The following is a 57,671-nucleotide window of genomic DNA, read 5'->3' on the forward strand; positions in this document are numbered from 1 at the left end:
GCTATTCCCACACCGCGCCCGTGAACGGATGGCGGGATGCGCCGACCATTCCCATGATCGATGACGCGAACAAGGTGGTCATGTCCATACTGGATGATCGCATTCGCATGGCGGGTACTGCGGAATTTGCCGGCTTTGACACCACGCTCGAACACCGCCGGGCGGACAACGTCTTCCGCCAGGTGCTCAAGACCTTTCCCACACTGGAGGATAGGCTGACCCCGGCGGACCTCACACCCTGGTGCGGCTTGCGACCCCTTACCATGGATGGTCCGCCGATACTGGGCCCGACGCCGATTCGAAACCTGCAACTGAATACCGGGGCCGGCCACCTGGGCTGGACTTTTGCCTGCGGTGCGGCGAGCCTTGTCGCCGAGTCGGTGGCCGGCAGCGAGCCCTCGATCCCCCTCGATGGACTCGGCTACAACCGCTTCGCCTGATACCCGGCACCGAGTTCCTGCCAGCCTTCAGGGAGCGTCGCCGCCGGTGCCAGGAAGAATCGCCCTTGCATGACACGGCAACCAAGTTCGCGGAGCTCGCGCAGCTGTTGCTCCGTCTCGACGCCCTCCACCACAAGATCCATCTCCAGGTCCCGGGACAGGTTGACCAGGGCCGAGACCAGCGTTCTGGCGACCGTTCGGGTGCGTGCGTCCGGCGCCAACAGCCTCGCGGTGAAACTGCGGTCCACCGTGAGGCTATCCAGCGGTAATGCCGGCAGCGTGGTGATAGCGCCATGGGTGATACCGAAGTCATCCAGACCGACACGCAGGCCTGGTAGCTGCTCCCGGATCTCGTTCAACCTCGCCACACTGCGCTCCAGTGAGCGGAGCAGCTGGGCTTCCACAAGATCGAGCTGCAGGCAGTCGGTGGGAAGTCCGTAGGCGTCAAGACGAGCACGCAGCTTCTCCACGAACTCCTGCTCGTACAGCGTCGCGATGGAGACATTCCAGCACAGGCGAAAATCCGGGCGCAGTCTGCGCGCTGCAGCAAGCAGAGGTAGCGTCTGCTCCAGCACGATTCGGTCGATCTGCCGCGTCAGTCCGGCCTGCTCCGCCATGGGCAGGAAAAAGTCGGCCTCCTGCTCCCCCAACCGGGGATGAGACCAGCGCGCATAAGCTTCCATGGCTGGCACGGTGCCCGACTCCAGATCGACGCGGGGCTGCACATGGGCAACGATGCGGCCCTGTTGCACTGCCTCCGCCAGCTCCTGCATCAGGGTGAAATTCCGGGTGGCGGTCTCGGCCAGCGTGACGTCATAGACCCTGAGCCCGCGCTTGCCCGAACGCTTCACCTCGTACATGGCGGTGTCCGCAGCCTGAAGCAGTTGCGCGGGATCGGCGCCATCGTCCGGGTGGACGGCAACACCGATACTCGGCGATATATGCAGACGATGCCCGTCGAGGTCTGCGGGTCCAGCCATCTTGCGGAGGATTTTCCCGGCCACCAGCGCAACCTCGGGGGCACTGCCAGTCTCGATCACGAGCGCGAATTCGTCGCCGCCGAGCCGCGCTACCGTATCGGATTCCCGCACGCAGTCCCGCAAGCGCTGGCCGACTTCGAGGAGCAGCAGGTCGCCCATGGCGTGGCCGAGACTGTCGTTGATGAGCTTGAAATCATCCAGATCGAGCATGAGTACGCCAACCACGCCGCCGCTGCGGTGCGCGCGAGCAATGGCGCCTTTAACACGGTCGGCAAACAGTTCCCGGTTGGCGAGCCCGGTGAGGCTATCGTGATAGGCCCTGAACTGGAGGCTCGCCACCGTCTTGCCATGGGCCAGCGCCACACCCACCAGCCGCGCGTACTCCTCGGCGATCAATCGTGTACGCGGCGCAGGAAGGCCCGGCTCTGTCCAGAACAGGCCAAGGGTGCCGGCGATACTGCCGTCAGCCAACGGTACCGGCACAACCAGTGCGGAACGAATGCCTCGGGCCAGCAATAATTGCCGTGATTGTGGCCAGCGATGCTCGATTTCCAGGTCTTCGCAGATCAAGATTTCGCCGCGAGCCGCGGCGTCGGCGGACAGACTGACGCCGCCGCGCAAGAGGACCCCGATCAGTGATTCATCGCCACCCTCGCCCGCCAGGGATGGACCGGCCACCCCCACCAGCCCGCCATCCTCCTGACGTGTCACGAGCGCGCGGGCCTGGGCAACCTGCCCTTCCAGCATCTTGCACAGATCGGAAAGCACCTCTGGCAGCGGATCCTGGGCGATAATCCGCTGGAGTATGTCGGCACGCATTCGCACCAGGCGTTCTTCGGCCTTCTGGCGATGCAGATCGCTTACAGCGATGACCTGGGTCTGTTCACCACTGCTGAGGCGCAAGGTACGCATGGCCACCGCGACGTCGATCAGGGAGCCGCGTCCATTGCGGATGCGGCATTCCCACTCGGCCTCGCCATCCGAACCGACCACGGCGTCCACTCCGGCGGTGAAGATCTGGCCCACCGACTGGCCGATGAAAGCCGAGCGGGGCCACTCCAGCAGTCGCCACAGGTAGGCGTTGGCCTCGACGATGAAGCCCTCACCATCGGCAATGGCGATGCCGGTTTCCACCGAGTCGTAGATGCGGGCGAGCAGCGTTTCGCGGTCGCGCAGTGCGGCACCGGCGCGCTCCAGTTCCAGCACGGCTCGACGCAATTCCATCTGCGAGAGCACGGCGTTCGCCAGTTCACGCAGCTGCTGGATTTGCTGTTCGCCGATGTCATGCCGCGGCCTGGTATCGAGCACGCACAAGGTGCCGAGTGCATAGCCGTCCCGACTGACGAGCGGCACCCCCGCGTAGAAACGGATATGCGGCGCTCCCGTCACCAAGGGATTGGTGGCGAAGCGTGGATCTTCCAGTGCATCAGTGACAACCAGGGCATCCTGGCTGCGGATAGCGGCATCGCAGAACGCGATCTGCCGGTCGGTTTCCCGCAGGTCGACCCCGAGACAGGACTTGAACCACTGGCGGCGCTCATCAAGCAGCGTCACAAGCGCCATGGGCGTATCAAACAGGGTGGCAGCGAAGCGCGTATACCGCTCGTAGGCCTCCTCGGGTTTGCTGTCGAGCAACTGGTAGGACTTGACGCTCTGGAGCCGCCCAGACTCGTCCGTCCTGAATGGTTTGGGGCTGGACTGAGACTGCTCCGACACGGTCAATACGTTTCCTGAAGACCACGGCCCGGGATTGGACTGTTGGTCCCAGTCTACGCTTGTTAGCGGATCGCTGCAGGTGCGGCATCACCCGGATGGGTGATGCCGCACCTGCACCTTTCCTGGCCTTAACCCTTCTTGCCGAAGGCGCCGCCACCCGGCGTCTGGATCACGAACGTATCGCCAGGAGCCATGTCGGCCTTGTCGGTGCCCGTGAGATTCGTGCGGCTGCCGTCGGCGCGCTCGACCCATCCCCTGCCGAGGGCAGCATCGCCACCACCGGCCAGGCCGCTGGGTGCAATACGCCGGGAGTTGGCGAGTATGGCCACCGTCATGGGCTCGAGGAAGCGGATCCGGCGCTCGGCGCCATCTCCACCGTTCCATTGCCCCTGACCACCGGAACCGCGGCGGATGGAAAAGCCCTCCAGCATGACCGGGAAACGGGTCTCGAGAACCTCCGGATCCGTCAAGCGACTATTGGTCATGTGCACGTGAACCGCACTGACACCGTGGAACCCATTGCCGGCACCGGCACCCCCACATAGGGTTTCATAGTGCTGGTAGCGGTCGTTCCCGAAGGTGACGTTGTTCATGGTGCCCTGGCCGTTGGCCAGCACGCCCAGCGCCGCGTACAGCGTATCCGTCACCACCTGGCTGACCTCCACATTGCCCGCCACGACGGCCGCCGGATAGACCGGGTTCAGCATCGAGCCCTCGGGCACGATCAGCTCCACCGGCTTGAGACAGCCGTCGTTCAGGGGAATGTTGTCGTTCACCAGGGTGCGCAACACATAAAGCACCGCGGCCCGGGTCACCGCCTTGGGGGCATTGAAGTTGCTGGGCTGCTGGTCGCTGGAACCGGTGAAGTCCACCACCGCGGCGCGCCTGGCCTTGTCGACGCGAATGGTCACTTTCACCCGGGCCCCGTTATCCAGCTCTTTTTCCCAGGACCCGTCCTCCAGTACGTCGAGTACCCGGCGGACCTGCTCTTCAGCGTTGTCCTGGACGTGTTGCATGTAAGCCTGCACCACCTCCAGTCCAAAGTGCGCCACCATGCGCCGCAGCTCGCCGGCGCCGCGGTTGTTGGCCGCAATCTGTGCCTTGAGGTCGTTCAGGTTCTGCTCAACGTTGCGCGCCGGCATGCTGCCGCCGCCAAACAGTTCGCGCAGCGCCTGCTCCCGGAACTCTCCGCCGGCAACCGCCTGGAAGTTGCTGATCAGCACGCCCTCGTCGTCGATGGTGGTGCTGTCCGGCGGCATGGACCCCGGCGTGGTTCCGCCGATGTCGGCGTGGTGGGCCCGGCTGGCGATGTAGAACAGGACGTGACTGCCAGCGCCATCGAATACCGGCGTGACCACGGTCACATCGGGCAGATGGGTGCCGCCATGGTAGGGATCGTTGAGCATGTAGACGTCACCCTGCTCCATGGTGCCGCTACGCGCATTGATGATGGCGCGCACGCTCTCCCCCATGGAGCCCAGGTGCACCGGCACATGGGGGGCGTTGGCTACCAGGCCACCATCGGCGTCGAACACGGCACAGGAGAAGTCCAGCCGTTCCTTGATGTTGGCGGAGTAGGCGGTCTTCTCAAGGGTGCCGCCCATCTGCTCGGCAATGGACATGAACAGATTGTTGAACACCTCGAGCATCACCGGATCAACATCGGTGCCCACGGCGGTGCGGTGGGGTAGCGCGGCGACTCGCTCCATGATGACGTGGTTCTTGCTGTTCACACCGGCGCGCCAACCCGGTTCGACGACAATGGTGGAGACCGGGTCGCGAATGACCGCGGGGCCGTCAACCGTGTCGCCGGGGAACATCTGCTCCCGGTCATAAACCGCCGTCTCCGGATGGGAATCATCGGCCATGAAGGTCTGCACTCGCGCCACCGGCTCGAGGGTGCCGGATGACCGCGCCGGCACGTCCGGCTCGTCGCTCATGGCACCACTGGCCCCGATGACTTCGACAACCCCGGCCGCTGCCACCAGCCCCTTCTCCGGCATGGTGAAGCCGAACTGCTGCTTGTGGGCAGCTTCGAAGGCGCGGCGCATGGCGGAGGCTTCGCCAAAATCCACCAGCAAGGTGGTGTCGGTGCCATCGTACTTGAGCTGCAGCTTGTGCAGCGCGGAGATGGCCGCCTTGTCTACGCCCTGGGCTGCCAGCTCGTCGCGTCCTTCGGCGTCCAGCGCCGCCAGCCGGGAACGCAGCTCATCCACCAGCCGATCATCCAGGACCTTGTCAACCGCCAGTTCACGCATGGTGGTGAGATCCGCCAGCCCCATGCCGTAAGCGGACAGCACGCCGGCGAACGGGTGAATCAGCACCCGCTTCATGCCCAGCGCATCCGCCACCAGGCAGGCATGTTGCCCGCCGGCACCACCAAAGCAGTTCATGGTGTAGGTGGTGACGTCATATCCACGCTGCACGGAGATCTGCTTGATGGCGTTGGCCATGTTCTCCACGGCAATCCGCAGAAAACCCGCTGCCACCTGCGCTGGTGTTCGGCGATCACCGGTGGCCTCGTGAATGCGGTCGGCCAGGGCCTCGAACTGCTGCCTGACCACCTCGGCGTCCAGTGGCTCATCGCCGTTGGGGCCAAAAACCCGCGGGAAGAATTCCGGCTGCAACTTGCCCAGCATGACGTTGCAGTCAGTAACGGTGAGGGGGCCACCCCGGCGGTAGCAGGCCGGGCCGGGATTGGCACCGGCGGATTCCGGTCCGACCCGATAACGGGACCCATCGAAGAACAGTTGCGAGCCGCCGCCGGCGGCGACGGTATGGATGCGCATCATGGGCACCCGCATGCGCACGCCGGCGATGACCGTCTCGAAGCTGCGCTCGAACTCGCCGTTAAAATGCGAAACATCGGTGGAGGTTCCACCCATGTCGAAACCGATCACTTCCTCGAAACCAGCCATCTGGGCGGTGCGCACGCAACTGACGATACCGCCGGCGGGCCCGGAGAGGATTGCGTCCTTGCCCTCGAAGTAACGGGCGTCGGTGAGGCCGCCATCGGACTTCATGAACTGCAGTCGCGTATCACCCAGCTCCGATGCCACCTGATTGGCGTAGCGCTTGAGTATGGGCGACAGGTAAGCGTCCACCACCGTCGTATCGCCACGGCCGATGAGTTTCATCAGCGGGCTGACCTCGTGAGAAGCACTCACCCGGGTGAAGCCGACATCCCGGGCGATGGCGGCAATCTGTTTCTCGTGCTCGGTGTAGCGATAACCATGCATGAAGACAACGGCGCAGGCACGGTAGCCCTGATCATAAGCCTGCTGCAGCGCCTGCCGGACCCCGGCCTCGTCCGGTGCCTTGAGCACCTCGCCATCGGCGCGGACGCGCTCATCCACTTCAACAACATGACCGTAGAGCTGTTCGGCCAGCTTGATGTCCAGGGCAAAGATATCCGGCCGGGTCTGATAGCCGATCCGCAGGGCATCGGCAAAGCCCTTCGTGATGACCAGAACAGTGGGCTCACCCTTGCGCTCCAGCAGGGCGTTGGTGGCCACCGTCGTCCCCATCTTCACCGCGTCCAGCTGCTCTGGCGGGATCTCGTCGGTGGACTCAAGGCCCAGCAGCTCACGAATCCCCTGCAGGGCGGCGTCGCGATAGCGCTCCGGGTTTTCCGACAGCACCTTGTGGGTCACCATGGAACCGTCGGGGCGTCGGCCGATCACGTCAGTAAACGTGCCGCCGCGGTCGACCCAGAACTGCCATTGCTCTTTACTCTCGTTTGCGCGCATGCGCGTGTCTCCTCTTATGAGCGATAGCGTCTTGCTATCGCCGCTGACTCATGGTCTCCGGCAGCCAGGTCGCGATCTCGGGGAAGATCACTATCAACACGGCGGCCAGACACAGCACCAGGAAAAACGGGAAGGAAGCCCAGGCAATCTGCAGGATGTTCTTGCCCGTGAGCCCCTGAATGACGAAAAGATTGAAGCCCACCGGCGGCGTGATCTGGGACATTTCGACCACGATGACCAGGAAGATGCCGAACCAGATCAGATCAAGGCCGGCTGCCTGCACCATGGGCAGGACAACGGAGGTGGTCAGCACCACGACGGAGATGCCGTCCAGGAAGCAGCCCATGATGACGAAGAACACCACCAGGGCGAACAGCAACCAGTAGACGGAGAGATCCATCTGGCCGATCCAGCCTGCCAGCTCACGGGGGATGCCGGTGTACCCCATGGCCGTGGTGAGAAACGCCGCGCCGGCGAGTATGAAACAGATCATGCAGGAGGTACGGGTGGCGCCAAGCAGGCCCTCGACGAAGTTCCGCAGGTTCAGCGTTCCCGAGAACAGGGACAACAACAGCGCGCCCACCACGCCCAGGGCCGCGGCTTCATTGGGCGTGGCGACACCTGTATAGATGGAGCCGATCACCGCCACGATCAGGCCCACCACCGGCAGGAGGCGACGGGAGGCCCAAAGCTTCTGCCTGAACGGCACCGCAGGTTCCGGTGGCGGCTGGCGGCTGGGATTCAGCAGCGACCAGATGATGACGTAGCCCATGAGCAGCGCAATGAGCATCAGGCCGGGAAGAATGCCCGCCATGAACAATCGGGCGATGGAAACCTCCGCACTCACTCCGTAGACGATGAGAATGATGGAAGGAGGAATCAGCAACCCCAGCGTGGCCGAGCCGGCCAGGGTACCGATGACCATGTTGTCGGGGTAACCGCGCCGCTTGAGTTCGGGAATGGACATGCGACCCACGGTGGCTGCCGTCGCCGCCGAAGAGCCAGATACCGCCGCAAAGACCGAGCAACCAAGCACATTGACGTGAAGCAACCGACCCGGCAGGCGACCCAGCCACGGCGCAAGGCCGGCATACATGTCCTCGGACAACCGCGAGCGGAACAGGATCTCACCCATCCAGATGAACATGGGCAATGCCGCGAGGGACCAGGACGAGATGGAACTCCACAGGCTGTTGCCCATGACCAGCCCCGTTGGCGCACCGGTGAAAAAGCCGATACCGATGACAGCCACGCCCATCAATGCCAACGCGACCCATAACCCAGAGCCGAGCAGCAGCAGCAGGACAAACAACAACAGTAAACCGATTTCCGTCACGCCCATGGCGCTATTCCTCCATGAGGCCTGAACGGCGGTCATAGGGCAGATCCTGACCGCGAATGAGTGATACCAGGCAGTCCAGCAGGGCAATCAGCAGCGTGCCGATGCCGAGCACCATGGCGCTCTGGGGAATGGCCAGGGGGATGGCCAGGCGACCCGGGGAGACGTCACCGAACTCCAGTGACTCGCGCACAAGTTCGATACACCACCAGGCGGCAAAGCCCACCAGACCGATGGCCAGCAACAGGGATGTGTACTCGAAGAAGCGCTGCAACGGAGCGGGTAACCGCTCGATCACGAGCTTGACCCGAATATGACCGCCGAACATGAACGTGGGCGCCAGTGCGAGAAAGGTTGATGACAGGACGAAGTAGCCTGCCATTTCGTTGGCCGATGGAATGGTCACACCGACGAACCGCCCGACCACCTGTCCCAGCACAAGCAGGCAGATCGCTACCAGTGAGAGCGCGGCGAGCAGCCCGCAGAGCAGATAAAGTCGATCCAGCAGGTAGCGCATCATTGCCTCCCGATCCAGGATTCCTTTTCATGGGAATGAACCGGGGCGGCCGAAGCCGCCCCGATGCGCTCTTAGTTGCCGTGGAAGGCCTCGATAATGGCCTCTCCGTCGGCACCGGCTTCCTTCAGCCATTCCTCGATCATCTGCTCACCGATGGCGTTGAGCCCTTCCATCAGTTCGGCGCTGGGCTCCATGACACGGAGTCCGTTTTCGTCAAGGATCGCTTTCTGCGCTTCGGCCTCGTTGCGGCTCATTTCCCAGCCCCGCTCTTCAGCCCGTGCAGCGGCCTCGAGGATCGTCTCCTGGGTGGCCTCGTCAAGCTGATCCCAGACCTGCTGGTTGACCACCACCATGTTCTTGGGAATCCAGGCCTGGACGTCGTAGAAGTAATCGACGAAATCCCAGGCAGTGGAATCCACACCCGTGGTGGGCGAGGTGATCATGGCGTTGATGATCCCCGTGGAGAACGCCTGGGGAATTTCCGGTACTTCCACCTGGGTACCCTGCATGCCAAGCAACTCGGCCATGCGGGACGTCGTGGAGTTGTAGGCGCGGAAGCGGAGACCTTCGAAGTCTTCCACCGTATTCAGCTCACGGTTGGTATAGAACCCCTGCGCTGGCCAGGCCACCGAATACAGCAGCTTGATACGGTCACGCTCCAGCAACTGCTCGATCTTGGGGCGGGAGGCATGCCAGAGCGCCTCGGCTTCTTCGTAACTCGTGGCCAGGAAGGGCACCGAGTCGATGGCGAAGATCGGGCTTTCGTTGCCCAGTATGGAAATGAATAACTCACCCGCCTGAACCTGACGGTTGCGAACGGCCCGCTTGATATTGGGATGACTGACCAGCGAACCGGCGCTGTGCACCTCTATGCGCAACTCGCCGTTGGTCGCGTCGTGGATTTCCTGAACAAACTCGCGGACGTTCTTGGTGTGGAAGGTGGAATCACCGTAGGGAGTTGCCATATCCCAGCGGGTTTCCGCAGTGGCAGCGGCACTTCCGAGGCCTAGCGCAACAGCGGACAGCAGAGTCGTAAGTCGTTTCATGATCGTTCCTCCTCGGCTTCCGGCGTCAATGCCGGATAACAAAGGATTAACGTAACGTTAATAAATTGTCAACGACTTCTCGGGAACGAACCCCATGCTGGTTTACAGCGAGCTGGCCGCACGCGCCGCCTGATCGTAAATGCCGGACAGAGCCCGCAGGCGCGTTGCCATGGCGGCCATTTCCTCGGGATCCGGGCCACCGAACATCGCCAGGGCATCGATCAGGCAGGCCTCACGGATTTCCCGATAACGCTGGCAGGCCAGGCGGCCTTCGTCCGTGGTGGTATACCCCATCTCCTTGCCGCGGCGTCGCGCCTCGATGAGATTAAGACGACGCAGTTTCTTTAACGAGTAGTTGACGAGGTGGGTGTCTTCCACGTTGAGCACAAGACAGATACCGGCAAGAGTCTTCTCCCGGCTGCGGTGGTTGGTGTTGTGCAGGACGAGCACATCAAGCGGTGAAAGGTCGGGGATACCGGTGGCGGTCATGCAGTGCACCATCCAGCGCTCAAAGGCATGCCCGGCGTTGATCAGTGCATACTCCAACTGGCTCAGTTCCGCCGCCTTGCGCGACACCAGATGCTCGGACGACACGATTGCGTTGCGTTTGGCCATTGCTACTCCAATGAATCAGACGCCTTTCAAAATGGCGCGAATTGACGGGCTTTTCATCAATAGTATACCAACAATTCACCAAACACAGACCCCGCTCTCCGCGATGTTGATACACGTAATCCGATGATTACCCGTCACGCCGGTCATCCCGTATACTGAGGCCTGCGTGCCAGCTGGGGAGGCGGCTCGGCAAGCTTGCGCAGGTGGGGCATGAACAGGGAACGCAGACAATATCAACGAAAAGCCGTGACCTGGGATGCGGACCTCAGCGGTCCCGGTTTCGGGCCGCTGGCATTCGAGATCACGGACTTCTGTGACGGTGGCCTGTTTCTGGTACCGGCGACACGCACAGCCGACAACCAGTTGCGTCAGCAGGGGGTGGGGACGACCCGTATTCGGGTCGGTCTGGCCGACCCGGTCAGCGGACGCCGCCGACAGGTGGAGGCAACTGTGGTCCGGGTATCCGAACAGGGCTTCGGCATCGCCTTTGCCGCCCTGCAGCCCGAATTGACCGGCGCCCTCGACACCATCGCGGCTAGCGCCCGCTCTGCGCAATCGGCCGCCTTCGCCGCCGACAAGCGCAAGCCCATCGGGCGCGAGCAGCAGCGCCGTGGGCGCGACGCCCTGCGCCAGTGCGTTGACCTCATCGGCAGCTTCCTCGACGGCCGGCTGCAGGCCTTCACATCGCAGGCGGAAGGCGCACTGTTCCAGGCAGCGGAGACCGCCGCAAGCAACCCGGTTCAAGCCGCCCACTTCGGCGGCATTCGCATGCTCAAGAAGCACCGCCATCAGTTCACCCACGATATTCGCGAACTGGCCGTCGCCAACTGGCTGGATATCGGCCGCTTCGCCATCAATCCGGAACAGGACGTCGCTGCCACCGCCGATCAGCTGTCCCTGGTGGATGAAGGCGACTTCGAGGACTGGCTGCAGCGCTCCGAAGTGATTTCCCGGGCCGAGACCCGGGCCATCCGCAGCCTGCGCTACCTGCACCGGCGCCTGGCGGTGATCGCCGACACGCCCATCGACGAATACAGCAACCCCATCTCCCCCGTGGCGCTGTGTCATCACCTGGCAGACCAACTCGCCATTTTCCGACCGGATCGCGCCAGCAAGGGGGTGATCTATCAGAGTTTCGGCAAGGCTCTGCTGAACCAGCTAGGCGTCCTTTACGACGGCATCAACGAACGGTTACGCGAGGCCGGCGTGCTCCCGGACCTGGAAGACGAGCGGCTTTACATCAGCAAGGTTCGGGATGCACACCGCTCCCGACCCAGTGAACTCGATCAGGGAGCCGTGGAGCGGGAATCGGGCGCAAGCACGGACGACCCGGGTGTTGCCCAGGCACCGCTGCCGGGATCGGGTTTCGGTAGCCTCTATCGCACGGTTCGCGATCTATTTAGAGCCAGTCGCCAGGAGGCCGGCGGAGAAGCTGCGGCCGAAGCCCCTCCAGCGCACCCCGCGACACCACAGTTGGCCAGCCAGGCGGCCGCCTCCCTGCCGATGCCCCCAGCGGAGGCGGGAACACAAGCGCCCCCCTTGCGCGAGCAATTGCAGAACCAGATTCAGACCTTGCAGCCCGGCGAGGGTGTGGGGCTGGCACCGGAACAGGTCGAAAGCGTCGATCTTCTGGAGTCATGGTTTTCCGAATTGCGACCGGATGTCGAAGATGGTGGTTTTTTCCGCGAATGGAGTCACCGCCTGGTGCCGCTGGCGCTGGCCGAAGAGATGCGCGACGGCAGCTTTCTGCAGCAACGTGATCGCCCCATCCACCAACTGATCGACGCCCTGGATCGGGCAGCCAATGCCATGGCCGCAGCCCGCCCGGCAGACCGTGAATCCTTGCGCGCTCGTCTGACTCCGGCCCTGGAACAGGCCGTCGCGGCGGGCGGCGCAGCCGAACAACTCGCCGAGGCGGCCGAAGCCCTGGACTCCGGCATTGAGCGTTCTCGCAAGATCGTTGACGCCGGTATGGAACGCGTCCGGCAGGCTTGCGAAGGCTCGCAACGTCTGTCCCTGGCCCGGGAGTGCGTGGAGGAGGCCCTGCTGGCCCGGCTAGGCGAGGGCGAGATTCCTTCCCCCCTGCTGCGATTGATCGAGGAGGGCTGGCGCAATCATCTGGTCCTGGTCGAACTGCGTCACGGGCAGGACAGCGCCCAATGGCAGCGCGGCCTCAAGGCCGTGGACATCCTGCTGGCTGGCCTGGGATCAGAAGATGTGCCAAGGCGACGGGTCAAGGAGCCGCAAAAGCTGTTCGCCTACATTCATCAGGCCTTGGCGCAGACCAACCGTCCACCGGCAGAGATCGGCGCACTAGTGGGTGAACTCGAGCGATGGCTTGCCGAACCCCTGGACGGCCCCTACCCGCCCAGCGGTCGCTTCGAGGCGGTGGAAGTGGGACAGGCGGCGGAGCCCACCAGCGCCGAGGAGTTGCCCGAGGAGTGGCTCGGCCGCGCCAAGTTGCTCAATCCCGGTGACTGGGTGCAACTACCGGATAGCGAGGGCACACCCACCACGCTACGCCTGGCATGGGTCAGTCGCGGCCGGGACCGCTTCGTGTTCGTCAATCGCGCGGGACAACGTGCCGCGGAACTCAAACTGCCGGAACTTGCCCTGGCGCTGGGCGAACTGGACGACCCCGGCGAGGACCTGAACACCCCGGCCACGATGCGCCGCTGGCAGGACATGCTGCTGAAGCTGAACCGGCAGCTCTCCCATCAGGCCACCCATGATCCGCTCACCGGCCTGCTTAACCGCAAGGCCATGCAGCGGCGCATCCGCTACCTGCTGGAACACCCCAAGGCCACGGGCATGCAGCATGTTTTCTGCCAGTTCGCCATGGACGACTTCAAGGTGGTGAACAACACGGTGGGACATGAAGGTGGCGATGAGACCCTGCGCCAGGTTGCAGAGCTGCTACAGGACGAAGCCGGCAAGCGCCTGCTGATCGCCCGCATGGGGGGCGACGAATTCGCGGTACTGATGGTGCGCACCAAGGCGGACGACGCCCGCACCTATGTGGAACGTCAGCTGGCCCGGCTGCGCGAACGGCGCTTCGGCACCGAACGCCAGCCTATCCGGCTGACGGCGAGCGCCGGCCTGGTGCCCTTCGACCGCAAGAGTCACGACGAGGAGGCGCTGCTCCGGGATGCCGACAACGCTGTCTTCCGAGCCAAGGAGAGCGGCGGCAATCGCTACCATATCGTGCGGCCCGATGACGCCGACCTGGCGGACCTGCAATTGAGCATGAACCAGGCGACCCGGGTTGATCTGGCACTGGAATCCGGTGGCCTGCAACTGCGCTGTCAGCGGATAATGCCGCTGCAGGACGCGCAACTCCTGCCCATGTTCGAAGTGCTGATCAGCCTGGCAGATGGCGACAAGGAGAACCTGCGGCCGGATCAGTTCATTCCGGCCGCGGAGCGCTTTGGCCGGATGCCGGCCCTGGACCGCTGGGTGATCCGTGAAGTCTTCGACTGGTATCAGGCCAACCCGGACTCGGTGCGTGGCCTCGGGGCCCTGTCCATCAACCTGTCGGGGCAGACCCTCAACGACGTGGGCTTCCTGGATTACCTGAAAAGTCAGTTCGATTCCGGTCGTGTGGATTCCGCCAAGATCTGCTTCGAGGTCACGGAAACCGCGGCCATGGCCAACCTTGCAGTCGCGGCCGACCTGATCCGCGAACTCAAGCAGCTGGGGTGTCGTTTTGCCCTGGACGATTTCGGCAGCGGCCTGTCGTCCTACTCCTACCTGAAGAATCTGCCCGCAGACTTCCTCAAGATCGACGGCGAGTTCATCCGCGACCTGGACAGCCCCGGCTCCGACGATGCCATGGTTCGCTCCATCCACGAACTCTGCCATCACCTTGGCAAGGTCACCGTCGCGGAGTTCGTCGAATCCGACAGCATCCGCCGTCGCTTGCAGTCGATCGGGCTCGATTACGCTCAGGGCTTCGGCATCGAACGGCCCATCCTGCTGGAAGACCTCGAACCCAATGCCATGTATGCCACCTGAGCAAGACGTGTCATAAATTTGCAGCGTGGAGTGTATAGGTGTTGTACAATACCTGTTCACACTCACTCACGGCGAGGATCTGCCATGAGCATCGACATGGCCCAATGCTTCGAACATATCATCACCGGGGTCGGCGAAGACGTCAGGCGCGAGGGTCTGGTCAAGACGCCCGCCCGCGCCGCGCAGGCCTTCGAGTACCTCACCCGGGGCTACGGGCAGGATCTCGACGAACTCGTCAACGGCGCCGTGTTCAGCTCCGACAGTGACGAAATGGTCATCGTCAAGGGCATCGAATTCTACTCGCTGTGCGAGCACCATCTGCTGCCGTTCATTGGTCAGGCCAACGTCGCCTACATTCCCAACGGCAAGGTCATCGGGCTGTCGAAGATCGCCCGCATCGTTGACATGTACGCCCGCCGGCTGCAGATACAGGAAAACCTCACCCGGGAAGTGGCCGAGGCGGTGCTAAGGGTCACCGAAGCCAACGGGGTTGCCGTGCAGATGAATGCGCGTCACATGTGCATGATGATGCGTGGCGTCGGCAAGCAGAACTCCGAGATGAGCACCTCCGTGATGCTGGGTGCGTTCCGGGACTCCCAGAACACCCGCAACGAGTTCCTGCAACTGATACGGTAACGGGCGCCGCGGGCGCAGCAGCCCGATGGCCTCGTGGGAGCGACGATGGATCCGGCACAGTCAGTGTTGATCAACAGCAGTGCCCAGGTGGATGCGTCCCGCATTCACATCAAGGATCTGCGCCTGCGAACGTACGTGGGTTTCAACAAGGAAGAGCAGGAGAAGCGTCAGGACGTGGTGATCAACATCATCATCGACTATGACGCGCTGAAGGCGGCGCAGTCGGATCATCCGGACGATGCCCTCAACTACAAGACCATCACCAAGCAGGTGATTGAACTGGTTGAGAACAACCGCTTCCTGCTGCTGGAAAAACTGGTCCACGACATCCTTGCTCTCGCCCTGGCCCACAAGGCTGCGAACGTGGTGGAAGTGGAGGTGGACAAACCTCATGCCCTGCGCTTCTCCGACTCCGTGTCGCTGACCATGCGAGGGCGCCGAGGAGACAGCTGATGACCGCCCTGCCCTCGACCCCGTCAGCCACGCGTACCACCGCCGTCTGGTTAGGCGCGGCCGGTGCACTGCCATTCATCGCCGCCGTTCTGGCCGGTCTGCTGTTGGCGGACAGCCTCATTGCACAATGGACCGGGCAGGCCGCATTCCTTTACGGCGCCGTCATCCTGTCGTTTCTAGGCGGCATCCACTGGGGCCTCGCACTCACCACGGCCCGGGCTGACAGCCGCGCCTACATTATCGGCGTGATTCCGTCGCTGGTGGGCTGGGGCGCCGTCCTGCTGCCCATGCGCATCGGCCTGGTTGTGCTGGCCCTGGGCTTCATCGGCCAGTTCCTGATGGACCTTCGACTGAGCCTCCCGGGCTGGTTCCGGACGCTGCGACTGGCCTTGACGATTGTGGTCTCCGCCAGCCTCTTCCTGCTCGCAATGCTGGAGTGAAAGCGGGCACCGGCGGCGTGCCCGGCACCCGCTCCCCGACCAGCAACTAGGCCTGTTTGGCTGCCAGCATCCGGCGGTACTCTTCCTCGAAGAAAAACTCCTTTTCGCCGAAGGCGGGCTTGAGTTGGTTCAGCCAGGTGGCCTGCGGATCGTACTGGGCGAAAAACGGCCGCTGCACCCAGTCCGGATTGCGACCCTGGATGAAACGCAGCACGAAGACCTTCTCGCCATGGATCTCGGTGACCCCCTGGATCTCCACCTTGCCCGGATCAGCGCTCATGGAGGGGCCCCGGGCAGTGCGACCGAGCCCGGACACCTGTTGCATGGCGCTTCGGTAGACGTCCCAGGCCCGGGCCAGCGGCACTTCGAAATAGCGCCGTGCACCGGTATCACGCTCCACGAACATGTAGTACGGAATAATGCCGAGTTGCACCTGACGTCGCCATAGCGTCGCCCAGGCGCCGGCATCGTTATTGATATGATTGAGCAGTGGGCCCTGGGCGCGGATTTCCGCGCCGGTTGCGCGCACCCGGCGGATCGCCTCCTCCGCGATGGGGGTGGCCAGTTCATTGGGGTGGTTGTAGTGGGCCATCAGCGCCACGTGCTTCCCGGCCCGGACCAGTTTCTCCAGCAGTCGGAGCAGATCATCAGCATCCTTGTCGCTGACGAAGCGATAGGGCCAGAAGGTCAGCGCCTTGGTGCCGATGCGAACCGTCTGCACATGGTCAAGGTCCGCCGCCAGTAGCGGCTCGAGATACTGGGCCAGATTGCGCGTCTTCATGACCATCGGATCGCCGCCGGTCATGAGCAGATCGCTCACCTCATGGTGGGTGCGCAGGTACTCGATAAGGGTATCCGCCTCGTTGGATGCAAAGCGCAACTCCTTGTCACCCACGAATTGCGCCCATCGAAAGCAGAAGGTGCAATACGAGTGACAGACCTGCCCCTGGCTCGGGAAGAACAGCACCGTCTCGCGATACTTGTGCTGCATGCCCTCGACCTTCTCGCCTTCGAACTCGGGCACGTTCAGATCCATCTGACCCGCCGGATGCGGGTTGAGCTCACCGCGAATCTCGCGGGCGACACGCTGCACCTCGGCCCGATCGGCATCACCGCGCAGCACGTCAGCCATCCGGTTGAAACTCTCCGGCGCGAGCATGTCACGCTGCGGAATGGTGAGTTGGTAGATGGGGTCGTCGGGCACCTGCTCCCAGTCGATCAACTCGTTGATCACGTACTCATTGACCCGGAACGGCAAGACGTTGGCGACGACCTGCATGGCGAAGCGTTCCTCCGCCGACATACGCTCCAGCCCCGGAATCTCGTGCATGTTGCGCAGCGTGTAGACATGAAACCGGCGGGGACCGGTGGAAGTCTCAACGGCTGATGCTTGCAGCGGCAGAGTTCTGCTCACGTTCCGCCTCCTCTTTGCTCATTGATTGCCATGCGAAGCTAACCACCCGCGATAAGCAACGGGACGGTCACGGGTAGATACTCGGTTTACTGATGTCCGCGACAGGGAACATTCCTGGGGCACATCAAGACGGAGCCCGAAAGCCCCTTCGGCATGGCGTTGCCGAATCGTGCAGACTGTACCCGCGCAGTGGCAGGCCCGTGCATGCGTATTGCCAAATCCGTGGCAGAGTATACCCATCCGGCCCGAGGCTGGCTAATCCGCGATTGAGGGAGAGCCGCACATGACTGACAGAGTACCCGCCGTATTGATGCGCGGCGGAGGCAGCAAGGGCCTGTTCATTCGTGTCAACGACCTGCCCGTTGATCCGCAGGCGAGAGATGCCCTCATCCTGCGCATGATGGGCAGCCCCGATGCGACCGGACACCAGCTTGACGGAGTCGGTGGCGGCAGACCGGAAAGCAGCCGTGTTGCTCTGATCAGTGAGAGTCTCAGACCCGACTGCGACATCTGCTACCGCTTCGGACAGGTCTTGCCACAGGCAGACCATATCGACTACTCGGGATGCTGCCTCGACCTGGCCGCGGCTGCCGGCCTCTATGCACTGCAGGCCGGCCTGGCCAGCGCCGCCCATGACAAGACTACGGTGGCCATCTGGCAGGAGAACCTGCAGCAGCGTCTGCTCGTCCACGTCCCCGGGGTTGAGGCGATGCCGGCTGGCGGCGAGGGTACAATCCGGATTGCTGGCGTCCCGCGCTCGGGGCCCGCCATCGACGTCGATCTGCTGGCCGGCCCCACGGCTCCGCCTTGCCTTGCCACCGACCAGCCGTCTGACTTGCTGCATCTGGATGATGGATCGCGAGTCCGGGCAAGCCTGGTGGTCCTCGGGCGGCCGACCATCTTCGTCAAGGCCTCGGATTTCGGTCTCAACGGTGATGAACCCCCAGAGGGCTGGCATCACACCACGTTACAACTGCTGGATCAGGTGGTGCGGGCCGGTGCCGCACACATGGGGTTGGCAGGGGCACCCTCTTCGGACCGCACGGCCCATCCGGCGATCGTCGTGGTGGGCCCGGCTGCTGACGTCATCGATGAAGAAGGCAACACACATCCGCCGGAGAGCATGCATCTATTGGGGCGCTGCATCCTGGCCGCACGGCTGCAGCCCGATTTTCCGGCCGATTGCGCAATCGCCCTGGCCGTCGCCGCGGCAATTCCCGGCACGGTGGTGGAAGAACTGATCGGCCAACCAATGAACAGGATCAGCCTGGGCCACGCTGGTGGCGTCATGCCCCTGGAGGCGCATGTTCGCCTCGATGACGGTATCTGGATCGCCGATCGCACACGTATCACCCGAACCGCACGGCGACTCATGTCCGGTCACGTTTTCCCGTGAGATCCCCTGACCGCAGCGCCGATAGCCCAGGTACTTGACCCCGGTCAAAAACTCTCCCATGAGCAAGGCTAAGCTGGCCCACTCAACGCGACGGGCAAGCCCTCCCTGCGCAATTGCAGGGATCATCCGCCCACGATGTGTTGCGACGCACCACACCCACAGACCAGAAAATGCCGGGAGGTTACCGTGTACGCAGAACTCTTCTCAAAGACCACCGACCAGATGCAGCAGCTCATGGCTCCTGCCCGAAAGATGCAGGAAGTCATGGTTGAGCACGTTGCCAGGCTGGCGGACTTCCAGATGGACAGCATGAAGCAGTATTCCGAGATGACCATCGGCCAGCTCCGCTCCCTGCAGGATGTCAAGAGCCCCGAGGACTTCCAGCAACTGATGAGCGGCCAGAGCGAGTTGCTCAAGGGCTTCACCGAGCAGATGTCCACTGACATCAGCGAGCTGACGAAGCTGCAGCGCGACCTCTCTGAAGAACTGCAGAAGCTCTCCCAGGAGAGCATGAGCAGCTACGCCGAGGGGGCCAGGAAGCAGGCCCGCCAGGCCGTGAGCACGGCCAAGAAATCGGCCTGAGCCGCAGCACCCCCGCAACGTAAGCCATTGTCCAGGCGGCCCCGACGGGGCCGCCTGGCTGTAGGCGTTCGCGGTTCAGGGCTGCAACGAGATCCCCATGACCACCGGCAGCAGCCAATAGATGAAGGCGGTGGTGAGCAGGATCGTCACGATGTTCAGGGCGAAGCCCGCCCGTGCCATTTGCGGCACGGTGATCGCCCGACTCCCGAACACCACGGCGTTGGGTGGGGTGGCCACCGGCAGCATGAAGGCGCAGGAAGCGGCCACCGCCACGGCTGCCATCAAGGACAGGGGATGGAACCCCGTGGCCACCGCCAGGGCACCCATCAAGGGCACAAACAATGTTGCCGTGGCCGTGTTGGATGTGACCTCGGTGAGGAACACAACCAGCGCAACACAGGCGGCGATCATGAGAATGACCGGCGCACCGGCAAGCCCCTCCATACCGTTTGCCATGGCCTCGGACAGGCCGGTTTCAGTAAAGCCTGCCGCCAGCGCAAAGCCGCCACCAAACAACAGCACGATATCCCAGGGAATCTTCACCGCCGTTTCCCAGTCGAGCAGCCTCTCTCCTGATTTCTCGCCGGAAGGCAGTAAAAACAGGGCCAGGGCCCCTGCGATACCGATACTGGAATCATTGATCTGGTTGAGCATTCCCTCAGGCAGGAATCCCCGCGTGATCCATGCCAGTGCAACGCAGACGAATACGATCAGCACCCGCTGCTCGGCACGCCCGATGGTGCCGATTTCCTGCAATTCCCTGGCGATCAGGTCATGGCCACCCGGCAGTTTCGACATGCCCCGGCCATGGCGGCCAAAAACCAGATACACCCAGGCGATACCCAGCATGATCACCGAGAATGGCAGACCGAAAGCCATCCACTGGGCGAAACCAATATCGATACCGTAGAGTTCATTGGCCATGCCCGCCAACACGGCGTTGGGCGGTGTGCCGATCAGGGTCGCGACACCACCGATGGAGGCACCGTAGGCAATACCCAGCATCAGCGTCACGCCGAAACCCGCAGCCAGTGCCTCCCCCGTCTTGTCCGCCTCTTCGCGGCTTTGCTGGAGAACAGCCAGCGCGATGGGCAGCATCATCATTGCCGTCGCAGTGTTGCTGATCCACATTGAAAGGAATGCAGTCGCAACCATGAACCCGAGGATCATGCGGCGCGGATCCAGACCGACAAGACGGATGGTATGGAGGGCGATGCGCCGATGCAGATTCCAGCGCTGCATGGTGACGGCGATGAAAAAGCCGCCAAGGAACAGAAAGATCAGATCATTGCCGAATGCCCGGGTGACGTTGCCCGGGGCCATCACGTCGAAGGCTGGAAACAGGACGATTGGTACCAATGCAGTAGCGGCTAGCGGCAACGCTTCGGATATCCACCAGGTGGCCATGAGTGCGGCGACCAGGGCCACTGCCCACTGCGCCTCGGACAGACCCCACAGAGGGCCGATAAGCCAACCGATGACAAGCACGACAGGACCGAGATACAGCCCGAGCCGCTGACGGGACAATTGCATGCAAGACCTCCTGATGGGACGTTGGACGAAAACAACCCTTCAAGCCTAGCGGCCATGCAGGGATTTGCCGGAGAGTTTCCTGCACCTATCGGAATAAAAAAACCGAATTCAATAGCTGCTTGATATAATGCACAGGAATGGACGTTGTCTTAATCCAGGACTTGGAGCTCGCAGTTGGAGCTGACGAACCAGATAATCCTCATTGGCGGGCTGTTGTTCCTGCTGAGCATTCTCGCCAGCGTGATCTCCAGTCGCATTGGCGCTCCGCTGCTGCTGGTCTTTCTCGTCATCGGCATGCTGGTGGGCGAGGAGGGCCCCGGGGGAGTGCGTTTCGACGACTTCCAGTCGGCCCATCTCATCGGCAGCATGGCCCTGGCCGTCATACTCTTCGATGGCGGTCTGCGCACCCGCGTGGAGACCTTCCGGGTTGGCCTGCGCCCGGCGGTAACACTGGCCACGCTGGGCGTGGTGATTACCGTGCTGGCCACCGGATTTTTCGTGTCCTGGGCCTTTGGCCTGCCATTGCTGGTCGGCTTGCTGATCGGCGCCATCATCGGCTCCACTGACGCCGCCGCGGTGTTTTCCCTGCTTCACTCCCACGGCCTGGAACTGAAGCAACGCACCAGCGCCACCCTGGAGATCGAATCCGGCAGCAACGACCCCATGGCGATTTTTCTGACCATCGCCCTGGTGGAGATCATCATGGGTCAGCACGCCAGCATCGGGGCCGGATTGCTGGTGGAGTTTGTTACACAGATAGGCGTCGGCGCCCTTGCTGGACTCGGTGGCGGGTTGGCCCTGGCGCTGCTCATCAATCGCATCGGCCTCACCCCGGGGCTCTATCCTCTGCTGGCACTGGCCGGCGGCCTGCTCCTGTTCGGCGCCACCTCAGTGGCGAACGGCAGCGGTTTTCTCGCCGTGTACCTGGCCGGGGTGATCCTCGGTAACCGGCGGCTGCAGAGCGCCCAGAATATCCGCCGCTTTCACGACGGCATGGCCTGGCTCTCGCAGATTGTCATGTTCCTCATGCTCGGTCTGCTCATTACACCCAGTAATCTCATCGCCATCGCACCCCAGGCACTGCTCATCGCCGCCATGCTGATTCTGGTGGCTCGGCCGCTGGCCGTTGTGATCTGCCTGTTGCCGTTTCGATTCCCCTGGCGAGACCAGGCCTTCATCAGCTGGGTGGGTCTGCGCGGTGCGGTGCCCATCCTGCTCGGGCTGTTCCCGCTGATGGCCGGGGTGGACAACGCCTTCCTGTATTTCAACGTGGCGTTCTTCGTCGTCCTGATCTCTCTGGTGGTCCAGGGCTGGACCATCGCTCCGGTGGCTCGCCTGCTGCAACTCGACGTACCGCCGCGCTCCCGCGTGGTACATCGCATGGAACTGGACCTACCCGGCCAGGTGGAGTACGAACTGGTGGGCTATACGCTGGAGTCCGACAGCCCCGCCCTCTACAAGATGGTGAACCGCCTGCAGCTGCCGGACTCGGTGCGGTTGCTGGCCATCATTCGCGATGGCAACCCGGTTGCCGAACCGGGCACGGAAATCCTGCAGGACAGCGACTACCTGTACCTGCTGACGCCACCGGAACGCTTGCCCGAACTTGATCGCGTGCTCGTGGCCGACCACGGCCCGGCCCGGCTGGAAGAGACCCGCTTCTTCGGTGAATTCGTATTGAACGGCGATGTCCCGCTGGCGGCGCTGGCCAATACCTACGAGTTGGATATCCCCGAGCGCGGTGACGAGGACGAGAGCCTGAGCGACTACCTGCAGCGGCTCTTCAAGAATCGGGCCGTCGTCGGTGACCGGGTCAAGGTCAATCACATGGAGTTCGTGGTCCGCGCCATGGAAGGGCAGCGCATCACCCAGGTGGGCATGAAACTCGCGCGCCAGCACAACAAGGACAATTAGTGTCTCCTTGAGCTTCTCGGAGACGGGGTGGGCCGTTACACTGAGCCCGATCCGCAACGTCGCTCCGGGAAGCATCATCAGACACCATGAACGACACTCTCCGACAACAACTGCTCAAGGCCGGCGTCGTCGACAAGAAGCAGGCCGACAAGGTTGCCCAGGAAGCGCGCAAGGAAAAGAAACAGGCGCGCAAGAAAGGCAAGAAGGCCGCCCCGGAGACCCCGGAGGCGAAGCGACTGGCGGAAGAGGCCAGAAAGGAGCGTGCCGAACGGGATCGGGCGCTGAACCGTCAGCGCGAAGCCGACAAGCAGCAGCGGTCCGCAGCGGCGCAGGTGGAGGACATCCTCAAGCAGCACGCCTTGTCCATGCGCGATGGCGACCGGCCCTACAACTTCACCTACGGCACCGTAATCCGCAAGGTCGAAGTCACTGTGGAACAGCACAAGCAACTCGCCCAGGGGCGACTTGCGGTGGTGGAACATCGCAAGCGCTTTCATCTGGTGCCCGCCACCGTGGTGCCGAAATTGCTGGAGCGCGACGCGAGCCTGTTCGTGGCACTGGCGGAACCGAGCCCGGACGAACTGGACGACGCCTACAAGGACTTTCCCATTCCCGATGACCTGGACTGGTAGCCGCCGCGCGGCACCACCTCATCGCACAAGCGGACCAACATCACATGGCTTTCGAACAGCAGCTGCTGGACAGGCTGGACCAATTGCTGGCGCGTGTCGACGCGCTGGTGCCCGGCGCGGCCGCCGCCCCTGACTGGGACGCCAGCATCGCCTTTCGCTGGCGCCGCGGGCCGCGGGGCGGCGCTCTGCAGCCGGTGCGCCACCCCCACGCCCTGTCCCTGGACAAACTGCGCAATGTCGACCGGCAGAAGCTGTTGCTGGAGCGCAATACCCGCCAGTTCATCGCCGAGTTGCCCGCCAACAACGCACTGCTCTGGGGCTCACGGGGCACCGGCAAGTCGTCACTGGTCAAGGCCCTGCTGAACCGTTACGCGGCGGATGGGTTACGCCTGATCGAGGTGGACAAGTCCGACCTGGTGGATCTGGCGGACATCGCCGACCTGGTCTGGGACCGGCCGGAGCGGTTCCTGGTGTTCTGTGATGATCTGTCCTTCGAAGCGGGCGACCCCAGCTACAAGGCCCTGAAGGCCATGCTCGACGGCTCCGTCAGCGCCGCGCCGGATAACCTGCTGATCTACGCAACATCCAATCGCCGCCACCTGCTCCCGGAGTACATGACCGATAACGCCGAGAGCCGAAACGTGGACGGCGAGATCCATCATGGCGAGGCGGTGGAGGAAAAGATCTCCCTGTCGGAGCGATTCGGGCTGTGGGTGTCGTTCCACCCTTTCAGCCAGGACAGCTATCTGGATATCGTCTGGACCTGGCTCGAGCACTTTGGCACCCGGCTGGACGATCCCGAGGCCATTCGCGCAGAGGCCCTGCGTTATGCCCTGGCCAGAGGCTCACGCAGCGGCCGCGTAGCATGGCAATTCGCCCGTGACTGGGCGGGGCGCTCGGGGTTGGGCGAGGGCTGATGCGGATCGGGGAATGGATGTCGGAGTGGCATGACCAGCGCCGACATGGTGCGTTACGCCCTTTGGGCTAACGCACCCTACGTGAGGCCGTGCCCGCTGTAGGGTGTGTTAGCGCGCAGCGCGTAACGCACCAATGCGGCGCTGGATCAGGACGCCGTGGCGCGGTTGCGGAGGAACGCCGGGGTCGGTAGGCGCAACAGCAGAAGCACGGCCAGAATGGCACCGTAGATCAACGGCTCCCAGGGATCGGCGCGCACCAGCAACAGGAAGTGCAACACCCCCAGCACTGCAATCAGATACACCAACTTGTGCAGTTGCTTCCAGCGCCGCCCCAGCCGGCGCATCCAGGCATTGGTCGAGGTCACGGCCAGCGGGATCAAAAGCAGCAGGGCCAGGAACCCCATTAGAATGTAAGGCCGGTTGATGACATCGTCGGCGATGGTGGCCGGGTTCAGCATGTGATCAAACAGCGCGAACACCAGAAAGTGCAGGACCACATAGCTGAACGCCAGCAAGCCGATCATGCGCCGCAACCTGATGGGAAACGTCCAGCCGGTCATCCGTCGCAGGGGCGTCATGGCCAGGGTTACGAGCATCAGCCGCAGGCCCCACTGCCCGGACTCGTGGGTCAGGTATTCCACGGGGTTGGCACCGGCCTGGCCCGCGAACACGGCGACGATCATCCACGCCATGGGCAGCAGGCCAAGCAGCAGTAACGCCGGTTTGACCAAGGGATGGAGGCCGTGGACGTGCAATGGGTTGCCGCCTACCAATTCTGCCGGGTGCTGAGGTCCATACCCGCGTAGAGGTCAGCCACCTCTTCTTCGTAGCCGTTGAACATCAGCGTGTCCTGCCGGAAAAACCGGCCGATCCGGCGCTCACGAGCCTGGCTCCAGCGCGGGTGCGACACGTTCGGATTGACGTTGGCATAGAAGCCGTATTCGTTGGGAGCGATGACCTGCCAGGTATTTTTCGGTTGCTCCTCCGTGAAGCGGATCTTCACCAGCGACTTGCCGCACTTGAAGCCGTATTTCCACGGCACCACCAGGCGGATGGGGGCGCCATTCTGGGCCGGTAACTCGCGACCATAGATGCCCACCGCAAAGATCGACAGCGGATGCATGGCCTCGTCGATACGCAGGCCCTCGACATAGGGCCAGGGAATGGAGGAGGAGCCACGTTGCGCCGGCATCTGCTCGGGGTCCTGCAGTGTGCGCAGTTCCACGTACTTGGCGCGAGAGGTGGGCTGGAAACGCTTCAACACGTCCGCCATGGGAATACCCACCCAGGGGATGACCATGGACCAGGCCTCGACACAGCGGAAGCGGTAAATGCGCTCTTCAAGCTGGTGCGGACGCACCAGATCCTCGTAGGTGTAGGTGCCGGGGTTCTCGCACTCGCCATCCACCTCGACGGACCAGGGCTCCACCCGCAACAGGCCCGGAGCCAACCGCTTGGGGTCGTCCTTGCCCATGCCGTACTCGTAGAAGTTGTTATAGCTACTGATGTCTTCGAGGCTGTTGGGCTCGGCGCTGGTGCTGAACTCACTGGGCGCGACGTCCGGGAAAGGCCGCAGCGCATCAAGATCGTCCAGGGTCCGTGACCAGAGCATCTGCGGAGCCACCAGGCTGCCCGCCGCGATGGTGCCCGCCGCCTTGATGAATTCACGACGACGGTAATAGATCGACTCCGAGGTGATCTCGGACGATCTGACGTCGGACTTACGGGTGCGTCGGATCAGCATGCGGGGCTCCCCCTTTGGGTACGTTGGCCACATTAGACGGCACGAAGCCGACTTTGTTTCCGGTACCGCTGTGGAAGTCCGCAGAATGGCCTGATCTGCAGCTGACCGTCAGCCCACCCAGACCCGGGCGTTACGGAACATCCGCAGCCAGGGGCCGTCCTCGCCCCAGTCTGCCGGGTACCAGCTATGCTGCACGGCGCGGAACACACGTTCGGGGTGCGGCATCATGATGGTAACGCGGCCGTCGCGGTTGCAAAGACCGGTAATCCCCTCCGGGGAGCCGTTGGGGTTGGCGGGGTAGCGCTCCGCGGGCAACCCCTCGGCAGTTACAAAGCGCACAGCCACCTGGCGGGCGGATTCCAGCTTGCGTGGCCCCTGATCGCCACCGAATACCGCCCTGCCCTCCCCATGGGCGACGGCGATGGGCATGCACGAGCCGGCCATGCCGGCCAGCAGCACGGACGGCGAGCGCACTACCTCCACCAGGGCCAATCGGGCCTCGAACTGCTCCGAGCGGTTGCGCAGGAAATCCGGCCACAACCCGGTTCCGGGAATGATCTCGCGCAGGCCGGACAGCATCTGGCAACCATTGCAGACACCCAGGGTGAAGGTGTCACCGCGCTGGAACCAGGCCTCGAAAGCCTGTCGTGCACGGGGGTTGAACAGAATGGAACTGGCCCAGCCACCACCGGCACCCAGCACGTCGCCGTAGGAGAACCCGCCGCAGGCGGCCAGGCCCTGCATGGACTGCAGCGTCTCGGCGCCGGAGAGGATGTCCGTCATGTGGACGTCCACGGCCTCGAAACCGGCGCGGTGAAAGGCTGCTGCCATTTCAACGTGCCCGTTGACGCCCTGCTCCCGCAAGATGGCGACCCGGGGGCGGGCGCCGGAGGCAATCATCGGGGCGGCAACGTCTTCCGCCGGATCGAACTGCAGGCGCGCCTGCAGCCCCGCATCGCTGGCTTCGGTCACGGCCTCCCATTCCTCCCGGGCGCAGTCGGGATCGTCCCGGAGCGCCTGCATCCGGTAGGTGGTCTCCTGCCAGATACTCTGCAGCTGGCCGCGTCCTGCATGCAGGCAATCTACCCCGCCCCGGCGGAATCGCAGGTCGTCACCGGCCACGGGGCGGCCGATCAGGTGCACCGCACCGTCCAGGTCGGCGGCAGAAAACAGTTCCAGCGCGCGCTGCAACGCATCGGCGGGCACCTGACAGACGGCTCCCGGTTCCTCGCTGAAGAGGATGGCCGCGGTCTCGCCGACGAGATCATCCAGTTGGATATCCAGTCCACAACGCGCCGCGAACGCCATTTCACAGAGGGTCGCGAACAGACCACCATCGCTGCGATCATGGTAGGCCAGCAGCAGGCCGGCGCGGCGCAGCCCCTGCACGCCCTCGAAGAGGCCACGCAGATCAGCCGCATTATCAAGGTCCGCTGGCTCTTCACCCAGGGCGGCATAGGCCTGCGCCAGGCTTGAGCCGCCCAGGCGATGCCGTCCGCGGCCCAGGTCGATCAGCAGCAGGCAGGTGTCACCCTGATCCAGCCGCAGCTCCGGCGTTGCCGTACCGCGCACGTCGTCAACAGTGGCAAAGGCCGTGATGACCAGCGAAACAGGGGAGGTCACCGCCTGCTCCACACCGTCGTCGTCCCACACGGTCTTCATGGACATGGAGTCCTTGCCCACCGGGATAGTGATATCCAGGTCCGGACATAACTCCATACCCACGGCACGCACCGTGTCGTAGAGCCGGGCATCCTCTCCGGCATGGCCGGCGGGCGCCATCCAGTTGGCAGACAGATTAATGCGATCGAGGCCGTCCACCGGTGCCGCCGCCAGATTGGTCACCGCCTCGGCAACAGCCAGGCGGCCTGACGCCGGGCCATCCAGCAAGGCCACCTGGGGGCGCTCGCCCAGGGCCATGGCCGCGCCGGAATAGCCGGTGTAGTCATCCAGGGTGACGGCCACGTCGGCCACCGGCACCTGCCAGGGCCCCACCATCTGGTCCCGCGCTACCAGGCCCGTGACGGTGCGGTCGCCAATCGTGATGAGCCAGTGCTTGGCGGCGACCGCCGGCATGCGCAGCACGCGCTCCGCCGCCTCCGCCAGATCAAGCGCGGTGGTATCGAGGGCCTTGTGCCGCACAGACACGCGGCGGACATCCCGAAGCATCTTCGGCGGCTTGCCGAACAGCAGGTCCATAGGAATGTTCACCGGCAGGGTATCGAGCGCGCGGTCGGCAAGGCGCAGATGGCGAGCCTCGGTGGCCTCGCCGATCACCGCCGCCGGGCAGCGCTCACGGCGACAGATGGCCATGAAGCGGTCCAGGTCCGCGGGCTCCACGGCGAGCACGTAGCGCTCCTGGGACTCGTTGCTCCAGATCTGCATGGGCGACATGCCGGGGTCGTCGCTGGGCACCTCGCGCAGTTCCAGCACACCCCCTCGATGACTGTCTTCGAGTATCTCCGGCACGGCGTTTGAGAGCCCACCGGCACCCACATCGTGGATGGAACAGATCGGGTTGTCGGTGCCCATGGCCCAGCAGGTGTCGATCACCTCCTGGGCGCGGCGCTGCATCTCGGGATTACTGCGCTGGACTGAGGCGAAATCGAGTTGCTCATCACCGGAGCCGCTGCTGATGGACGAGGCCGCACCGCCTCCCAGCCCGATCAACATGGCTGGACCACCCAGAACGATGATTCTGGCGGCGGGCCGCACTTCGCCCTTTTCGACATGCTGATCGCGGATCTGGCCCATGCCGCCGGCCAGCATGATGGGCTTGTGGTAACCCCGCCATTCCGGCTGGCCGGGCCCATCCACCTGTTGCTCGAATGTACGGAAATACCCCGACAGGTTCGGACGGCCGAATTCATTGTTGTAGGAGGCAGCACCGATGGGCCCCTCGAGCATGATCTGCAGGGGCGAAGCCAGACGATCAGGGCGACCCGGGCTCTGCGTCTCCCAGGGCTGCTCAAAACCGGGAATGCGCAGATTGGAGGTGGTGAAGCCACAAAGCCCGGCCCGGGGGCGCGCGCCACGCCCGGTGGCACCCTCGTCGCGAATCTCACCACCGGCACCGGTGGCGGCACCGGCAAACGGCGAAATCGCCGTCGGGTGGTTATGGGTCTCCACCTTCATGACCAGGTGCACCGGCTCGGCGGATTCACCGTAGCTGCGGGTCGAGGGATCGACAAGGAATCGTTGCGCCGTGGTCCCCGCTGCCACGGCCGCGTTATCGGAGTAGGCCGACAGAATGCCGGCGGAGCGATGCCGGTAGGTATTTCGGATCATGTCGAACAGGGAGTGCGGTTGCGGCTCACCGTCAATGATCCAGTCGGCGCGGAAAATCTTGTGGCGGCAATGCTCCGAATTCGCCTGGGCGAACATCATCAGTTCAACGTCGGTGGGATTCCGACCCAGAGCAGTGTATCGCTCCACGAGATAGTCGATCTCGTCGCCGGCCAGAGCAAACCCCTGCTCCAGGTTGGCCCGCGCCAACGCGTCGCGGCCAGCGGCGAGGATGTCGATATGGGCCAGTGGCTCGGGCTCGGTCGCGCTGAAAAGATGCTCAGCGGTGGTCGGATCCCCATGAACCATTTCCGTCATGCGGTCATGGAGTTCGGCATCCAGTTTTCGCAGGACTGCGTCATCAAGCGGCTCTGATACCGATAGCGTATAGAGCAGACCGCGCTCGATCCGTCGCACCGATGCGAGACCACAATTGTGGGCGATATCGGTGGCCTTGGTGGACCAGGGAGAGATAGTACCGGGGCGCGGCGTCACCAGCCGGGTCAGGCCGGCAGGGGTGTCAGTATCCGGTGTTGCTGCACCCAGCAGGCGCCGCAGCAGTGCGGAGGCGGTCGCGTCGAGCTCCGCCGTTGTCTGCACGAAGTACAGATAGCGGGAAGAGACATCCCTCACCAGCGGAGACACGGCCTGAAGCCGCGCCAACAGTTTCCCACGGCGAAACGCCGACAGCGCGGTCGTACCGTCTATGCGCAACATGGCTGACAACCCGGATAGCCTGGAAGAATACCCGGCGACCGCCCGCCGCCGGTGCAGGCGCGACACTACCCTGCGACGCCGTTTAGCGCAACTGCTCCTGAATCAGCACCAGCAGCTGCTCGGATAGCCCCTCATCCACCGCGTCGCCGTCCTCGTCGGTGATCCAGACCGTTGTGCTTCCGCCATCAGAGCCCAGCCGAATCGCATAGTTGCCGGGTTCAAGCTGCGCCTCCCGGGTGCGCCAGAAGGCCAGACGGGAGAAGAAGCTTCGGCCGGATCGATCGGCCTCCGCCGACGGATCATAGCGGACCAGGTAGAGCCGCTCTGAGCGGTCTCTGTCCTCGACGGTGAAGCCGGCACGGTCGATGGCCAGACCAACCCGACGCCAACCCTGCAGGAAGGATTCGGCGATGACCAGGGTCAGGCGATCATCGCTGTCGCGCATGATCCGGCTGAAGGCGTCCTCTTCCTGGGCCGCGGCGATGTCCCGCGCCGCCATGACCTCGTTGATGCCCAGATGGACCATGAATGTCCGCAGGGCTTCGGCCTCACGGCCGCGGTCTCCGTCCCGGGGCGTCCAGTCACCGTTGTCCGACATGGCCCGGCGATGGGCAACGAAAACCAGCGTGCGGTCGGCGCGATCGCCGGAATCCAGCCGGAAGGTGTACTGCTCGAGTACCGGCGCATCCGCTTCCAGTTCCAGGGGCATGAATACGCCACCACTGAGGCCCAACGGCCTCGGCATCCAGTCGCTTTCGATCACGCCCAGGCTTTCCGAACTGCGAATAACTGGAATGTTGAATTCCTCGGCGAAGTCGTTGAGCCAGACCCAGACCTCTTCCGGCCGCGCGTCAATGCGCAGCCAACGTGTCTGGCCGCTGCGCTGCACCTGCATGCCCGGGGGCTCGGGCAGCACGGCGGCGCCATCGCGCCCCTCGCCCCGAGCAAACTCGGAGAACGTTGCCGACCGCTGGCGGCCCAGCGCCGGCACCTCTCCGATTCGCTCCGAAGAGAGGTCCGGCGGGACGATCAGCGGATCGCTGGTGCGAACATCGGCGTCACGGCCGCCTGACGAACAGCCGGCCAGAACCAGGGCGATCAACAAGGCCAACAACGACTGCTTGAGGGACAACTTACGCACAAACTTACTCCAGAACGCCGGCCAGCAGCATCGCCTGCCGAACGGTTTCATGATGCTGTTCCGACAACGGCGTCAGTGGCAACCGGATGGACGGGCCGATGAGGCCCAGTTGGCTGACAGCCCATTTCACCGGAATGGGATTGGACTCGACAAACAACGCCTTATGGAGCGCCGCCAGACGAGCGTCGATGGCCTCGGCGGTCTCACGATCACCGCTGATGGCAGCCTGACACATATCGTGCATCTGTTGCGGCGCGACGTTGGCGGTAACGGATATCACGCCCTTGCCACCAGCCAGCAGGATCTCTCTGGAGACGCCATCTTCGCCGCTGTAGACGTCCAGTCGATCACCGCAGCGCTCGATGATTTCCCTGGCCCGCTGGACACTGACTGTCTCCTTGATGGCGACAATGTTGGGGATGTCCGCCAGCCGTTCCACCGTCTCGGGCAACATGTCACAGGCCGTGCGCCCGGGGACGTTATAGAGAATCTGTGGAATGGGCACTGCATCGGCAACGGCCTTGTAGTGCTGATACAGACCTTCCTGCGTCGGCTTGTTGTAGTAGGGCACAACCAGCAGGGCCGCATCGCAGCCCCCTTCCATGGCGCACCGGGTCAGCTTGATAGCCTCCCAGGTGGAGTTCGCCCCCGTGCCGCCGATCACCGGGATACGGCCGCAGGCCATCTCGACGACCTTGCGCATCACATGGCAGTGCTCGTCGTAATCAAGTGTGGCCGACTCCCCGGTGGTGCCCACCGCGACAATGGCATCAGTGCCGTTGTCGACGTGGAACTCGACCAGCCGCGCCAGCCCTTCCTCGTCGATGGCGCCGTCCTCGAACATCGGCGTGACCATCGCAACCATGCTTCCGCGGAACATGCGCTATCCAACCCCAGATAAAAACAGACCAGCATAGTATCGGTGCCCCGGCAACGAGACAAGCAACGCCATTGGGGAATGGTTCAACAGGTTCCCGGGGCGGGAAAGGTGCATCTTGCACCGCGTCCCTAGTAAACTCTCCGCGGCCTGGCGAGGCCGCGTTGGCCCGCCGTAAATCAGTATCTCCTGTGACATTCTGCGACTAGTCCAAACGCGCAGACCAATCCCGCTTCCCGAAGGCAGCGAGCGAGCATGGAAAATCTAATTGTCATCACAGCCCTCGGCGAGGATCGGCCCGGACTGATCGATCAACTGTCGAAGTCCATCGCCGATGCCGGCTGCGGTATCCTCGATAGCCGCATGACCGTGCTCGGCGGCGAGTTTGCGATCATTCAGCTGGTCTCCGGCCGCTGGAATGCACTGGCAAAGCTCGAGGGCCAGTTGCCCATCGTCGCCAAGGAACTGGGCCTGGAGCTGCATCTCAAGCGAACCATACCGACCCGCCAGCCTGGTGACCTGCTGCCCTACGCCGTGGATGTGGTCACCATGGATCAGCCGGGAATCGTGCACCAGATTGCACACTTTTTTTCTCAGCGGGAGATCAACATCCGCGACCTCGCCACCAATCGCTACAACGCGGCGCACACCGGCACACCGATGTATTCCGTTCACCTGACCGTGGACATACCCGCGAAGCTCCATGTCGCGATGATTCGCGAGGAGTTTCTCGATTTCTGCGACCAGGGCAACCTGGACGCGATTTTCGAACCCGTGAAGGGTTGAGCCGATCCCATTCTGGAGGACATCGCCATGAGTACTGTAGCTGTGGGCAAACCTGTTCCGGCATTCAGCCTGCCGGCCACCGATGATCAGACCATCAGCCTGGAGGACTATCGCGGCCGCAACCTCGTGCTGTATTTCTACCCCAAGGCGAGCACGCCGGGTTGCACCCAGGAAGGACAGGATTTCCGCGATCTCGAGTCAGAGTTCGCCGGCGCGAACACGGCGATCCTGGGCGTCTCTCGCGACAGCGTGAAGGCGCAGCAGAATTTCAAGGACAAATACAGCTTCAACTTCCCGCTGCTATCCGACAAGGATGAAACGCTTTGCGGGTTGTTCGATGTGATCAAGGAAAAGAACATGTACGGCCGCAAGGTCATGGGCGTGGAGAGAAGCACCTTCGTGATTGATGCGGAGGGGGTACTTCGTGAGGAGTGGCGTGGCGTGAAAGTCAAGGGGCACGCACAGGCTGTGCTCGACGCAGTCCGCGCCCTCTAGGGAAGCGCTGAAGTATTCACGCCGCCGCGCTCGAGTCCGGTTTTCATTCGTGGCTAGAAGCAAGGTGCCGCAGGTAGTGGTTCTACCTGCGGTGGCTTGCGACACCGCCACGGGCGAAAACCGGCCGAGCCCCACGGGGTTGCGCACAGGTTTTCCGCGCTGCGTTGTTGCGACGCTTGGTCGTGGAATCACCACGACGCTGCGCGCCGCGCCTAGCATCACGAAAAATCTGTGTGTAACGCGGCAGTGTGAATACTTCAGCGCTTCCCTAGCAGGCGGCACTCCGACCGCCGCCTGCTTCGAAGCCCGGCACAGTGACTACTGTGCCGGGCTTTCCTCAAGTGGTTCGCCTGTCCTCGGCCAGGCCTTGAGTATGGCCTGAATCACCGTCGCCAGCGGTATCGCGAAAAACACCCCCCAGAAGCCCCAGATACCGCCGAATACCAGTATCGCCACGATAATGGCCACCGGGTGAAGGTTCACGACCTCGGAGAACAGGATCGGCACCAGCACGTTGCCATCCAGTGCCTGAATAATGCCGTACGCCACCATGATCCAGACGAACTCGCTGCTGAATCCGAACTGGAAGTAGGCAATAAGCCCCACCGGCACCGTGACCACCGCGGCGCCGATATAGGGAATGATCACCGACAGCCCCACCACCAGCGACAGCAGCATCGCGAACGACAGGCCGAGCAGGCTGAAAGTGGCGTAGGTAACCGCCCAGACGATCAGGATTTCCAGGAACTTGCCCCGGATGTAATTGCCGATCTGGCGATCCACGTCCCGCCAGATGGTGATCAGCAGTTCCCGATCACGGGGCAGGAAACGGCTCAACCATTCGATCAGCGACCGTTTGTCCTTGAGGAAAAAAAACACCAGGAATGGCAGCAGAACCAGGTACACCAGTAACGTGATGAGCACGATCACCGACTGGAACGACATGGAGGTCAGCAAGCGCTGGCTGAAATCCAGTGCCTCACGGCGTATCGAAAAAATCAGGTCGTTGACCTGTTCTTCCGAGAACAGCTGCGGATACTGCTGCGGCAGCTGCAACAGCAAGGCCTGGCTGGCGTTGAGAATTTTCGGAAGTTCGTCCACCAGCTGGCCAATCTGCCGAATGAGTATGGGAATCAGTGCAAAGAAAAACAGCAACAGACCGACGAAGAACACCAGGAACACGAAAGAAACCGCCAGCATCCTGGGCACGCCGAAACGCTCCAGACTGCGCACCACGCCCTCAAGCAGGTAGGCAAGCACCAGGGAGGCGATCACCGGAGCGAGCATGCTGCTGAAGAACAGGAACAGCGTCATTCCAACGATCAGTACCGCGGCGAGGCCGATGACCTGCGGGTTGTCGAAGTGCTGACGGAACCAGTCCCGGATCAGCTGCATCAGCCAAAGCTCCTTGCTGTATCGTGTTTGTGCATGCGCCGCAGACGGTCATGCCGGGTCATCATACAACGGCTGATCGAGGCGCACGAGAGCAGCGCGGACAGCCCGGAACATGGGCGGGCATAGCGGGTCCAATCGCTGACTGTACTGGTTCCGTCAGAGCAAGCCGGTCTTCCAGAAGACCCGGGGGAATTCCTTGAAACGCGTGATAGCGCTCGCACTCGGTCTACTGCTGGGCGCCGGCGTGGCCGCACAGACTGACTCCGACGGCGTTCGTTTGCCGGAAATCGGTGATGGCGCGAGCCGCAGCCTGAGCCTCTCGCAGGAAGCACGCCTGGGGCGCGAGCTGATCCGCGAAGTGCGGATGCGCCTGCCCATGGAGCAGGATCCGGAAGTGCGCGCCTACATCCAGGAACTCGGTCAGCGGCTGCTTGGCTTCGCAGACGGGCCGGACTTCCAGTACGAATTCTTCGTCGTGGACAGCCCCGCCATCAACGCCTTCGCCATGCCTGGCGGCAATATCGGGATCAACTCCGGCCTGATCCTGCGCACGCAATCGGAAAGCGAACTGGCCGGCGTGATGGCCCACGAGCTTGCCCATGTCACGCAGCGACATATCGCGCGGCGACTTGACGCCCAGCGCGGCGCGGGCTTCCGTACCCTGGGCGTACTCATGGCGGCGATCCTGCTGGGCATGCAGGATCCGGAAGCAGGCAGCGCCGCGGCCATGACCGGCATTGCCGGTTCCATCCAGGAGCAGCTCAACTTCTCCCGCGAACACGAGCGCGAGGCCGATAACATCGGCCTGCAGATTCTCGCCAGGGCCGGCCTCGACCCCGAGGGCATGCCGCGATTCTTCGAGCGGTTGCACCAGGCAACCCAGTACCAGACACGGCCACCCGAGTACCTGAGCACCCACCCGATTACGGAGAACCGGATTTCCGAAAGTCGCGCCCGTGCCCAGCAACTCGGTCGACGTGACGTACAGGAAAGTGCGACGTACCAGATCATCCGCACCCGCCTGCTGGTATCACGGGCCGAGAGCACCAGCAGCGCGGAACGGCATTTCCGGGCACAACTGGAGGGCAACGGGGACCGGAACGCTGCAGCCTACGGTCTGGCGTTGACCCTGACCGAGGCGGGCCAGACCGAAGAGGCGGTGGAGCTACTGGAGACGCTGATCGATCAGCATGGCGAATTCGTCTCGTACTACCTGGCATTGGCGCGGGCCCACTGGGCTGCCGGCAACGAGGATGAGGCGCTGGAGTTCTATCAGCTCACGCTGGAGCTCTTCCCCGACAATTATCCCACCGTCTACCATTACGCAGACGCACTCCGCGATGCCAGCAAGGCAGGCGAGGCGCGCGCCGTGATCCGGCGACATCTGCAGCGCCGCGGACCCGATGCCGCCCTCTACCAGAAGCTGGCCCAGATCGCGGCGGACGCCAATGTGCCCCATGAAGGCAAGCTGGCAATGGCGGAGTACTATCAGATGCACGGGCAACTGCGACTCGCCATCGAACAGTTGAACCAGGTCATCAATGCCAACGATGCCGAGATGTACGACAAGTCCCGGGCCGTATCCCGCCGACAGGAACTCGTGGCGGACTACGAGAACCGCATGCGCTGACCCAGGGCCGCACGCCGCCTCGAGGACACGCGTTCCCCCTACAGCCCACAGACGCTCACGCGCTTTCGTGGCACACTGCCAGATCGTCGAAAGCGCCTCCGGGCAGACGTGACCACGCGTCGACCGGCGGACAAGGGACAAACTCCGCGCGTTGCAACCGATGGATGACCATGAGCGGACCCGCACCGGAAGAATACTGGCTGGACTGGATCGCGCGTGCGCAGGCCGGAAACCGTTCCTGGCTGCGGGCGCTGGACCCGTCGGTACCGGAGAAAGATCGCGAGCAGGCCTTGCTGAGTGCGCGCGGCGAATGGATTGCAGCAATGGACGGCGCTCTCCAGTCCCTGGCGGATGATCTCCAGGGCAGTGCCGACTGGACCGCTTCCCTGCTGCGACACCTGCGAAACCTGCATGAGGAGGTAGATCGCCACCTCGACGAGACGGCCCAGCAGTTGCCGCCGGATCTGCAATGGCTCACCCACTGGCTGGAGTCCTGCGCGGCGTCCGGCAGCACCGATCTCGCCAGGGCGACGCTGGATGCGCTGCGGCAATGGCCGCAGCTTGGCGTGGGCGGCCGACAGGTTGCCAACCTCCAGGCCCTGCACAAGTCGCTGAGCACTGCGATCGAGGCCGGCGCCGCCTATGCGCAGACCCAGAAAGTCATGCTGGAAAAGGCCCTCAAGGGCTGGGAGCAGCGATTGGCGGCACGGTCATCCGATCCCGCGCCGGACCGGGAAGAGCTGCTTGAAACATGGCTGTCAGCGTTAAGCGACGCTTATGAACACATGCTCGATTCGGATGAACACACCAGGCACCTGGCGAAACTGAACACCAGTCTGCAACAGGCCAGGGCAGATGCCCTGCCGCTGATCGAGCCCTGGCTGCATGGCTTCGGCATCGCCACACGGCAGGATCTCGCAGGTACACAGGTGCGCTTGCAGGAAATGCGTCGAGCCAATGACGAGGAACTCGACGCCCTTCGCCAGCGCCTTGATCTGCTTGAGACTCACGGGGCAAAGCCCGCCCGCCGGAACAAGCAAAGATGAACGACGGCGCTCCACAGGCGGACTGGGCGAAAACCCTCGAGCGCTGTGCTGAAATGCAACCGGTTAGCCGAGGCACCCTGCCTGCGAGCACCTGCCTGCAACGCCCTCCGTTCAGCCTGCAACGTTATGCACCACTGCCCCACCAGCCGGTAGCCAATCTGCCCCCCATCCTGCTGGTCTATTCCCTGGTCAACCGACCTGACCTGCTTGACATGGCACCCGGACGCTCATTGATCAGCGATCTGCTGGAAGCAGGTTTTCCGGTGTATCTGGTGGATTGGGGCTACCCCCTGGATGCGGACCGAAGCCTGGACCTGGAAGACTACGTACCGGGCTTTCTCGGCAAGGCAGTTGATCAGGTCCTGTCGGAAAGCGGCCACCAACGACTCATGCTTGTGGGTGTCTGTCAGGGTGGCACCCTGAGTCTCTGTCACGCGCTGGCCCGTCCTGCTGGCATCGGCGCCCTGGTCACGCTGGCAACCCCCGTGGATTTCCATGCCGAGCGCAACGCACTGTCCCGACTGGCGGAGACGGTACCGGTGCAAGAGACTGCGTTGCCCGGAGACAACATCAATGGCCAATTGCTAAGCAGCGCCTTTGCCGCACTCAAACCCGCGGACCTGCTGGTCCGCCGCTACCGGGATTTACCAGCACTGCTGCAGCGGCAGGATCTGCTCGAGGAGTTTCTGCGCCTGGAGGCCTGGATGTATGACTGTCCGGATCAACCAGCAGCGATGTTCCACCGCTTCCTCCGGGACTTCTACATCGAGAATCGTCTTGTCACCGGCCGCCTGGAAATCAGGAATCAACGCGTCAGCCTCGACCAGCTGACAATACCGGTATTCAATGCCTATGCAGCGGACGACCACCTGGTGCCACGCGGCTCGGCACGGGCGCTGGGGCATTGCCTGCCGGCTGACACGCCCTATCAGGAATGCGAGTTGCCGGGCGGACACCTGGGGGTGTTTCTGTCCCGTCGGAACCGCCAGACGCTCATTCCTGAACTGGAGCGAATGGCCCGAAAATACTTGTGAACGCGGGGAAGAGCTGTTGCGACGCAACAACGAAAATACTTGCGCGGACCCGACGTATCCGTAGAATCCCGAACATGACAAAGCCGACGCAGGACCGGCAGTAGCGCCAAAAAAACACCCCCAGGCTAGTGGGGGCGGAGGAGTGGCGACTGAAAAGTCGCCTGGAGGAGAGGGTAGCCGGAAACCGGCACCACCATAATAAAAGACGCGCCACGATGCGCTGCGAGATAATAAAAGAAGCGGCATCGCCGCCAGCAAGTGAGAGACTAAGACGGGCCAGTCGCGAGACTGCCCGTTTTTTTTTGCCTCTCAATTTTTCGGAGTATAGGGTAGACAGCCCTGTCCACCCTGTCAATCAGCGCACCGAGCGCCTCTTGCCGCTACCTATCAGAAGCTCGTGAACAGTGCGCCATTCACCGGAATGTTGGCACCGTTGATGTACTCGGCGTCATCAGCGGCCAGGAAAGTGACAACCCGGGCGATGTCCTCTGGCCGCCCCATGCGCCCCGCCGGAACCTGCGACACGATCTGCTCGCGGACTTCCTCGGGAATGGCCGCGGTCATCGACGTTGCGATGTAGCCCGGCGAGATGGAGTTCGCGGTCACGCCCTTGCGGGCACCTTCCTTTGCCAGGGCCATGGTGAAACCATGCATGCCGGCTTTCGCGGCAGAGTAATTGGTCTGGCCGAATTGGCCGGTCTGACCGTTGACCGAGGAGATGTTGACGATGCGTCCAAAGCCGCGACTGCGCATGCCGTCGACGAACTGCCGGGTAACGTTATAGACGCTGGTCAGATTGACGTTGATGACGGCGTCCCAGGAGGTTTTCTCGAGCTTGTGCAGGAAGGCGTCTCTGGTGATGCCGGCAACATTGACCAGGACATCCACCGGGCCGTGGCGGGACTCCACCACTTCGGCCATGGTCTGACATGCGGCAAAGTCGGACACGTTACACTGCACCCAGGAGACGTCGACGCCCTCTTCCTGCAGCGCCTGCTGCCATTCACGAATGCCCTCACGCTCCGGATCCATGCAAGTGGTTACCACTTGATAACCCGCGGCCGAGAGTTGCCGACAGATTTCGGTGCCAATACCACCATTGCCACCCGTCACCAACGCAACCCGCCTCGCCATAGTTCGTCCTCTTCATTCATCGCCGCCACGCCTGCGTGACTTCGGCGAACCTCAAAAACCCGCAGCGCGGAAAGCCCACTCGGCGGGACACTCGACCCGGTGACGGTGATGACACACCGCGGCCGATGGCACCGCGCAAGCGCACAAAACATTTTTGTGCGGCGCAGAAAATTCACTGGCGAGCATAGGGACGGACTCAGACCATGTCAACACTGAAGAAAATCAATTTCGCATCGTGAAATTAATATTTACTTATAATTAACATAAACTTAGGATGATATTTCAGTTCGACAGGATCGATTGAAATTTGTGATGCCATGCACAATAACCGCGCCGCAGCGTTATGCTGCGACGCGGGAATAAGCGAGAAACAGGATGAAAAAAGGGGTTAGCGCTTGCGCGACCCAGGCCTTGTGGGCGAGGACGTCGGAGATTGCTTGCCGGAGGATGTTGCAGATGGCCCGTCACCGTCCTCCTTGGATTGGCTGACCCCACTCATGGCCTGCCACATCTTCAGGTTGCGCTCGGCGATCTGGCTCAGCACGCTCATCGGGTTCGATTCCATGAACTCACGTGTGTGTTCACGAAACATGCGCTGCTGGTCTGACCACATGTCCATGCTCTTTTCCAGGTAGCTGGTGAGCAGGTTCTGCATGTTGCCGCCGTAGGAGCGTATGATCTGGGCGAGCAACTCCGTGCTGAAGATGGGCTCTCCGCCCTCCTCCTCCTCGCTGATGATCTGTAGCAGGATGGTACGCGTCAGATCATCACGACTTTTTGCATCAATGACACGAAAATCGACACCGTCGGTCACCAGCCTCTTGACGTCGGCCAGCGTGATGTAGCTGCTGATTGCCGTGTCATAGAGGCGCCGGTTCGGATACTTCTTGATCAGGCGAACATCGTCGGTCATGCGGACACCTCACATCGACGACAACCCGGGCGCAAGCCCGGGTTGTCATCTCTTCCAGTCTCAGCGCTCGACAGCAACGGCGACGCCCTGACCGCCGCCAATGCACAAGGTAGCCAGCCCCTTATGTGCGTCACGGCGCTTCATTTCATGCAGCAAGGTCACCAGCACGCGAGCCCCGGAGGCCCCGATGGGGTGGCCCAGGGCAATGGCTCCGCCATTGACGTTGACCTTGCTCATATCCCATTCAAGCTCCCGGGCCACAGCAAGCGCCTGAGCGGCAAAGGCCTCGTTGGCCTCCACCAGATCCAGGTCCGGCACAGACCAGCCGGCACGAGACAGACAGCGCTTGGTCGCCGGCACCGGGCCCGACCCCATGATGGCCGGATCAACACCGGCACTGGCATAGGCGCGAACATAGGCCAGCGGCTCCAGGCCCAGTTCCTTGGCCTTGCGTTCCGACATCACAACCATAATGGCGGCGCCATCATTGATGCCCGATGCATTGCCCGCGGTGACGCTGCCACCCTCGCGCTTGAACGCGGCGGGCAGCTTGCCCAGTTTGGCAGCATCGGTGCCCGGCTTGGGATACTCGTCGGTATCGAAGACCACCGGATCACCCTTACGCTGGGGAATCGAGACGGGAATGATCTCGTCCTTGAAACGACCGGCTTCCATGGCGGCGACGGCGCGCTGCTGCGACTCGGCTGCCAGCGCGTCCTGTTCTTCGCGGGTAATGCCGTACTTCTCCACCAGGTTCTCGGCGGTCACACCCATGTGGTAGTTGTTGAAGGCATCCCAGAGGCCGTCCTTGATCATGACGTCTTCCAGCTTCCAGTCGCCCATGCGTTGACCGGTACGGGACTTGGGCAGCGCGTGGGGCGCCAGGGACATGTTTTCCTGACCCCCGGCCACGATGCAGTCGGCATCGCCCAGGCGGATCGCCTGCGCAGCCAGGTGAACGGCCTTCAGGCCGCTGCCACAGACCTTGTTGATAGTCATGGCAGGCACGGTGTCAGGCAGACCAGCAGCGATGGAAGCCTGCCGCGCAGGATTCTGCCCCACTGCGGCTGTGAGCACCTGGCCGAGAATCACTTCGTCCACCTGGTCTGGCGAAATCCCGGCCTTCTCGAGGGTTCCCCGGATAATCTGGGCACCCAGGGTACTGGCCGGTACTGTAGACAGGGCACCACCGAAAGCACCGATGGCGCTTCGACCGGCGGCAACAATCACGACCTGTTCCATTGGAAATCCTCCGACTGTTGAGCAGTTTGGTGTGGGTACTGGAGAGGCGTACCGAACCGAGGCCACCTCTTTCTCGATAGTTTTCCGGAGCCGCCCGAACCGATCCGTCAGCATTCAGGTCCAGCGCGGCCACCATCCACCATGATGGCAGAAATGCTGCACTTGCGAAATGGCGGCGTCGCTGCAGCATCAGCGCCTCGTTGCGCAGAACGGCCGTCCATACCGTCAGGCCTCGGTTACCACCTGCGGTCTTTGTCCGCATGGCGCACGCAACAGTTGTCGGTAGTGTGATGAGTGCGACGGTTCGAGTCGTCGATGCCCGCTAGGATGCACCTTGATCCTGACGTGGCCACGGGATCAGACACCCCACGTACCCACACGAGGTATCCGGCTCATGCATGATACAGGCGGACTGAGCACGACCAGCGCAAGCTTGCCATCGCTGCCCTACGTCTCTCATGAAATCCTGTTGGCACTCAACGAGCCGGAAGTGGATATCGCTCGCGTGGCGGAGACCGTCAACCGGGATCCGGCGCTGACTGCGCGTCTGATCTCCATGGCGAACTCGGCGTTCTTCCGCGGCAAGCAACCGGCCTACTCGGTGGCCGAGGCCATGATGCGCCTGGGCATGAACCGGGTTCGCATGATGGCCGTGAGCATCGTGCTGGCCCAGCAGCTCGATACCAGCCGCTGCCCTGCCTTCGAGCCGGCCATCTACTGGTACAACGCAATGGCTTGCTCCCATGCTGCAGGCCAGATCGGACGGTATGTGCCAATAGAGACGGGCGCGGAAGCCGCCCATCTCTGCGGCCTGATGCATTCCATCGGTGAGCTGCTGCTGGTTCACACCTTCCCCGGCGACATGCAACAGATCCTCTGCGCACTGCATGAAGACCCGACCCAGGAGCCGGCACTGCTGGAGCGGCGGCAGCTCGGCTTCGACCGCTATACCGCCGGTGCCATGCTGCTGCGGGAGTGGGAACTTCCCGCGGTCATCAGCGACACCATCCAGACTCTGGCAGAACCGGACCAGGTTGACGCGGCCTGGTCGCTGCAGCGCCTGCTACGAGGGTCGATGAACTGGGTCGCCGCTGATTTCGACGAGCTACCACTGCAACTCGAGGACCCGGATTACCTCCCCGAGGGCCTTGTGATTCGACTGCGCGATGACTGCCAGAAGGAGCAGGCGATGCTGCGGGGGCTCGCCTCGTTGCTTGGACACTGACATCCCGCATCAGGCCAGCGACAGAAAGGCCCGGGCCTTGTGCTCGGTTTCCTCGAACTCGGCATCGGCCGTCGAATCGCTGACCAACCCACCTCCAGCCCGGTAGCTGATCTCGCCATCCGCGACAAGGGCGGTGCGAATGGCAATGCTGGTATCCATGGCACCGTCGTAGCCCAGGTAACCAACCGCTCCGCAGTAGACACCACGCCGGCCGCGCTCCAGTTCGGCAATGATCTCCATGGCCCGCCGCTTGGGTGCCCCAGTGATCGACCCCCCGGGGAAGCAGGCCCGCAGGAGCAGTGCTGGCGACGTGGTCGATGGCAGCCTGCCAGTCACCGTACTCACCAGGTGATGCACGGTGGGATGGGACTCGACGCGGAACAGCTCCGGCACCCGGATGCTACCGGTCTCGCAGACACGACCCAGATCATTTCGAAGCAGATCGACGATCATCAGGTTCTCTGCCCGATCCTTGGGGCTCTCGAGCAATGCCTGCAGCTGGGCAGCGTCCGCCGCCGGGTCCTGCACCCGCGGGCGGGTACCCTTGATGGGCCGGGTCTCGACCAGGCCGTCGCGCAATCGCAGGAAACGCTCCGGTGAAATACTGAGCACCGCCCGGCCGGCTTGCTCCAGGTAGGCGCCGTAGGGGGCGGGGCTTTGCCTGCGCAGAGCCATGTAGGCGGTCAGGGGGTCGCCATGGAAGTCCGCACGATAACGGCGGGACAGATTCACCTGGTAGCAGTCACCGTCCTGGATATAACGCATCACCCGCTGGAACTGCTCGCGATATGCGGCAGCGTGGGTATCGACCTGGATCGTACTCATCCGGTAATTGCCGAGCGGCGCCGCCCGTTGAAGCAGCCGGCTCAGTTGCCGGCTTGTCATGGAGGCACCGGGGAGAGTCAATAACCAGGTGGTGCCGGCATCGCGATCTCGCAGCACGGCCCAGTCGTAGAGCCCCACCGCCATATCCGGGAGGTCCGCGGACGCAGGCGACGGTTGCGGCAGGTGCACCACAGGGTAACCGAGTTCGTAGCCGAAGTAGCCCATGGCGCCGCCGGGAAAGGGCCACGGCCCGGCATCCACCCGTCGGCTTGCCAGACGCTCCGCGAGCACGCTGAAGGGATCGCGCCGACTGGCCTGCCAGACACCGTCACGACGGCGCCACAAACAGCGCCCCCGGCGACTGATGAGCAACTCGCCGGGCGCCGCGGAGATGATGTCGTAGCGCCCGCCGGCGCCGGCGCTGTCCAGCCACACCAGCCCGCCGCTGCCACGCAATGCCCGGGCGACACAAGCCGGCTCGATCGCATCATCCAGGCGCTCGGCCCTGACGGTTTCCCTCATCGCCCCCTCTTGTCACACCGCATTCTGGTGGCAGAGTGTACCCGGTCGAGGCCGCGTCGCCATCCATATGCTGGCCAGCCGGAATGGGCATCTGTAAAGTGTGAATTCATATTCAGATCTTTCATTTCAATCGTCCATCCCGGACGCGAACAAGGAGGTAGCCAGACACCATGGATGACACCATCCGACAGGCACAGGCGTTTTACGACAGCAGGCCCTGGTTGGCGCACTACGGCGAGGGAATCGATACGGAATTGAACGCGCTGCCCGACCAGACGCTGGTCGGTCTCATGCAGCGGGCCTGCGAGCAGTATCGCGAACGCGTCGCCTTCACCATCTGCCTCGACAACGGCCTGCATGCATCCTACAGCTATGGCGATATCGACCGCTTGTCTGATCAGTTTGCGGCCTATCTCTCCGAAGAGCTGAAGCTGCGCCCAGGTGACCGGGTGGCGGTACAGATGCCGAATTGCCTGGCCTACCCGGTTGCGGTGTTCGGCATCCTCAAGGCGGGGCTGGTTCTGGTGAACTTCAACCCGCTTTATACCGCCCGCGAGATGAATCTGCAGCTCAAGGACTGTGGCGCGCGGGTGTTACTGCTGATCGACCTCTTCGCCGACAAGCTCGGCGAAGGGCTGCGTGACACCGACGTGGAACATGTCCTGCTTGCCAGCGTCGCCACCGGGTTTCCCTGGTTGAAACGTACGCTGATCAGGACGGTGCTGCGCCTGAAGAAACAGATCCCCACCCCCACCGCGCAGACCCAATCCCTGGAGAATGCCCTGAGCCAGGGCGCAAACTTGCTGAAGGCTGGCAGGTTCTCCCCGGTGGAGCGGGCCACCGACGATCTGGCGGTGCTGCAGTACACTGGCGGCACCACCGGTGTGGCCAAAGGCGCGATGCTGAGCCACGGCAACCTGCTTGCCAACCTGGCCCAGATCCAGCAAGTGGCGGGGCCGGTGATCCGTCCGGGCAATGAGGTCATCCTCACCGCACTACCGCTTTATCACATCTTCGCCTTCAGCTTTAACATGATGACCTTCTTCATGAACGGCTGCCGCAACGTGCTCTGCCCATCGCCGCGTCCACCCAGCAATCTGCGCAAGGCGTTCGAGACATTTCCGGTGACCAAGTTCTCAGGCGTCAACGTGCTGTTCCACGCGCTTTGTCACGAGGACTGGTTCCGCGGCAAGCCGCCGGCCATCGACATGACCATCTCCGGCGGGACTGCGCTGCATGCAAGCGTGGCCAAGGAGTGGAAAGAACTGGTCGGCAGCGAACTCTGCGAAGGCTATGGCCTGTCCGAAACCAGCCCGGTGGTCTCGGTCAACCAACCCACCGGCCGCATCGTGCTGGGCAGCATCGGACTGCCGGTGCCGGGTACGGATGTGCGCATTGTCAATGACGAGGGCGCGCCCGTACCCCAGGGTGAAGCCGGCGAACTGGCAGTGCGCGGCCCACAGGTCTTCAGTGGTTACTGGAACCGTGATGACGAGACAGCGCAGGCACTACGGGACGGCTGGTTCCTCACGGGGGATGTGGCCACCATGGATGCCGATGGCTACATCCGCATCGTCGACCGAAAGAAGGACATGATCGACGTCAGCGGCTTCAACGTATACCCCAATGAGGTCGAGGAAGTGCTGGATGGCCACCCCGGGGTCGCCGAAGTCGCAGTCATCGGTGTGCCCGGCAAGAACGGCGGTGAGACGGTGCGCGCCTACGTGGTGCGCAAGGATCCGTCACTGACCGAGCAGGCGCTGATTGCCTATGGAAAGGAGCATCTGACCAACTACAAGGTGCCAAGGGAGGTGGTGTTTCGCGACGAACTGCCCAAGACCCCCGTTGGCAAGATCCTGCGCAAGGATCTCCGCAAGGAGGCAACGGCGGAGACCTGAGCCTCCACCCGGCGCCACCGGTCAGGCGATCAGTAGCCGTTGCGCTTCGGCGATCTCACCCCTGGCCTCCTGCATGATGGAGGCGGAATCCGTGATGCCCAGCTCTTCCAGACCGAGCCGGCGATAGGCGCTGGTCTCGCTGATCGCGGGCACCGCAGCCGCGTCGGCGGCCGGCATCGCCGGCCCGCCGGCCATGGTCTGCACCTGCGCGGTCATGACCAGGTCGCCGTAATCGCCACCGGGCGCATCCACCTCCCGCATCCAGTCTTCCGCCGCCAGCGGCACGGCAATCAGATCCTCGGGGAAGTTCCAGCGACGCAGGATCATGCTGCCAACCTGCCCCCGGTATTCGCGGATCGTCTCTTCAAGCAGACCCGGATCCTTGACCAGGGCCGGATAGGACGCCGCATTGGTCAACATGGGAATCACGCCGATGTCGTGCACCAGGCCCGCCAGCAGGGCACGGTCGGGGGCGAAGCCACTGAGCTTGCGCGCCAGCACCTGGGAAGTCGCTGCAACCAGGGAGCTGTGCATCCACAGTTCCACCATGCGCTTGTTCACCAGGGGATTGCTGGAATGAAAAACCGCCTTCAGGGCAATTGCGGTCACCACTTCCCGGGTGGTGGACAGGCCAAGCCGGGTGATGGCGGGCTGCAGGGCGTCGACGTCCCGCTGTCCGCCGAAAGCCGCACCATTGGCCGCCTGTATGAGCCGTGCCGCGATAACCGGATCGGACTGGAGAATACGCGCCAGGTCCGCCGGGCCAGCTTCATGCTCTGCGATTGCCTGCTGCACACGCACGGCGATATCCGGCATGCTCGGCAACTCCAGGCGATCGTTCATCAGATCATCGAACAACCGATAGAACAGGGCGTCGCCATCGCCGCCCTCGGGACTCACCTCCGCCACCTCGGCCTCTGGCAGCCTGCTGCTGGCAAGGAGTTGCTGGATACGGGCGGCGGACAGACGAATCAGTTTGACATCGGTGCCGGCCACGGCATGGCTGTCGAACGGCGCCGTGCGGGCCAACGGCTCCGGCGCCACGCCGGCGTTGCCGGTTCCGGTCATGGTGCGACGGGCGTTATCGCCGTCCACCAGCACCACCGTTCCCGAGAGTACGTAGCGGGCATAGCCGTCGGCACCGCCACGACGGAAGATCACCGTCTTCGCCGGGACCTCCTCGATCTCTACCTCGCCGGCCAGGGCCTGCAGGGCCTCCGGCGTCAATTCACGCAGAGGCACTAGGTTTTCAAGCAATTCCGGTTCAATTCTCGCCATATCCTGTCCCGAGGTTTTTATGTCGCTGCCTGGGAGCGCGCAGCCCCGACCCTTTCCCCGATGGTAGCGAACAGGGCTGCGTGGAAACGCGCCCGCGATCACATTCCAGGCACTCGACCCGTAGCGGTTCAGCGGCATAGCTGCGAGAGTAAGTGTGCAGACCGACCCACGGGAGAGCGACGCGCATGAGACTGACTGGACTCCGGCGCATGGGCTGGGGGCTGGCACGCTCCCTGGGCCGCCCCTCTCTTGCCCTGGCGCTGCAGGGTGGTGGCAGTCACGGTGCCTTCACCTGGGGGGTACTCGATCGCCTGCTGGAAACCCGCGTATCCATACTCGGCATCAGCGGCGCCAGCGCCGGGGCACTCAATGCGGCGGCACTGGCCTGTGGGCTGGTTCAGGGCGGCCATGACGGTGCCCGGCGCACACTGGAGGCTCTGTGGCTGGGCGTGGCCGAGCAGGCCCGCAGCGGCCCCCTGCAGAGCACGCCGCTCGATCACTTACTGCACGGCTGGAACCGGGATTACTCGCCGGGATTCGTGCTGCTGAAAAACCTGAGTCGTCTGGCTTCTCCCTACCAGTTGAACCCCGGCGACTACAATCCGCTGGTGCAGTTACTGGAGAAGTTCATCGACTTCGATGCGCTGCGACATCGGCACGCGCCGCCCCTGTTCATCGCCCTCACCAACGTGCGTAGCGGCCGGCTCGTCCTGCACAGGAATCAGGACCTGCGGCCGCGGTCCCTGCTCGCCTCCGCCTGCCTGCCGTTGCTGTTCCAGGCGATAGAGATCGACGGGGAGCACTACTGGGACGGCGGCTACACCGGTAATCCACCGCTGTTCCCGTTGCTGCTGGAAACCCCGGCCAATGATCTGCTGGTGGTGCAACTCGCACCCGACCGCCATGAAGCCGTACCCACCCAGGTTTCCGGGATTGTGGATCGCGCCAACGAAATCGCCTTTCAGTCGACACTCACCCGGGAGCTGCAGATCCTCGCGGGACTGCGGCGCGCGGGCCGGCTGCGGGGAGGCAGCGGCATTTTCCTGCACCGCATCAGCGCCGACGAGGATGTGGCGGGACTTGGCGGCACCAGCCGGATCAATGCCGACCGGGCCTTCCTTGAACACCTTCGGGACCAGGGCCGGCAGCGGGCCGATGAGTGGCTGTCGTCACAAGGCGGCCATATCGGCGGAACACCAACCACGCGTCTGGACGATTTTCTGGTGTGACTGCCGGCGGCGCAGGGCTATTGCCATGCTCGCGATGGTGACAAGGGCGCAGCGCTTCCATAAGCTTTGCCGTGCTCGCGCCGGCAAGGCTGGCGCGGCCGACGAATCACCATTGGGGAGCGAGACAGTTCATGGCAGGTCACAGCAAATGGGCCAACATCCAGCATCGCAAGAAGGCGCAGGATGCCAAGCGCGGCAAGATCTTCACCCGCATGATCCGGGAGATCGCTGTCGCCGCGCGCATGGGTGATCCGGACCCGGCCAGCAACCCGCGTCTGCGCCTGGCGGTTGACCGCGCGCTGTCGGTCAACATGCCCAAGGACAACATCGAGCGCGCCATCAAGCGCGCCTCCGGCCAGGACGACTCGGCCATTTACGAGGAAATTCGCTACGAGGGGTATGGCCCGAATGGCGTGGCGGTGATGGTCGACTGCATGACCGACAACCGCAACCGCACCGTGGCAGAGGTGCGCCATGCCTTCTCGAAGTTTGGCGGCAACCTGGGCACCGACGGCTCGGTGGGGTTCCTGTTCTCCAAGGCCGGTGTGATCACGTTTCCGCCGGACACCGAGGAGGATGCCGTCATGGAAGCGGCCCTGGAGGCCGGCGCGGAGGATATCCTCACCAACGAGGATGGATCCATCGAAGTACTCACCAGCCCGGACGAATTCATGGCCGTGCGCGATGCCCTGCAGGCCTCTGGCCTTGAGCCCGCAGACGCCGAAGTCACCCAGCGCCCGGCAACCACGGTGGCCGTGTCCGGCGACCAGGCGGCAACGATGATCAAGATGCTCGACATGCTGGAAGACCTGGACGATGTGCAGAACGTCTATCACAACGCCGACATCGATCAGGATGCCTACGATGCCTGAGTCGGGAGGCCCGGTGCATGAGCCGCATACTCGGCATTGACCCCGGCTCCAGGGTGACCGGCTTCGGCATCGTGGAAAGTGCCGGCCGGGGGTTTCGCTATGTCACCAGTGGCGTGATACGCACGGCGTCGGCCACGTTCCCGGAGCGGCTGCGGATCATATTCGAGGATCTCACCGCCCTGATCCATGAGCACCAGCCAGAAGCGCTGTCGGTGGAGCAGGTACACGTTCGCCATAATGTTTCATCGGCGCTGAAGCTCGGTCAGGCCCGGGGCGCGGCCATCTGTGCCGGTGCGGTGCTGGGCCTGCCGGTGCACGAATACACACCGGCGGAAGCCAAGCAGGCACTGGTGGGCCAGGGTTCGGCGGACAAGCAGCAGGTCCAGATGATGGTGCGCCTGCTGCTGGAGCTGCCCACGGCGCCGCCGGAGGACGCCGCCGACGCCCTGGCAATGGCCCTGTGCCATCTGCACCAGAGCCCTTTCAGTCGCCGGGTCGCCCAGGCCACGGCAAAACAATGGAAGTGAACCCTTCACCATGATCGGACGCCTGCAGGGACATCTCGCCGAGAAACAGCCGCCCGCGCTACTGCTTGACGTGGCCGGTGTGGGTTACGAGATAGAAGCGCCCATGTCCACCTTCTACGCGCTGCCAGCCGTGGGCGAGCCGGTGACTCTCTACACCCACCTGTCCATCAAGGATGACGCCCACAACCTGTACGGTTTTCTGACCCGGCTGGAACGCAGCCTGTTCCGCAGCCTGATCCGGGTCAACGGTGTGGGCCCGAAACTGGCGCTGACCCTGCTCTCGGGCATGAGCGTGGACGAGTTGATCCACTGCATCCAGCAACAGGATGCCGACAGCCTGACCCGCCTGCCGGGGGTGGGCAAGAAGACCGCACAGCGGCTGGTGATCGAACTGAAGGACGGTTTGAACAACCTCGGTGGCGGCGGCGCCCTGCCAGGCGTTGGCGGCAAGGCCCGGACGGCCCCCGCGGGCGACGCCAGCAGTGACGCCATTGCCGCCCTCGTGGCCCTGGGTTATCGCCCCGCGGAAGCGAGCAAGCTGGTCTCACGGGTGGATGCCACGGACCTGCCCAGCGAGGAAATCATCCGACTGGCCCTGCAGAACACGGTAAGATGATCGACGGCACACAGGCCAATCGAACAGCGCCACTGCGAGTTGCTCCATGATCGAACCGGATCGCCTGGTTACCGTTTCCGCCAACGCCGATGACGAAGCCATCGAGAAGGCGCTGCGTCCGCGCCGACTGGCCGACTACGTGGGCCAGCCGGCCATGCGCGAACAAATGGAGATCTTCATCCAGGCTGCCCGCAATCGTGACGAGGCGCTGGATCATTTGCTGATCTTCGGCCCGCCAGGTCTTGGCAAGACCACACTGGCGCACATCGTCGCCAACGAAATGGGTGTGAGCCTGCGCCAGACTTCGGGGCCGGTGCTGGAGAAGGCGGGCGACCTTGCTGCCCTGCTCACCAACCTCGAACCCGGCGACGTGCTGTTCGTGGATGAGATCCATCGCCTCAGTGCACCGGTGGAAGAAGTGCTCTACCCGGCCATGGAAGACCAGAAAATCGACATCATGATCGGCGAGGGCCCCACGGCACGCTCCATCAAACTGGACCTCCCACCCTTCACCCTGGTGGGAGCCACCACACGGGCCGGGCTGCTGACCTCGCCGCTGCGGGCGCGCTTCGGCATCGTGCAGCGGCTGGAATACTACGGCGCCGATGACCTGGCCTACATCGTCACCCGGTCGGCGCAGTTGCTGAAACTCCCGCTTGAGGAGGCCGGCGCGAGGGAAATTGCTCGCCGTGCGCGGGGCACGCCGCGTATCGCCAATCGACTGCTGCGCCGGGTGCGGGATTTCGCCGAGGTCAAGGCAGACGGTCGTATCACCGCCGAGGTGGCCGACGCGGCCCTGCGCATGCTCTGCGTGGATGACAGCGGCTTCGACGAGCAGGATCGGCGCCTGCTGCTGACCATCATGGACAAGTTCGACGGCGGGCCGGTGGGGCTGGACAACCTGGCGGCGGCCATCGGTGAAGAGCGCGGCACCATCGAGGAGGTGCTGGAGCCCTACCTGATCCAGCAGGGCTTTATCATGCGCACCCCCCGCGGCCGCATGGCAACCGCCAATGCCTATACTCATTTCAACCGTCCGCCTCCGGGGCGTATCGTCACCGAGTCGCGGGATCTTTTCTCCGAGCAAAAGGATGGAACGCCGCACGGCTGATCCAGCCGTTTCTGCCGGGGACGTCGCTGTCACGGCCGGCAGCGTGAGCCCGCACGCATCCGGACGCCATGTATGACCCTGTACCAACCAAAATCCCTGGCGAAACTGATCCTCTACGGCTTCGCCTTCGTATCCCTGCCCCTGGTGCTGGCACTGGGCTATGCAGCGCTGCAGGTGGACCGTCTGGCCCATCAGTCACAGACCGCCGTCTATCAGGCGGTGCAGGCCATCACCAACAGCCGGCAACTCATCGACCTGCTCACCGACATGGAGCGCAGCGGGCGGCAATACCTGATCCTGGGTGACAGCGAGTTGCTGGACGCCTTCGAGCAGGTCAATGGCGATTTCATGACCACCGCCCAGCGGCTGCAGCGCCTGCCGCTGGACAGCGATCACCTGGACAGTGTCGATGCCCTGATCGCCCGGCAGGAGCAGGTTGCCGAGGCCATCCGCGAAAACGACGAAGCCCTGGATCAACCGGCGGTCGCCGCCGCCTTCCTCGACCTGAACGAGCTTGCCCAGCAGGTGCTATCCGGCAGCAACAGGATGGTGGACCGGGAGGTGAGCATTCTGCGCGAAACCGCGGGGACGGCCCGCACCCTGCTCTTTGCACTGGGGCTGGGGCTGGTATTGCTGACCATCAGCTCCGCCACGCTGTTCACGTTCCTGATCTCCCGCCCGGTTCGCCAGCTGGACCGGGCGATTCGCCGACTCGGCGACGGCCGCTTCGACACCCCCGTGCAGGTCCGGGGCCCGGAGGATCTGGAGTATCTCGGCGTGAGACTGGACTGGTTGCGTCAGCGACTGATGGAACTGGAAGAGCAGAAGGGGCGTTTCCTGCGGCACATGTCCCATGAACTCAAGACCCCCTTGACCGCAATCCGCGAGGGTGCGGAGCTGCTGCAGGACCAGGCGGTGGGCGACCTCACGGCAGAGCAGCACGAGGTGGTCAGCATACTCCAGCACAACACCGTGGCCTTGCAGCGGCTCATTGAAGATCTGCTACGGTTCAGTACGGCACCGGAAGATTCCGGAGATCTCCAACTCTCCGGCATCCGGCTGCCGACACTGATCGATGAGGTGGCGCGCAACCATAAGCCGGTGATCATGTCCAAGAGCCTGCGGCTGGATCTGGCGGTTCAGGACATCCATTTCCAGGGCGACCTGGAGCGGTTGCGCACCCTGGTCGACAACCTCCTGTCCAACGCGGTGAAGTTCTCGCCCCGCGGCGGCACAATCAGGATCGAGGGACACTGGGAGGGAGACGCGGTGATCATGGAAGTCGCCGACCAAGGTCCGGGCATCCCGCTGGAGGAGCGCGAATCGGTGTTCGACGCATTCTTCCAGGGGCGTCACAAGGCCGAGGGTTACGTCAAGGGCTCCGGCCTGGGCCTGTCCATTGCCCGTGGGCATGTCGAGGCCCATGGGGGTAGTATTTCGGTCAGCGGCAATGGCAGCCACGGTACGTGCATCCGCGTGACCCTCCCTCGCCATCAGCCCGCCATGGTCACCATGATCCGGGAAGACAGCAGAGCCACCTCATGATCAAGCTCCATCGTTTCGTCCTGCTCGCAGCTCTGAGCATCACCCTCGCCGGCTGTGCAAGCCTTGGCGAGAGTATGTGCGAGCTTCTCGAGTGCCCTGCGCCGGAGCCGTCTCCAGTTGACGACAGTTTTCAGCCCGCACCGGACTGGCTGGCCGACTTCAGCGCAGACATGCGCGCATCCGATCAGGAACGCGTCGATCGTTACGGGAGCCTGCGACCGCGCCTGGCCGAGGACCGATGCAACGGTCTCACCGTGCGGGTTGCCGCGCTGCACATGACTTTGCCGGAACCCCCGCAGGACGACATGCAGCCGGTTCGCCGTTCGCTGGAGCAGTGTGAGCAGGACCCACGGGACCAGGACATACAGGCGCTGGCACGGCTATTGCTACAGGGACTGGACGAGCGTAGGGGCAGCCAGGAGACCCAGGCCGCCATGCGCGAGCAACTGACACGGGAACAGTCGCGCAACGCCGCGCTGGAAGAGCAGATCGAAGCCCTTAGAGCCATCGATCAGAGCATCCGCGAGCGTAGCCGCTGAGAACGCCACCACCGGAGGCCCCATGAAGCGCAATGTCCTGCTGGTCGACGACGATCCTGGTTTGCTGAGGCTGTTGTCCATTCGCCTGAAGTCGGCTGGCTACTCGGTCAATACGGCACCCAGTGGAGAGCGGGCCCTGGCCGTGCTGGCCGCCCAGCGGCCGGATGTCATCATCACCGATCTGCGCATGGACGGCATGGACGGGCTTGCCCTGTTCGATGCCGTGCACCGTGAGCACCCAACTCTGCCGGTCATTATTCTTACCGCCCACGGCTCCATACCCGAAGCGGTGGAAGCCACCCGAAACGGTGTGTTCAGCTTCCTGACCAAGCCCTTCCAGAGCCAGAAGCTGCTGGAGCAGGTTGCTGCGGCCATGCAGCTTTCCGGCGGCGCCGATAACGACGGCCAGGATGATACCTGGGCCGACGGCATCGTCACCCGCAGTGCCACGATGAAGGACATGCTGAGCAAGGCGCGCATGGTGGCGGATTCCGACGCCAGCGTCTTCATCAGCGGCGACAGCGGTACCGGCAAGGAGCTGCTTGCCCGCGCGGTTCATCGCGCCAGCCGCCGCCACGACAAGCCCTTCATCGCGGTGAACTGTGGCGCCATCCCCGAGCCGCTGCTGGAGTCGGAACTGTTCGGCCACCGTCGCGGCTCGTTCACGGGCGCCACCCAGGATCACACCGGGCTGTTCCAGGAGGCCAGTGGCGGCACGCTGTTCCTGGACGAGATCGGCGATATGCCGCTGGCGCTGCAGGTCAAGTTGCTGCGGGTGCTGCAGGATCAACAAGTTCGTCCGGTCGGCGCAACCCGGACCATACCCGTGGATGTCCGGATCATCTCCGCCACCCACCGCGACCTGGAGCAGGCCATGGCCGAGGGGGAGTTCCGTGAGGATCTCTACTACCGGCTAAACGTGGTGTCCCTGGAGTTGCCACAGCTCGCTGAGCGGCGGGAAGACATTCCGCTGCTGGCCAATCACTTTCTTGCCCAGTTGCGGGAGAAGTACGGCAAGCATGTCCGCGGCTTTGCGCCGGAGGCCATGGAACGCCTCGTCAGCGCGCCCTGGCCCGGCAACGTACGGCAGCTCTACAACGTGGTGGAGCAAACCCTGACCCTGGCCACCACGCCGGTTATCAATGACACGCTGGTGCAGAACGCGCTGCGTGACGAGCCGGGTACCATCATGCCTTTCGCGGACGCCAGGAAGCGATTCGAGAAGGACTACCTGGCCAAGCTGCTGCAGACCACTGGCGGGAACGTGAGCCAGGCGGCACGGCTTGCCAAGCGCAACCGTACGGAGTTCTACAAGCTGCTGCACCGCCACCATATCGATCCGTCGTTGTTCAAAGCGACCAGCCGTCAGTAGGCCACGCTCCAGCCCTGTCTCAAGAAGGAGACAGGGCTGGATGCAGCAGTGACGCCATTATTCGCCAAACCCCGCCCAGCCCCGTCGCCAATCGGCGACAGTGCTTAAAGAGAATTTATTTTAGGTACTTGCCGTAAGTTCTCGATAGGCTTTACATTAAGCACGGTTACAAGGTGGCGTCGATCACACGGGATCCATGACGAGTTTTCACTGGCCGATACGGGTTTACTACGAGGACACGGACAGTGGTGGCATGGTCTATCACGCCAATTACCTGCGCTTCATGGAACGTGCACGCACCGAATGGCTACGCAGCCTGGGGTTCGAGCAGGACGCATTGCGCCGGGAACCCGGGGTGCTTTTCGTCGTCCACTCCATGGATATCCGCTTCCGCAGGCCGGCGCGTTTCAACGCCTGCCTCAACGTGGTGAGTTCTTTGCTGAAGCGGCGCCGGGCAAGTCTGACCTTCGATCAGCGCATTCATGACGAAAATGACCAAGCGATCTGCGAAGCCACGGTAACGGTGGCCTGCATCGACGCCAATACGGAACTGCCGACGGCCCTGCCTGACGCGCTCATTGCGGAGTTCTCCCATGCAAGATGAAATGTCGATCATGCATCTGGTGCTGGAGGCCAGTCTGCTGGTCCAGCTGGTGATGCTGATCCTGGCACTGGCATCCATTGCGTCCTGGGCGCTGATCTTCCAGAAACGGGCCCAACTCCGCCGCGCCCAGGCGGATGCGGAAGATTTTGAAGACCGGTTCTGGTCCGGCGGCAATCTCGCCGAGATCTACGCCCGGATCGGCGGTAGCGAAGACAACCAGAGCGGCATGGAGCGCATCTTCCGGGCCGGGTTCCGCGAATTCTCCCGCATGCGCAAGCAGGGCTCACCGGTGGCGGCACAAGTCGAAGCCGCGCAGCGTGCCATGCGCATCACCCTGTCCCGGGAAGAGGATGATCTCGAATCGCGCATCCCGTTTCTTGCCACCGTCGGGTCGGTCAGCCCGTACATCGGGCTGTTCGGGACGGTGTGGGGGATCATGAATTCCTTCCGCGCACTGGGCGCCCAGCAGCAGGCGACGCTGGCAACCGTGGCTCCGGGTATCGCCGAAGCGCTGATCGCCACGGCACTGGGCCTGTTTGCGGCCATCCCGGCGGTCATCGGCTACAACCGTTATGCCAACCAGGTGGAGCGGATGTGCGGCCGATACGACACCTTCATGGAGGAATTCGTCAGCATCCTCCAGCGACATGCCCACTCCACAGCATCCGCCGGCAGCGCGACCGGTGACCGCTAGCAACGTGGGCGCGACGCCGAAGAGGTGGCGATGAGAAAGCAGCGCGGCGCACGCCGCAAGCCGATGTCCGAAATCAACGTGGTGCCCTACATCGACGTGATGCTGGTGCTGTTGGTGATTTTCATGGTCACCGCCCCCCTGCTCTATCACGGCGTTGATGTGGATCTGCCGGAGATTACCTCGGAGCCCATCGACCAGAGCGACATCGATCCGGTAGTGGTCACCGTCACCGGTGATGGCGAATACACGGTGAGTATCGGCATCGACCCCGATGAACCAGTGACACCGGATGAGTTGATGGATCTTGTCGCCCGGGTCATGCGGAACAACCCGCAGACCCCGGTGATGGTGCGCGGCGACCGCAACGTGGCCTACGGCCACGTGCTGACGGCCATGTCCTCCCTGCGAGGCGCCGGCGTGCCGCAAGTGGGGCTCATGACCCGGCCCCCGCAGGAGTAGACGGAATCATGCCTGTCTCCCGCCCCGGCCTGCGCGACAGCCGCTTTCTGCTGTACTCGCTGATCGTGCATGCGGTGGCCCTCGCCTTGCTGTTCGTCAACCTGTCCTCGCCCAGCGTCGCCGTGCAGCGGGAGGAACCACCGGAAGTGATCCACGCAGTGGCGCTGGATGAACAACAGGTCGTCCAGGACCTGGACGCCCGGCGGGAGGCGGTGGAACAGGCCCAGCGTGAGGAAGAGCGTCGCCAACAGGCCGCCGAAGAGGCCCGGCGCGAACAGGAGCGCCAGCAACAGCGTCAGGAACAGGAGCGCCGGGAAGCCGAGCAGCGGCAGCGCGAGCAGGCAGAGCAGGAGCAGCGCCGGCAGGCCGAAGCCGCGGAGCAACGTCGTCGTGAGGAACAGGCAGCGGCGGAACGCGAGCGTGAGCGCGAGGCAGAAGTGCGACGGCAGGCGGAGGAAGAGGAACGCCGTCGTGCCGAGGCCGAAGCCGAGCGCCGCCGCCAGGAAGAAGCCGAGCGTCAGCGCCGTGAGGAAGAACGCCGGCGGGCGGAGGAAGAACAACGCCGCGCCGAGGAAGAGCGCCG

At 63.4% G+C, this 57,671-nt stretch carries 48 protein-coding genes (2 of these 48 cut by a window edge); 29 read left to right on the top strand and 19 right to left on the bottom strand.

Annotation, left to right across the window (positions count from 1 at the left end; all coding sequences use genetic code 11):
* Positions 1-440, top strand: partial view of a D-amino acid dehydrogenase gene (locus tag J2T57_RS05655; RefSeq protein WP_253475531.1) — the final stretch only. 823 nt of this gene lie to the left of the window's left edge; only the last 440 of its 1,263 coding nucleotides appear in the window; the start codon falls outside the window, past its left edge; the stop codon is at positions 438-440.
* On the opposite strand, the gene J2T57_RS05660 is transcribed toward J2T57_RS05655, so the two are convergent.
* The 6 genes from J2T57_RS05660 to J2T57_RS05685 all read right to left on the bottom strand — a co-directional run bounded on the left by J2T57_RS05660 (position 422) and on the right by J2T57_RS05685 (position 10,402).
* The gene (locus J2T57_RS05660) at positions 422-3,136 is read right to left on the bottom strand and encodes a sensor domain-containing phosphodiesterase (protein WP_253475534.1); all 2,715 of its coding nucleotides are present in this window, start codon (positions 3,134-3,136) and stop codon (positions 422-424) included. The genes J2T57_RS05655 and J2T57_RS05660 overlap by 19 nt on opposite strands.
* A 128-nt stretch (positions 3,137-3,264) precedes the next feature.
* On the bottom strand, positions 3,265-6,885 hold the full coding sequence (locus J2T57_RS05665; protein ID WP_253475536.1) for a hydantoinase B/oxoprolinase family protein: 3,621 nt from the start codon (positions 6,883-6,885) through the stop codon (positions 3,265-3,267).
* 34 nt (positions 6,886-6,919) lie between these two features.
* Entirely contained in the window at positions 6,920-8,227 is a 1,308-nt protein-coding gene (locus J2T57_RS05670) for a TRAP transporter large permease (RefSeq protein WP_253475540.1), read from the bottom strand.
* 4 nt (positions 8,228-8,231) lie between these two features.
* Positions 8,232-8,744, bottom strand: a complete 513-nt coding sequence (locus J2T57_RS05675; protein WP_253475543.1) for a TRAP transporter small permease — start codon at positions 8,742-8,744, stop codon at positions 8,232-8,234.
* 68 nt (positions 8,745-8,812) lie between these two features.
* Positions 8,813-9,787, bottom strand: coding sequence for a TRAP transporter substrate-binding protein (locus J2T57_RS05680; protein WP_253475546.1), 975 nt, complete (start codon positions 9,785-9,787; stop codon positions 8,813-8,815).
* 102 nt (positions 9,788-9,889) lie between these two features.
* Positions 9,890-10,402 (bottom strand): winged helix DNA-binding protein, encoded by a 513-nt coding sequence (locus J2T57_RS05685; protein ID WP_253475549.1) that lies wholly within the window; start codon positions 10,400-10,402, stop codon positions 9,890-9,892.
* Positions 10,403-10,612: 210 nt separating this feature from the next.
* On the opposite strand from J2T57_RS05685, the gene J2T57_RS05690 reads away from it, so the two are divergent.
* From J2T57_RS05690 to J2T57_RS05705, 4 genes are all read left to right on the top strand, one after another.
* Positions 10,613-14,416 carry a DUF1631 family protein gene (locus J2T57_RS05690; RefSeq protein WP_253475553.1) on the top strand — a complete coding sequence of 1,268 codons (3,804 nt, stop codon included), beginning with the start codon at positions 10,613-10,615 and terminating at the stop codon, positions 14,414-14,416.
* A gap of 84 nt (positions 14,417-14,500) precedes the next feature.
* Entirely contained in the window at positions 14,501-15,052 is a 552-nt protein-coding gene (gene folE / locus J2T57_RS05695; RefSeq protein WP_253475556.1) for a GTP cyclohydrolase I FolE, read from the top strand.
* A gap of 45 nt (positions 15,053-15,097) precedes the next feature.
* Entirely contained in the window at positions 15,098-15,505 is a 408-nt protein-coding gene (gene folX, locus J2T57_RS05700; RefSeq protein WP_253475560.1) for a dihydroneopterin triphosphate 2'-epimerase, read from the top strand.
* Positions 15,505-15,945: a DUF3429 domain-containing protein gene (locus J2T57_RS05705; protein ID WP_253475563.1), complete on the top strand. Its 441-nt coding sequence runs from the start codon at positions 15,505-15,507 to the stop codon at positions 15,943-15,945. The genes folX and J2T57_RS05705 overlap by 1 nt, the downstream gene beginning before the upstream one ends.
* Before the next feature lie 46 nt (positions 15,946-15,991).
* On the opposite strand, the gene J2T57_RS05710 is transcribed toward J2T57_RS05705, so the two are convergent.
* The gene (locus J2T57_RS05710) at positions 15,992-17,359 is read right to left on the bottom strand and encodes a KamA family radical SAM protein (RefSeq protein WP_253475566.1); all 1,368 of its coding nucleotides are present in this window, start codon (positions 17,357-17,359) and stop codon (positions 15,992-15,994) included.
* 283 nt (positions 17,360-17,642) lie between these two features.
* Between J2T57_RS05710 and J2T57_RS05715 the strand changes: the two genes are divergently transcribed.
* Positions 17,643-18,755: a PrpF domain-containing protein gene (locus J2T57_RS05715; RefSeq protein WP_253475570.1), complete on the top strand. Its 1,113-nt coding sequence runs from the start codon at positions 17,643-17,645 to the stop codon at positions 18,753-18,755.
* Positions 18,756-18,941: 186 nt separating this feature from the next.
* The gene (locus tag J2T57_RS05720) at positions 18,942-19,337 is read left to right on the top strand and encodes a phasin family protein (RefSeq protein WP_253475574.1); all 396 of its coding nucleotides are present in this window, start codon (positions 18,942-18,944) and stop codon (positions 19,335-19,337) included.
* A 75-nt stretch (positions 19,338-19,412) separates the two neighbouring features.
* On the opposite strand, the gene J2T57_RS05725 is transcribed toward J2T57_RS05720, so the two are convergent.
* On the bottom strand, positions 19,413-20,870 hold the full coding sequence (locus tag J2T57_RS05725) for an SLC13 family permease (protein WP_253475577.1): 1,458 nt from the start codon (positions 20,868-20,870) through the stop codon (positions 19,413-19,415).
* Positions 20,871-21,044: 174 nt separating this feature from the next.
* Between J2T57_RS05725 and J2T57_RS05730 the strand changes: the two genes are divergently transcribed.
* The 3 genes from J2T57_RS05730 (at position 21,045) to J2T57_RS05740 (ending at position 24,333) form a co-directional block, all read left to right on the top strand.
* Positions 21,045-22,784 (top strand): potassium/proton antiporter, encoded by a 1,740-nt coding sequence (locus J2T57_RS05730; RefSeq protein WP_253475579.1) that lies wholly within the window; start codon positions 21,045-21,047, stop codon positions 22,782-22,784.
* A gap of 86 nt (positions 22,785-22,870) precedes the next feature.
* A complete protein-coding gene (locus J2T57_RS05735; RefSeq protein ID WP_253475582.1) occupies positions 22,871-23,416 on the top strand; it encodes a DUF2058 domain-containing protein in 546 nt (181 codons plus the stop codon).
* 44 nt (positions 23,417-23,460) lie between these two features.
* Entirely contained in the window at positions 23,461-24,333 is an 873-nt protein-coding gene (locus J2T57_RS05740; RefSeq protein WP_253475585.1) for an ATP-binding protein, read from the top strand.
* Between the two features lie 146 nt (positions 24,334-24,479).
* Here the strand turns inward: J2T57_RS05740 and msrQ are convergent, their stop codons facing one another.
* The 5 genes from msrQ to dapA form a co-directional block, all read right to left on the bottom strand.
* Positions 24,480-25,064 carry a protein-methionine-sulfoxide reductase heme-binding subunit MsrQ gene (msrQ, locus tag J2T57_RS05745; RefSeq protein ID WP_253475588.1) on the bottom strand — a complete coding sequence of 195 codons (585 nt, stop codon included), beginning with the start codon at positions 25,062-25,064 and terminating at the stop codon, positions 24,480-24,482.
* A gap of 35 nt (positions 25,065-25,099) precedes the next feature.
* The gene (gene msrP / locus J2T57_RS05750) at positions 25,100-26,077 is read right to left on the bottom strand and encodes a protein-methionine-sulfoxide reductase catalytic subunit MsrP (RefSeq protein WP_253475591.1); all 978 of its coding nucleotides are present in this window, start codon (positions 26,075-26,077) and stop codon (positions 25,100-25,102) included.
* Positions 26,078-26,185: 108 nt separating this feature from the next.
* The gene (gene purL / locus J2T57_RS05755; protein ID WP_253475594.1) at positions 26,186-30,079 is read right to left on the bottom strand and encodes a phosphoribosylformylglycinamidine synthase; all 3,894 of its coding nucleotides are present in this window, start codon (positions 30,077-30,079) and stop codon (positions 26,186-26,188) included.
* 82 nt (positions 30,080-30,161) lie between these two features.
* Positions 30,162-31,220: an NlpB/DapX family lipoprotein gene (gene bamC / locus J2T57_RS05760; protein WP_253475597.1), complete on the bottom strand. Its 1,059-nt coding sequence runs from the start codon at positions 31,218-31,220 to the stop codon at positions 30,162-30,164.
* A gap of 4 nt (positions 31,221-31,224) precedes the next feature.
* Entirely contained in the window at positions 31,225-32,100 is an 876-nt protein-coding gene (gene dapA, locus J2T57_RS05765; RefSeq protein WP_253475600.1) for a 4-hydroxy-tetrahydrodipicolinate synthase, read from the bottom strand.
* 252 nt (positions 32,101-32,352) lie between these two features.
* Here dapA and J2T57_RS05770 point away from each other — a divergent pair, with 252 nt between their 5' ends.
* Positions 32,353-32,883, top strand: a complete 531-nt coding sequence (locus J2T57_RS05770) for a glycine cleavage system transcriptional repressor (protein ID WP_253475602.1) — start codon at positions 32,353-32,355, stop codon at positions 32,881-32,883.
* Between the two features lie 27 nt (positions 32,884-32,910).
* Entirely contained in the window at positions 32,911-33,378 is a 468-nt protein-coding gene (locus tag J2T57_RS05775; protein ID WP_253475604.1) for a peroxiredoxin, read from the top strand.
* 318 nt (positions 33,379-33,696) lie between these two features.
* Here the strand turns inward: J2T57_RS05775 and J2T57_RS05780 are convergent, their stop codons facing one another.
* Positions 33,697-34,773 carry an AI-2E family transporter gene (locus tag J2T57_RS05780; RefSeq protein ID WP_253475606.1) on the bottom strand — a complete coding sequence of 359 codons (1,077 nt, stop codon included), beginning with the start codon at positions 34,771-34,773 and terminating at the stop codon, positions 33,697-33,699.
* 205 nt (positions 34,774-34,978) lie between these two features.
* On the opposite strand from J2T57_RS05780, the gene J2T57_RS05785 reads away from it, so the two are divergent.
* The 3 genes from J2T57_RS05785 (at position 34,979) to J2T57_RS05795 (ending at position 38,483) form a co-directional block, all read left to right on the top strand.
* Complete coding sequence (locus J2T57_RS05785) at positions 34,979-36,403, top strand: M48 family metalloprotease (RefSeq protein WP_253475730.1); 1,425 nt, start codon at positions 34,979-34,981, stop codon at positions 36,401-36,403.
* 164 nt (positions 36,404-36,567) lie between these two features.
* Entirely contained in the window at positions 36,568-37,449 is an 882-nt protein-coding gene (locus J2T57_RS05790; RefSeq protein ID WP_366519072.1) for a poly(R)-hydroxyalkanoic acid synthase subunit PhaE, read from the top strand.
* The gene (locus J2T57_RS05795) at positions 37,446-38,483 is read left to right on the top strand and encodes an alpha/beta fold hydrolase (RefSeq protein ID WP_253475609.1); all 1,038 of its coding nucleotides are present in this window, start codon (positions 37,446-37,448) and stop codon (positions 38,481-38,483) included. The genes J2T57_RS05790 and J2T57_RS05795 overlap by 4 nt, the downstream gene beginning before the upstream one ends.
* A gap of 387 nt (positions 38,484-38,870) precedes the next feature.
* Here J2T57_RS05795 and phbB read toward each other — a convergent pair whose 3' ends face one another.
* The 3 genes from phbB to J2T57_RS05810 form a co-directional block, all read right to left on the bottom strand.
* Positions 38,871-39,617 (bottom strand): acetoacetyl-CoA reductase, encoded by a 747-nt coding sequence (gene phbB / locus J2T57_RS05800; protein ID WP_253475611.1) that lies wholly within the window; start codon positions 39,615-39,617, stop codon positions 38,871-38,873.
* 388 nt (positions 39,618-40,005) lie between these two features.
* Positions 40,006-40,530 carry a polyhydroxyalkanoate synthesis repressor PhaR gene (gene phaR, locus J2T57_RS05805; RefSeq protein ID WP_253475613.1) on the bottom strand — a complete coding sequence of 175 codons (525 nt, stop codon included), beginning with the start codon at positions 40,528-40,530 and terminating at the stop codon, positions 40,006-40,008.
* Positions 40,531-40,590: 60 nt separating this feature from the next.
* Positions 40,591-41,772, bottom strand: a complete 1,182-nt coding sequence (locus J2T57_RS05810) for an acetyl-CoA C-acetyltransferase (RefSeq protein WP_253475615.1) — start codon at positions 41,770-41,772, stop codon at positions 40,591-40,593.
* Positions 41,773-42,166: 394 nt separating this feature from the next.
* On the opposite strand from J2T57_RS05810, the gene J2T57_RS05815 reads away from it, so the two are divergent.
* Complete coding sequence (locus tag J2T57_RS05815) at positions 42,167-42,997, top strand: HDOD domain-containing protein (RefSeq protein ID WP_253475617.1); 831 nt, start codon at positions 42,167-42,169, stop codon at positions 42,995-42,997.
* Positions 42,998-43,006: 9 nt separating this feature from the next.
* On the opposite strand, the gene pabB is transcribed toward J2T57_RS05815, so the two are convergent.
* Positions 43,007-44,344 carry an aminodeoxychorismate synthase component I gene (gene pabB, locus J2T57_RS05820; RefSeq protein ID WP_253475620.1) on the bottom strand — a complete coding sequence of 446 codons (1,338 nt, stop codon included), beginning with the start codon at positions 44,342-44,344 and terminating at the stop codon, positions 43,007-43,009.
* Between the two features lie 170 nt (positions 44,345-44,514).
* Between pabB and J2T57_RS05825 the strand changes: the two genes are divergently transcribed.
* On the top strand, positions 44,515-46,242 hold the full coding sequence (locus J2T57_RS05825) for an AMP-binding protein (protein WP_253475623.1): 1,728 nt from the start codon (positions 44,515-44,517) through the stop codon (positions 46,240-46,242).
* Between the two features lie 21 nt (positions 46,243-46,263).
* Here the strand turns inward: J2T57_RS05825 and J2T57_RS05830 are convergent, their stop codons facing one another.
* Positions 46,264-47,520 (bottom strand): HDOD domain-containing protein, encoded by a 1,257-nt coding sequence (locus J2T57_RS05830; protein ID WP_253475626.1) that lies wholly within the window; start codon positions 47,518-47,520, stop codon positions 46,264-46,266.
* Positions 47,521-47,705: 185 nt separating this feature from the next.
* Between J2T57_RS05830 and J2T57_RS05835 the strand changes: the two genes are divergently transcribed.
* The 12 genes from J2T57_RS05835 to tolA form a co-directional block, all read left to right on the top strand.
* Entirely contained in the window at positions 47,706-48,749 is a 1,044-nt protein-coding gene (locus J2T57_RS05835; protein ID WP_253475629.1) for a patatin-like phospholipase family protein, read from the top strand.
* Positions 48,750-48,880: 131 nt separating this feature from the next.
* On the top strand, positions 48,881-49,621 hold the full coding sequence (locus J2T57_RS05840; protein ID WP_253475632.1) for a YebC/PmpR family DNA-binding transcriptional regulator: 741 nt from the start codon (positions 48,881-48,883) through the stop codon (positions 49,619-49,621).
* A 17-nt stretch (positions 49,622-49,638) separates the two neighbouring features.
* Positions 49,639-50,148, top strand: coding sequence for a crossover junction endodeoxyribonuclease RuvC (gene ruvC / locus J2T57_RS05845; RefSeq protein WP_253475635.1), 510 nt, complete (start codon positions 49,639-49,641; stop codon positions 50,146-50,148).
* Between the two features lie 10 nt (positions 50,149-50,158).
* Positions 50,159-50,764, top strand: coding sequence for a Holliday junction branch migration protein RuvA (gene ruvA, locus J2T57_RS05850; protein ID WP_253475638.1), 606 nt, complete (start codon positions 50,159-50,161; stop codon positions 50,762-50,764).
* 46 nt (positions 50,765-50,810) lie between these two features.
* Positions 50,811-51,875 carry a Holliday junction branch migration DNA helicase RuvB gene (gene ruvB, locus J2T57_RS05855; RefSeq protein ID WP_253475641.1) on the top strand — a complete coding sequence of 355 codons (1,065 nt, stop codon included), beginning with the start codon at positions 50,811-50,813 and terminating at the stop codon, positions 51,873-51,875.
* A gap of 72 nt (positions 51,876-51,947) precedes the next feature.
* Complete coding sequence (locus J2T57_RS05860; RefSeq protein WP_253475644.1) at positions 51,948-53,420, top strand: sensor histidine kinase; 1,473 nt, start codon at positions 51,948-51,950, stop codon at positions 53,418-53,420.
* Complete coding sequence (locus J2T57_RS05865) at positions 53,417-53,959, top strand: hypothetical protein (protein ID WP_253475646.1); 543 nt, start codon at positions 53,417-53,419, stop codon at positions 53,957-53,959. Before J2T57_RS05860 ends, J2T57_RS05865 begins: the two co-directional genes overlap by 4 nt.
* Positions 53,960-53,981: 22 nt before the next feature.
* Positions 53,982-55,331: a sigma 54-interacting transcriptional regulator gene (locus tag J2T57_RS05870; RefSeq protein WP_253475650.1), complete on the top strand. Its 1,350-nt coding sequence runs from the start codon at positions 53,982-53,984 to the stop codon at positions 55,329-55,331.
* Positions 55,332-55,527: 196 nt separating this feature from the next.
* Positions 55,528-55,935 carry a tol-pal system-associated acyl-CoA thioesterase gene (gene ybgC / locus J2T57_RS05875; RefSeq protein WP_253475653.1) on the top strand — a complete coding sequence of 136 codons (408 nt, stop codon included), beginning with the start codon at positions 55,528-55,530 and terminating at the stop codon, positions 55,933-55,935.
* On the top strand, positions 55,925-56,629 hold the full coding sequence (gene tolQ / locus J2T57_RS05880; protein WP_253475656.1) for a protein TolQ: 705 nt from the start codon (positions 55,925-55,927) through the stop codon (positions 56,627-56,629). Before ybgC ends, tolQ begins: the two co-directional genes overlap by 11 nt.
* Before the next feature lie 30 nt (positions 56,630-56,659).
* Positions 56,660-57,088 (top strand): protein TolR, encoded by a 429-nt coding sequence (tolR, locus tag J2T57_RS05885; RefSeq protein ID WP_253475658.1) that lies wholly within the window; start codon positions 56,660-56,662, stop codon positions 57,086-57,088.
* A gap of 8 nt (positions 57,089-57,096) precedes the next feature.
* A protein-coding gene (tolA, locus tag J2T57_RS05890) for a cell envelope integrity protein TolA (RefSeq protein ID WP_253475660.1) crosses the window boundary here: on the top strand, positions 57,097-57,671 show its 5' portion. Its footprint extends 403 nt past the window's final position; 575 of the gene's 978 nt are visible here — the first part of the coding sequence; the start codon lies at positions 57,097-57,099; its stop codon lies off the right edge, out of view.

This window comes from Natronocella acetinitrilica (genome assembly GCF_024170285.1).
Classification (GTDB): Bacteria; Pseudomonadota; Gammaproteobacteria; order Nitrococcales; family Aquisalimonadaceae; genus Natronocella; species Natronocella acetinitrilica.

Bases quoted from the DNA above. Each gene is read 5' to 3' on its own strand.
- J2T57_RS05830 (WP_253475626.1), bottom strand. From the start codon at position 47,520: ATGGCGAGAATTGAACCGGAATTGCTTGAAAACCTAGTGCCTCTGCGT.
- J2T57_RS05675 (WP_253475543.1), bottom strand. From the start codon at position 8,744: ATGATGCGCTACCTGCTGGATCGACTTTATCTGCTCTGCGGGCTGCTC.
- ruvC (WP_253475635.1), top strand. From the start codon at position 49,639: ATGAGCCGCATACTCGGCATTGACCCCGGCTCCAGGGTGACCGGCTTC.
- phbB (WP_253475611.1), bottom strand. From the start codon at position 39,617: ATGGCGAGGCGGGTTGCGTTGGTGACGGGTGGCAATGGTGGTATTGGC.
- J2T57_RS05770 (WP_253475602.1), top strand. From the start codon at position 32,353: ATGGAAAATCTAATTGTCATCACAGCCCTCGGCGAGGATCGGCCCGGA.
- J2T57_RS05725 (WP_253475577.1), bottom strand. From the start codon at position 20,870: ATGCAATTGTCCCGTCAGCGGCTCGGGCTGTATCTCGGTCCTGTCGTG.
- J2T57_RS05865 (WP_253475646.1), top strand. From the start codon at position 53,417: ATGATCAAGCTCCATCGTTTCGTCCTGCTCGCAGCTCTGAGCATCACC.
- J2T57_RS05740 (WP_253475585.1), top strand. From the start codon at position 23,461: ATGGCTTTCGAACAGCAGCTGCTGGACAGGCTGGACCAATTGCTGGCG.
- folX (WP_253475560.1), top strand. From the start codon at position 15,098: ATGGATCCGGCACAGTCAGTGTTGATCAACAGCAGTGCCCAGGTGGAT.
- J2T57_RS05665 (WP_253475536.1), bottom strand. From the start codon at position 6,885: ATGCGCGCAAACGAGAGTAAAGAGCAATGGCAGTTCTGGGTCGACCGC.
- folE (WP_253475556.1), top strand. From the start codon at position 14,501: ATGAGCATCGACATGGCCCAATGCTTCGAACATATCATCACCGGGGTC.
- tolR (WP_253475658.1), top strand. From the start codon at position 56,660: ATGAGAAAGCAGCGCGGCGCACGCCGCAAGCCGATGTCCGAAATCAAC.
- J2T57_RS05775 (WP_253475604.1), top strand. From the start codon at position 32,911: ATGAGTACTGTAGCTGTGGGCAAACCTGTTCCGGCATTCAGCCTGCCG.
- J2T57_RS05670 (WP_253475540.1), bottom strand. From the start codon at position 8,227: ATGGGCGTGACGGAAATCGGTTTACTGTTGTTGTTTGTCCTGCTGCTG.
- J2T57_RS05790 (WP_366519072.1), top strand. From the start codon at position 36,568: ATGACCATGAGCGGACCCGCACCGGAAGAATACTGGCTGGACTGGATC.
- J2T57_RS05680 (WP_253475546.1), bottom strand. From the start codon at position 9,787: ATGAAACGACTTACGACTCTGCTGTCCGCTGTTGCGCTAGGCCTCGGA.
- J2T57_RS05690 (WP_253475553.1), top strand. From the start codon at position 10,613: ATGAACAGGGAACGCAGACAATATCAACGAAAAGCCGTGACCTGGGAT.
- J2T57_RS05835 (WP_253475629.1), top strand. From the start codon at position 47,706: ATGAGACTGACTGGACTCCGGCGCATGGGCTGGGGGCTGGCACGCTCC.
- J2T57_RS05840 (WP_253475632.1), top strand. From the start codon at position 48,881: ATGGCAGGTCACAGCAAATGGGCCAACATCCAGCATCGCAAGAAGGCG.
- msrP (WP_253475591.1), bottom strand. From the start codon at position 26,077: ATGCTGATCCGACGCACCCGTAAGTCCGACGTCAGATCGTCCGAGATC.
- purL (WP_253475594.1), bottom strand. From the start codon at position 30,079: ATGTTGCGCATAGACGGTACGACCGCGCTGTCGGCGTTTCGCCGTGGG.
- ruvB (WP_253475641.1), top strand. From the start codon at position 50,811: ATGATCGAACCGGATCGCCTGGTTACCGTTTCCGCCAACGCCGATGAC.
- J2T57_RS05860 (WP_253475644.1), top strand. From the start codon at position 51,948: ATGACCCTGTACCAACCAAAATCCCTGGCGAAACTGATCCTCTACGGC.
- tolQ (WP_253475656.1), top strand. From the start codon at position 55,925: ATGCAAGATGAAATGTCGATCATGCATCTGGTGCTGGAGGCCAGTCTG.
- J2T57_RS05685 (WP_253475549.1), bottom strand. From the start codon at position 10,402: ATGGCCAAACGCAACGCAATCGTGTCGTCCGAGCATCTGGTGTCGCGC.
- J2T57_RS05780 (WP_253475606.1), bottom strand. From the start codon at position 34,773: ATGCAGCTGATCCGGGACTGGTTCCGTCAGCACTTCGACAACCCGCAG.
- J2T57_RS05815 (WP_253475617.1), top strand. From the start codon at position 42,167: ATGCATGATACAGGCGGACTGAGCACGACCAGCGCAAGCTTGCCATCG.
- J2T57_RS05705 (WP_253475563.1), top strand. From the start codon at position 15,505: ATGACCGCCCTGCCCTCGACCCCGTCAGCCACGCGTACCACCGCCGTC.
- J2T57_RS05735 (WP_253475582.1), top strand. From the start codon at position 22,871: ATGAACGACACTCTCCGACAACAACTGCTCAAGGCCGGCGTCGTCGAC.
- J2T57_RS05825 (WP_253475623.1), top strand. From the start codon at position 44,515: ATGGATGACACCATCCGACAGGCACAGGCGTTTTACGACAGCAGGCCC.
- phaR (WP_253475613.1), bottom strand. From the start codon at position 40,530: ATGACCGACGATGTTCGCCTGATCAAGAAGTATCCGAACCGGCGCCTC.
- dapA (WP_253475600.1), bottom strand. From the start codon at position 32,100: ATGTTCCGCGGAAGCATGGTTGCGATGGTCACGCCGATGTTCGAGGAC.
- J2T57_RS05715 (WP_253475570.1), top strand. From the start codon at position 17,643: ATGACTGACAGAGTACCCGCCGTATTGATGCGCGGCGGAGGCAGCAAG.
- J2T57_RS05795 (WP_253475609.1), top strand. From the start codon at position 37,446: ATGAACGACGGCGCTCCACAGGCGGACTGGGCGAAAACCCTCGAGCGC.
- ruvA (WP_253475638.1), top strand. From the start codon at position 50,159: ATGATCGGACGCCTGCAGGGACATCTCGCCGAGAAACAGCCGCCCGCG.
- J2T57_RS05810 (WP_253475615.1), bottom strand. From the start codon at position 41,772: ATGGAACAGGTCGTGATTGTTGCCGCCGGTCGAAGCGCCATCGGTGCT.
- pabB (WP_253475620.1), bottom strand. From the start codon at position 44,344: ATGAGGGAAACCGTCAGGGCCGAGCGCCTGGATGATGCGATCGAGCCG.
- ybgC (WP_253475653.1), top strand. From the start codon at position 55,528: ATGACGAGTTTTCACTGGCCGATACGGGTTTACTACGAGGACACGGAC.
- J2T57_RS05870 (WP_253475650.1), top strand. From the start codon at position 53,982: ATGAAGCGCAATGTCCTGCTGGTCGACGACGATCCTGGTTTGCTGAGG.